Annotated in this window: 49 protein-coding genes (2 of these 49 running past the window's edge); 27 read left to right on the forward strand and 22 right to left on the reverse strand. The window is 72.1% G+C overall.

The window, feature by feature from the left end:
- The 5 genes from gltB to QRX60_RS25270 form a co-directional block, all read left to right on the forward strand.
- Positions 1-3,934: the 3' portion of a glutamate synthase large subunit gene (gene gltB / locus QRX60_RS25250; protein ID WP_286003249.1), read on the forward strand. 620 nt of this gene lie to the left of the window's left edge; 3,934 of the gene's 4,554 nt are visible here — the last part of the coding sequence; the start codon falls outside the window, past its left edge; the stop codon is at positions 3,932-3,934.
- Positions 3,927-5,435, forward strand: coding sequence for a glutamate synthase subunit beta (locus tag QRX60_RS25255; protein ID WP_286003250.1), 1,509 nt, complete (start codon positions 3,927-3,929; stop codon positions 5,433-5,435). The genes gltB and QRX60_RS25255 overlap by 8 nt, the downstream gene beginning before the upstream one ends.
- A 291-nt stretch (positions 5,436-5,726) precedes the next feature.
- Positions 5,727-6,614, forward strand: a complete 888-nt coding sequence (locus tag QRX60_RS25260; RefSeq protein ID WP_286003251.1) for a trypsin-like serine peptidase — start codon at positions 5,727-5,729, stop codon at positions 6,612-6,614.
- Between the two features lie 80 nt (positions 6,615-6,694).
- The gene (locus QRX60_RS25265) at positions 6,695-8,089 is read left to right on the forward strand and encodes an alpha/beta hydrolase (protein WP_286003252.1); all 1,395 of its coding nucleotides are present in this window, start codon (positions 6,695-6,697) and stop codon (positions 8,087-8,089) included.
- A 220-nt stretch (positions 8,090-8,309) separates the two neighbouring features.
- Positions 8,310-9,701 carry a class II 3-deoxy-7-phosphoheptulonate synthase gene (locus tag QRX60_RS25270; RefSeq protein WP_286003253.1) on the forward strand — a complete coding sequence of 464 codons (1,392 nt, stop codon included), beginning with the start codon at positions 8,310-8,312 and terminating at the stop codon, positions 9,699-9,701.
- A gap of 101 nt (positions 9,702-9,802) precedes the next feature.
- Here the strand turns inward: QRX60_RS25270 and QRX60_RS25275 are convergent, their stop codons facing one another.
- The 5 genes from QRX60_RS25275 to QRX60_RS25295 form a co-directional block, all read right to left on the reverse strand.
- Positions 9,803-11,116, reverse strand: coding sequence for a wax ester/triacylglycerol synthase family O-acyltransferase (locus QRX60_RS25275; protein ID WP_286003254.1), 1,314 nt, complete (start codon positions 11,114-11,116; stop codon positions 9,803-9,805).
- 185 nt (positions 11,117-11,301) lie between these two features.
- The gene (locus QRX60_RS25280; RefSeq protein ID WP_286003255.1) at positions 11,302-12,003 is read right to left on the reverse strand and encodes a hypothetical protein; all 702 of its coding nucleotides are present in this window, start codon (positions 12,001-12,003) and stop codon (positions 11,302-11,304) included.
- Positions 12,004-12,139: 136 nt separating this feature from the next.
- Positions 12,140-13,645, reverse strand: a complete 1,506-nt coding sequence (locus QRX60_RS25285; RefSeq protein ID WP_286003256.1) for an SPFH domain-containing protein — start codon at positions 13,643-13,645, stop codon at positions 12,140-12,142.
- A gap of 55 nt (positions 13,646-13,700) precedes the next feature.
- The gene (locus QRX60_RS25290; RefSeq protein WP_286003257.1) at positions 13,701-13,910 is read right to left on the reverse strand and encodes a hypothetical protein; all 210 of its coding nucleotides are present in this window, start codon (positions 13,908-13,910) and stop codon (positions 13,701-13,703) included.
- The gene (locus QRX60_RS25295) at positions 13,907-15,940 is read right to left on the reverse strand and encodes a PASTA domain-containing protein (RefSeq protein ID WP_286003258.1); all 2,034 of its coding nucleotides are present in this window, start codon (positions 15,938-15,940) and stop codon (positions 13,907-13,909) included. Before QRX60_RS25295 ends, QRX60_RS25290 begins: the two co-directional genes overlap by 4 nt.
- Before the next feature lie 103 nt (positions 15,941-16,043).
- On the opposite strand from QRX60_RS25295, the gene QRX60_RS25300 reads away from it, so the two are divergent.
- The 4 genes from QRX60_RS25300 (at position 16,044) to QRX60_RS25315 (ending at position 18,057) form a co-directional block, all read left to right on the forward strand.
- Complete coding sequence (locus QRX60_RS25300) at positions 16,044-16,412, forward strand: Rv2175c family DNA-binding protein (RefSeq protein WP_286003259.1); 369 nt, start codon at positions 16,044-16,046, stop codon at positions 16,410-16,412.
- A 115-nt stretch (positions 16,413-16,527) separates the two neighbouring features.
- Positions 16,528-16,866, forward strand: a complete 339-nt coding sequence (locus QRX60_RS25305; RefSeq protein WP_286003260.1) for a hypothetical protein — start codon at positions 16,528-16,530, stop codon at positions 16,864-16,866.
- Between the two features lie 6 nt (positions 16,867-16,872).
- On the forward strand, positions 16,873-17,175 hold the full coding sequence (locus tag QRX60_RS25310) for a hypothetical protein (protein ID WP_286003261.1): 303 nt from the start codon (positions 16,873-16,875) through the stop codon (positions 17,173-17,175).
- Between the two features lie 360 nt (positions 17,176-17,535).
- A complete protein-coding gene (locus tag QRX60_RS25315; protein WP_286003690.1) occupies positions 17,536-18,057 on the forward strand; it encodes a CGNR zinc finger domain-containing protein in 522 nt (173 codons plus the stop codon).
- 55 nt (positions 18,058-18,112) lie between these two features.
- Here the strand turns inward: QRX60_RS25315 and QRX60_RS25320 are convergent, their stop codons facing one another.
- From QRX60_RS25320 to merB, 5 genes are read right to left on the reverse strand one after another with little or no spacing between them, the layout of a single operon-like run.
- A complete protein-coding gene (locus QRX60_RS25320; RefSeq protein WP_286003262.1) occupies positions 18,113-18,892 on the reverse strand; it encodes an LLM class F420-dependent oxidoreductase in 780 nt (259 codons plus the stop codon).
- The gene (locus QRX60_RS25325; RefSeq protein ID WP_286003263.1) at positions 18,889-19,815 is read right to left on the reverse strand and encodes a phytoene/squalene synthase family protein; all 927 of its coding nucleotides are present in this window, start codon (positions 19,813-19,815) and stop codon (positions 18,889-18,891) included. Before QRX60_RS25325 ends, QRX60_RS25320 begins: the two co-directional genes overlap by 4 nt.
- On the reverse strand, positions 19,812-21,293 hold the full coding sequence (gene crtI / locus QRX60_RS25330) for a phytoene desaturase family protein (protein ID WP_286003264.1): 1,482 nt from the start codon (positions 21,291-21,293) through the stop codon (positions 19,812-19,814). The genes QRX60_RS25325 and crtI overlap by 4 nt, the downstream gene beginning before the upstream one ends.
- 1 nt (position 21,294) lies before the next feature.
- Entirely contained in the window at positions 21,295-22,386 is a 1,092-nt protein-coding gene (locus QRX60_RS25335) for a polyprenyl synthetase family protein (RefSeq protein WP_286003265.1), read from the reverse strand.
- A 60-nt stretch (positions 22,387-22,446) separates the two neighbouring features.
- Positions 22,447-23,136: an organomercurial lyase gene (gene merB, locus QRX60_RS25340; protein ID WP_286003266.1), complete on the reverse strand. Its 690-nt coding sequence runs from the start codon at positions 23,134-23,136 to the stop codon at positions 22,447-22,449.
- A gap of 118 nt (positions 23,137-23,254) precedes the next feature.
- On the opposite strand from merB, the gene QRX60_RS25345 reads away from it, so the two are divergent.
- The 3 genes from QRX60_RS25345 (at position 23,255) to QRX60_RS25355 (ending at position 27,251) form a co-directional block, all read left to right on the forward strand.
- Entirely contained in the window at positions 23,255-24,139 is an 885-nt protein-coding gene (locus QRX60_RS25345; protein WP_286003267.1) for a methylenetetrahydrofolate reductase, read from the forward strand.
- A gap of 42 nt (positions 24,140-24,181) precedes the next feature.
- Positions 24,182-25,870, forward strand: a complete 1,689-nt coding sequence (locus tag QRX60_RS25350) for a DUF885 domain-containing protein (protein ID WP_286003268.1) — start codon at positions 24,182-24,184, stop codon at positions 25,868-25,870.
- A gap of 508 nt (positions 25,871-26,378) precedes the next feature.
- Positions 26,379-27,251, forward strand: coding sequence for a DMT family transporter (locus tag QRX60_RS25355; protein ID WP_286003269.1), 873 nt, complete (start codon positions 26,379-26,381; stop codon positions 27,249-27,251).
- 18 nt (positions 27,252-27,269) lie between these two features.
- On the opposite strand, the gene QRX60_RS25360 is transcribed toward QRX60_RS25355, so the two are convergent.
- Complete coding sequence (locus QRX60_RS25360) at positions 27,270-27,842, reverse strand: GNAT family N-acetyltransferase (RefSeq protein ID WP_286003270.1); 573 nt, start codon at positions 27,840-27,842, stop codon at positions 27,270-27,272.
- Positions 27,839-28,351 (reverse strand): YbaK/EbsC family protein, encoded by a 513-nt coding sequence (locus tag QRX60_RS25365; RefSeq protein ID WP_286003271.1) that lies wholly within the window; start codon positions 28,349-28,351, stop codon positions 27,839-27,841. Before QRX60_RS25365 ends, QRX60_RS25360 begins: the two co-directional genes overlap by 4 nt.
- An 825-nt stretch (positions 28,352-29,176) precedes the next feature.
- Between QRX60_RS25365 and QRX60_RS51450 the strand changes: the two genes are divergently transcribed.
- The 4 genes from QRX60_RS51450 to QRX60_RS25385 all read left to right on the forward strand — a co-directional run bounded on the left by QRX60_RS51450 (position 29,177) and on the right by QRX60_RS25385 (position 32,424).
- Entirely contained in the window at positions 29,177-29,665 is a 489-nt protein-coding gene (locus tag QRX60_RS51450; protein WP_408630277.1) for an SAV_6107 family HEPN domain-containing protein, read from the forward strand.
- Positions 29,655-30,425: a maleylpyruvate isomerase N-terminal domain-containing protein gene (locus QRX60_RS25375; RefSeq protein WP_286003273.1), complete on the forward strand. Its 771-nt coding sequence runs from the start codon at positions 29,655-29,657 to the stop codon at positions 30,423-30,425. Before QRX60_RS51450 ends, QRX60_RS25375 begins: the two co-directional genes overlap by 11 nt.
- 60 nt (positions 30,426-30,485) lie before the next feature.
- Positions 30,486-31,217 (forward strand): VOC family protein, encoded by a 732-nt coding sequence (locus QRX60_RS25380; RefSeq protein ID WP_286003274.1) that lies wholly within the window; start codon positions 30,486-30,488, stop codon positions 31,215-31,217.
- Between the two features lie 127 nt (positions 31,218-31,344).
- Complete coding sequence (locus QRX60_RS25385) at positions 31,345-32,424, forward strand: GNAT family N-acetyltransferase (protein WP_408630247.1); 1,080 nt, start codon at positions 31,345-31,347, stop codon at positions 32,422-32,424.
- A 346-nt stretch (positions 32,425-32,770) separates the two neighbouring features.
- On the opposite strand, the gene def is transcribed toward QRX60_RS25385, so the two are convergent.
- The 6 genes from def to QRX60_RS25415 are packed head-to-tail and all read right to left on the reverse strand — an operon-like array spanning position 32,771 to position 42,293.
- Entirely contained in the window at positions 32,771-33,271 is a 501-nt protein-coding gene (def, locus tag QRX60_RS25390) for a peptide deformylase (protein WP_286003275.1), read from the reverse strand.
- A gap of 37 nt (positions 33,272-33,308) precedes the next feature.
- Complete coding sequence (locus tag QRX60_RS25395; protein WP_286003276.1) at positions 33,309-37,973, reverse strand: DEAD/DEAH box helicase; 4,665 nt, start codon at positions 37,971-37,973, stop codon at positions 33,309-33,311.
- Positions 37,951-38,751 (reverse strand): DeoR/GlpR family DNA-binding transcription regulator, encoded by an 801-nt coding sequence (locus tag QRX60_RS25400; RefSeq protein WP_286003277.1) that lies wholly within the window; start codon positions 38,749-38,751, stop codon positions 37,951-37,953. Before QRX60_RS25400 ends, QRX60_RS25395 begins: the two co-directional genes overlap by 23 nt.
- Positions 38,723-40,024 (reverse strand): MFS transporter, encoded by a 1,302-nt coding sequence (locus tag QRX60_RS25405; protein WP_286003278.1) that lies wholly within the window; start codon positions 40,022-40,024, stop codon positions 38,723-38,725. Before QRX60_RS25405 ends, QRX60_RS25400 begins: the two co-directional genes overlap by 29 nt.
- Positions 40,021-41,046, reverse strand: a complete 1,026-nt coding sequence (gene pdxA, locus QRX60_RS25410) for a 4-hydroxythreonine-4-phosphate dehydrogenase PdxA (RefSeq protein ID WP_286003279.1) — start codon at positions 41,044-41,046, stop codon at positions 40,021-40,023. The genes QRX60_RS25405 and pdxA overlap by 4 nt, the downstream gene beginning before the upstream one ends.
- Positions 41,043-42,293: a four-carbon acid sugar kinase family protein gene (locus QRX60_RS25415; protein ID WP_286003280.1), complete on the reverse strand. Its 1,251-nt coding sequence runs from the start codon at positions 42,291-42,293 to the stop codon at positions 41,043-41,045. The genes pdxA and QRX60_RS25415 overlap by 4 nt, the downstream gene beginning before the upstream one ends.
- 181 nt (positions 42,294-42,474) lie before the next feature.
- Here QRX60_RS25415 and QRX60_RS25420 point away from each other — a divergent pair, with 181 nt between their 5' ends.
- From QRX60_RS25420 to QRX60_RS25435, 4 genes are all read left to right on the forward strand, one after another.
- On the forward strand, positions 42,475-44,316 hold the full coding sequence (locus tag QRX60_RS25420) for an Hsp70 family protein (protein WP_286003281.1): 1,842 nt from the start codon (positions 42,475-42,477) through the stop codon (positions 44,314-44,316).
- 49 nt (positions 44,317-44,365) lie between these two features.
- A complete protein-coding gene (locus tag QRX60_RS25425) occupies positions 44,366-44,560 on the forward strand; it encodes a DUF3046 domain-containing protein (RefSeq protein WP_286003282.1) in 195 nt (64 codons plus the stop codon).
- A gap of 246 nt (positions 44,561-44,806) precedes the next feature.
- Positions 44,807-45,853: a recombinase RecA gene (gene recA / locus QRX60_RS25430; protein WP_286003283.1), complete on the forward strand. Its 1,047-nt coding sequence runs from the start codon at positions 44,807-44,809 to the stop codon at positions 45,851-45,853.
- A gap of 89 nt (positions 45,854-45,942) precedes the next feature.
- Positions 45,943-46,470, forward strand: a complete 528-nt coding sequence (locus QRX60_RS25435) for a regulatory protein RecX (protein ID WP_286003692.1) — start codon at positions 45,943-45,945, stop codon at positions 46,468-46,470.
- A gap of 94 nt (positions 46,471-46,564) precedes the next feature.
- Here the strand turns inward: QRX60_RS25435 and QRX60_RS25440 are convergent, their stop codons facing one another.
- The 4 genes from QRX60_RS25440 to edd form a co-directional block, all read right to left on the reverse strand.
- Positions 46,565-47,824 carry an MFS transporter gene (locus QRX60_RS25440; protein ID WP_286003284.1) on the reverse strand — a complete coding sequence of 420 codons (1,260 nt, stop codon included), beginning with the start codon at positions 47,822-47,824 and terminating at the stop codon, positions 46,565-46,567.
- Between the two features lie 19 nt (positions 47,825-47,843).
- Positions 47,844-49,820, reverse strand: coding sequence for a PEP/pyruvate-binding domain-containing protein (locus QRX60_RS25445; protein ID WP_286003285.1), 1,977 nt, complete (start codon positions 49,818-49,820; stop codon positions 47,844-47,846).
- A gap of 213 nt (positions 49,821-50,033) precedes the next feature.
- Complete coding sequence (gene eda, locus QRX60_RS25450; RefSeq protein WP_286003286.1) at positions 50,034-50,654, reverse strand: bifunctional 4-hydroxy-2-oxoglutarate aldolase/2-dehydro-3-deoxy-phosphogluconate aldolase; 621 nt, start codon at positions 50,652-50,654, stop codon at positions 50,034-50,036.
- A complete protein-coding gene (gene edd, locus QRX60_RS25455; RefSeq protein WP_286003287.1) occupies positions 50,651-52,546 on the reverse strand; it encodes a phosphogluconate dehydratase in 1,896 nt (631 codons plus the stop codon). The genes eda and edd overlap by 4 nt, the downstream gene beginning before the upstream one ends.
- A 251-nt stretch (positions 52,547-52,797) precedes the next feature.
- Between edd and QRX60_RS25460 the strand changes: the two genes are divergently transcribed.
- The 7 genes from QRX60_RS25460 to QRX60_RS25490 all read left to right on the forward strand — a co-directional run.
- Positions 52,798-53,085 (forward strand): hypothetical protein, encoded by a 288-nt coding sequence (locus QRX60_RS25460; RefSeq protein ID WP_284741071.1) that lies wholly within the window; start codon positions 52,798-52,800, stop codon positions 53,083-53,085.
- Positions 53,082-53,906: a hypothetical protein gene (locus tag QRX60_RS25465; protein ID WP_286003288.1), complete on the forward strand. Its 825-nt coding sequence runs from the start codon at positions 53,082-53,084 to the stop codon at positions 53,904-53,906. The genes QRX60_RS25460 and QRX60_RS25465 overlap by 4 nt, the downstream gene beginning before the upstream one ends.
- Before the next feature lie 61 nt (positions 53,907-53,967).
- A complete protein-coding gene (locus tag QRX60_RS25470) occupies positions 53,968-55,884 on the forward strand; it encodes a fumarate reductase/succinate dehydrogenase flavoprotein subunit (protein ID WP_286003289.1) in 1,917 nt (638 codons plus the stop codon).
- Positions 55,881-56,633, forward strand: coding sequence for a succinate dehydrogenase/fumarate reductase iron-sulfur subunit (locus tag QRX60_RS25475; RefSeq protein WP_286003290.1), 753 nt, complete (start codon positions 55,881-55,883; stop codon positions 56,631-56,633). The genes QRX60_RS25470 and QRX60_RS25475 overlap by 4 nt, the downstream gene beginning before the upstream one ends.
- A gap of 180 nt (positions 56,634-56,813) precedes the next feature.
- Complete coding sequence (locus tag QRX60_RS25480) at positions 56,814-57,023, forward strand: hypothetical protein (RefSeq protein ID WP_286003291.1); 210 nt, start codon at positions 56,814-56,816, stop codon at positions 57,021-57,023.
- 38 nt (positions 57,024-57,061) lie between these two features.
- Positions 57,062-57,265 carry a hypothetical protein gene (locus QRX60_RS25485; protein ID WP_286003292.1) on the forward strand — a complete coding sequence of 68 codons (204 nt, stop codon included), beginning with the start codon at positions 57,062-57,064 and terminating at the stop codon, positions 57,263-57,265.
- A gap of 12 nt (positions 57,266-57,277) precedes the next feature.
- Positions 57,278-57,671: the 5' portion of a GNAT family N-acetyltransferase gene (locus QRX60_RS25490; RefSeq protein ID WP_286003293.1), read on the forward strand. 131 nt of this gene lie beyond the right edge of the window; 394 of the gene's 525 nt are visible here — the first part of the coding sequence; the start codon lies at positions 57,278-57,280; its stop codon lies off the right edge, out of view.

Consider the following 57,671-nt stretch of genomic DNA (forward strand, 5'->3'; position numbering starts at 1 on the left):
GCCGGAGCAGCTGCCCGCGTTCTTCGCCGACCTGCGCGACGAGCGGCTGGAAAGCGCCATCGCGCTGGTGCACTCCCGCTTCTCCACCAACACTTTCCCGTCGTGGCCGCTGGCGCACCCGTTCCGGTTCGTGGCCCACAACGGCGAGATCAACACCATCCGCGGCAACCGCAACCGCATGCGGGCCCGCGAGGCGCTGCTGGAGTCCGACCTCATCACCGGCGACCTGAGCCGGCTGTTCCCGATCTGCTCGCCGGACGCGTCGGACTCCGCGTCCTTCGACGAGGTCCTGGAGCTGCTGCACCTCGGCGGCCGCTCGCTGCCGCACGCCGTGCTGATGATGATCCCGGAGGCGTGGGAGAACCACGCCACCATGAAGCCCGAGCGGCGCGCCTTCTACCAGTTCCACGCCAGCCTGATGGAGCCGTGGGACGGCCCCGCCTGCGTCACCTTCACCGACGGCCGCCTGGTCGGCGCGGTCCTGGACCGCAACGGCCTGCGCCCGGCGCGCTGGTGGCGCACGGCCGACGACCGCGTCGTGCTCGCCAGCGAGGCGGGCGTGCTCGACGTCGCTCCCAAGGACGTCGTGGCCAAGGGGCGCCTCAAGCCCGGCCGGATGTTCCTGGTCGACACCGAGGCCGGCCGGATCGTGGACGACGAAGAGGTCAAGTCCGCGCTGGCCGGCAAGCTCCCGTACGAGGGCTGGCTGCACGCGGGCCTGCTGAAGATCGCCGAACTGCCCGACCGCGACCACGTCGTGCAGAGCCACGACTCGGTGCTGCGCCGCCAGCTTTCCTTCGGCTACACCGAAGAAGAGCTGAAGATCCTGCTCGCGCCGATGGCCGAGAAGGGCGCCGAGCCGATCGGCTCGATGGGCACGGACACCCCGCCCGCGGTGCTGTCCCAGCGGTCCCGCCTGCTCTACGACTACTTCAAGCAGAACTTCGCGCAGGTGACCAACCCGCCGCTGGACGCGATCCGCGAAGAGCTCGTCACCTGCATGGCGCGCATCATGGGCCCGGAGCGCAACCTCCTGGCGCCGGGCCCGGCGTCCTGCCGTCACCTCAAGCTGCCGTACCCGGTCATCGACAACGACGAGCTCGCCAAGCTCATCCACATCAACGACGACGGCGACCTCCCCGGCTTCGCCTGCAGCGTCCTTTCCGGACTGTACGAAGTGGACGGCGGCGCCGAGGCGCTGGCCGGGGCGATCGAGCGGGTGCGCCGCGAGGCGTCCGAGGCGATCGCGGCCGGGGCGCGCACGCTCGTGCTGTCCGACCGCGACTCCGACCACCGGATGGCGCCGATCCCGTCGCTGCTGCTGGTCTCCGCGGTGCACCACCACCTGGTCCGCACGAAGGAACGCCTGCGTGTCGCGCTGGTCGTCGAATCCGGTGACGCGCGCGAGGTGCACCACATCGCGCTGCTGCTCGGCTACGGCGCCGCCGCGGTCAACCCGTACCTGGCCTTCGAGACCATCGAGGACATGATCGGGCAGGGCGCGGTCACCGGCATCGAGCCCGCCAAGGCGATCCGCAACTACGTGCAGGCGCTGGTCAAGGGCGTCCTGAAGATCATGTCCAAGATGGGCATCTCGACGGTCGGCGCGTACACCGCCGCCCAGGTCTTCGAATCCCTCGGGCTGGCCCAGGACGTGCTCGACGAGTACTTCACCGGGACGTCGTCGAAGCTCGGCGGCGTCGGCCTCGAGGTGCTCGCCGAAGAGGTCGCCGTCCGGCACCGCCGCGCCTACCCGGACAACCCGACCGAGCGCGTCCACCGCGGGCTCGACACCGGTGGCGAGTACGCCTACCGCCGTGAGGGCGAGCTGCACCTGTTCACGCCGGAGACGGTGTTCCTGCTGCAGCACGCGTCCAAGACCGGCCGCGAAGAGGTCTACCGCAAGTACACCGACGAGGTGCACCGCCTCTACCGCGAGGGTGGCACGCTGCGCGGGCTGTTCGCCTTCCGGGACGGCGTCCGCGAGCCGGTGCCGCTCGACGAGGTCGAGCCCGCCGAAGCGATCTTCAAGCGCTTCAACACGGGCGCGATGTCGTACGGCTCGATCTCGGCCGAGGCCCACGAAACCCTGGCCATCGCGATGAACCGGCTCGGCGGCCGGTCCAACACCGGCGAGGGCGGCGAGGACCCCGAGCGGCTCTACGACCCCGAGCGCCGCAGCGCGATCAAGCAGGTCGCGTCGGGCCGCTTCGGCGTCACGAGCGAGTACCTGGTCAACGCCGACGACATCCAGATCAAGATGGCGCAGGGCGCGAAGCCCGGCGAAGGTGGCCAGCTGCCGCCGAACAAGGTGTACCCGTGGATCGCGCGGACCCGGCACTCGACGCCGGGTGTCGGGCTCATTTCCCCGCCGCCGCACCACGACATCTACTCCATCGAGGATCTGGCCCAGCTGATCCACGACCTCAAGAACGCCAACGAGCAGGCCCGCATCCACGTGAAGCTGGTGTCCTCGCTCGGGGTCGGCACGGTCGCGGCGGGGGTGTCCAAGGCGCACGCCGACGTCGTGCTCATCTCCGGCCACGACGGCGGCACCGGCGCGTCCCCGATGAACTCGCTCAAGCACGCGGGCACGCCGTGGGAGATCGGCCTCGCCGAGACCCAGCAGACGTTGCTGCTCAACGGCTTGCGCGACCGGATCACCGTGCAGGTGGACGGCGCCATGAAGACCGGGCGCGACGTCGTCATCGCGGCGCTGCTCGGCGCCGAGGAGTACGGCTTCGCGACGGCCCCCCTCGTCGTCGCGGGCTGCATCATGATGCGCGTCTGCCACCTCGACACCTGCCCGGTCGGCGTCGCCACGCAGAGCCCCGAGCTGCGCAAGCGCTACACCGGCCAGGTCGAGCACGTGGTGAACTTCTTCAAGTTCGTCGCCGAGGAGGTGCGGGAAACCCTGGCGTCGCTGGGCTTCCGCACGCTCGACGAAGCCATCGGCCATGCCGAGCTCCTGAACACCGACGAGGCCGTCGACCACTGGAAGGCCTCCGGTCTGGACCTGGCGCCGATCTTCGAGATGCCGACCGAGACGCCCTACGGCGGCGCGAAGCGGCGCACCCGCGGCCAGGACCACGGCCTCGAGCACGCCCTGGACCGCACGCTCATCCAGCTCGCCGAGGCGGCCCTGGAGGACGCGCACCCGGTGCGGCTCGAACTGCCGGTGCGCAACGTGAACCGGACCGTCGGCACGCTGCTGGGCTCGGAGATCACCCGCCGCTACGGCGGTGACGGCCTGCCCGAGGGCACGATCCACGTGCTGCTCACCGGATCCGCCGGCCAGTCGCTCGGCGCGTTCCTGCCGCGCGGCATCACCCTCGACATGGTCGGCGACGCGAACGACTACGTCGGCAAGGGTCTCTCCGGCGGGCGGATCATCGTCCGGCCCGACCCGGAGGCGTCCTTCGCCGCCGAGGCGCAGACGATCGCGGGCAACACGATCGCCTACGGCGCGACCGGCGGCGAGATCTTCCTGCGCGGCCAGGTCGGCGAACGCTTCTGCGTCCGCAACTCCGGCGCCACCGTCGTCGCCGAGGGCGTCGGCGACCACGCCTTCGAGTACATGACCGGCGGCCGTGCCGTGGTGCTCGGCCCGACCGGGCGGAACCTGGCGGCCGGCATGTCCGGCGGCATGGCGTTCGTGCTCGACGTCGACCGCAAGAAGGTCAACCAGGACATGGTGGACCTGCTCAAGCCGACCGCGGACGACCTGGCCTGGCTGAAGAAAACCGTGCAGCAGCACTACGATCTCACCCGCTCCGCGGTGGCGGCCTCGCTGCTCGGCGACTGGCCGCGCCGCTCCGTGGCGTTCACGAAGGTGATGCCGCGCGACTACCAGCGGGTCCTGGACGCGGCGAAGGCGGCCAAGGCCGCCGGCCGCGACGTCGACGAGGCGATCATGGAGGCCGCTCGTGGCTGACCCGACCGGTTTCCTGAAGTACGAACGCGAAGAGCCGAAGAAGAAGTCCTACGAGGAGCGGCTTTCTTCGTGGGGCGAGGTCTACGCGGACGTCGACCCGGGCGAACGCAACGAAAAGGTGCGCAAGCAGGCGTCGCGCTGCATGGACTGCGGTATCCCGTTCTGCCACTCCGGCGGCTCCGGCTGCCCGCTCGGCAACCTGATCCCCGAGTGGAACGACCTGGTCCGCCGCGGCGACTGGGCCGCGGCGAGCGACCGGCTGCACGCCACCAACAACTTCCCCGAGTTCACCGGGAAGCTGTGCCCGGCGCCGTGCGAGGCGGGCTGCGTCCTGTCGATCTCGCCGGCCTCGGGCGGGCCGGTGGCGATCAAGCGCGTCGAGCAGACGATCGCCGACCAGTCGTGGGAAGCGGGTTACGTCCAGCCGCAGGTGTCCGAAGTGGCCAGCGGGCAGCGGGTCGCCGTGGTCGGCTCCGGCCCGGCCGGGCTCGCCGCCGCCCAGCAGCTGACCCGCGCCGGCCACGAGGTCACGGTGTTCGAGCGCGACGACCGCCTCGGCGGCCTGCTGCGCTACGGCATCCCCGAGTTCAAGATGGAGAAAAAGGTCCTCGACCGGCGCCTCGCGCAGCTGCGCAAGGAGGGCACCAAGTTCGTCACCGGCTGCGAGGTCGGCGTCGACCTTTCGGTGGACGACCTGCGCGCGCAGTACGACGCCGTCGTCCTCGCGGTCGGTGCGCTGCGCGGCCGCGACGACACGACGACGCCGGGCCGCGAGCTGGGCGGCGTCCACCTGGCGATGGAGCACCTGGTGCCGGCCAACAAGTTCGTCGAGGGCGACGGCCCGCCGTCGATCGACGCGCACGGCAAGCACGTGGTGATCATCGGCGGCGGCGACACCGGCGCCGACTCCTACGGCACCGCCACCCGTCAGGGCGCGCTTTCGGTGACGCAGCTGGACCAGTACCCGATCCCGCCGTCCACCCGGGACGACGACCGCTCGCCGTGGCCGACGTGGCCCTACATCCTGCGCACCTACCCGGCGCACGAGGAAGCGGGCGAGCGGAAGTTCGCGGTCGCCGTGAAGCGGTTCGTCGGCGACGACAACGGCCGCGTGAAGGCGGTCGAACTGCAGCAGGTCCGCGTCCAGAAGGACCCGTCGACCGGCCGCCGCGAGGTGATCCCGGTCAACGACGAGATCGAGACGCTGCCGGCCGACCTGGTCCTGCTGGCGATCGGCTTCGAGGGCGTCGAGGAGATGCCGCTCCTGGACGGTCTCGGCCTGTCGCTGACCCGCCGCGGAACGCTGTCGTGCGGCGCGGACTGGCAGACGGAGTCCCCCGGGGTGTTCGTCTGCGGCGACGCCCACCGCGGCGCGTCGCTGGTGGTGTGGGCGATCGCGGAAGGCCGTTCGGTGGCCAACGCGGTCGACGCGTTCCTGACGGGTGCGTCGGACCTCCCGGCGCCGGTCCACCCGACGGCGCTCCCGCTCGCGGTCGTCTGACGTAGTCGCGCCGAAGGCCCCTTCGTCACTGGCGAGGGGGCCTTCGCCGTTCCCGGTCGCGGCGGCGGCTCGTCCGAACGTAGTGAATGACTCATTCCTGGCGTCGGGTGCAGTGAATGAGTCATTCACTGCACCGGAGGCGACGCAGCCGAGCCCGCAGGCGCGGTGAGGGGCTTTCGACCGTTTCGACCCATTACGCCGAACGGTGGCTGTGCTCTGTGTACACGGACAACTACTTTCGAGTAACTGTGCCGGTTTCGCGGCAATTCACCTCGGCGGAAGGTGGGCGTCTTGAAGCACACGGCTCTCCGGGCAGCGGTCGTCACCGCGGTCCTCTCCCTCGCGTTCGCCCTGGTCGGCATGCCCGCCCAGGCCGCGCCGAAACCCTTTTGGACGCCCGACGCCATGCGGGCGGCCATCCCGATGGACAACCTCGTCAAGGCGCCCGCGTTCACGCCGAAGGACGTGGCACGCGGGCAGAGCGCCGTCATTCAGAGCATCCCGAACGGCGGCGGCGCCTGGACCGGCGGCGGTCAGGTCACCCACACCGCCGGGCGCGTGTTCTTCGTCTTCAACGGCCAGAACGCCTCCTGCTCCGGTGACGCCGTCACCAGCACCAACGGCAGCGTCGTCGTCACCGCCGGCCACTGCGTGAAGTACCAGGGCACCTGGCACACGCAGTGGACCTTCGTCCCCGGCTACGACAACGGCAACGCGCCCTACGGCCAGTGGGCGGCGAAGACGACGCTGACGACCCCGCAGTGGGAAGCCAGTGAGGACATGAACTACGACGTCGGCATGGCCGTGGTGAACCCGCTGAACGGGCAGCGGCTCACCGACGTCGTCGGCGCGCAGGGCATCGCCTTCAACCAGCCGAAGAACCAGAACATGTACACCTTCGGCTACCCGGCCGCGGCGCCCTACGACGGCACGAAGCTGATCTACTGCAGCGGAACGACGTTCACCGACTTCCTGCTGACCAAGGACCACGGCATGAACTGCAACATGACCGGCGGCTCCAGCGGCGGGCCGTGGTTCCTGTCGTTCGACGAGGGCACCGGGTCCGGCGTCCAGGCCTCGGTGAACAGCTTCGGCTACACCTTCCTGCCCGGTTACATGTTCGGGCCGTACTTCGGCACCGACGCGCAGAACCTGTACAACCGCGCGCAAGCCGCGTGACCGCCGTCAGCCCGGGGAGGACCGGCAGGTCCGGCCCCTGGGCTGACGTCCGCGCGCTCGTACCGGGTCATGCTCGGAGCATGCGAAAAGCATTGGTACTCCTGGCATTCCTGCCCCTGCTCGCTGCACCGTCGCCGGCGGACGCGGCACCGCGTCTCGAGTGGACGACGCCCTGCCCGGACTACGGCATGTCGCCGTCGCCGACCGCGGGGCTCGAATGCGCGGAACTGCGCGTGCCGCTGGACTACGCGCACCCGGACCGCACCATCGAGCTGACGCTCTCCCGGCACGCCGGCACTCCGGGCAAGCGCCGCGGTGTGCTGCTGATGAACCCCGGCGGCCCGGGCAGTCCCGGGCTCGCCATGCCCGCCCAGCTGCTGGAGCGGATGGGCGGTTCCGGCCTGCCGGACGCCTACGACGTCATCGGCTTCGACCCGCGCGGCACCGGCTACAGCACGCCGGTGACCTGCGACATGACGCCCGAGCAGCGCGGAGCCGTCCTCGGCCCGTACGCGGACGGCCCGCTTGACGTCGTCGCCACGGCGGCGAAAGCGCGTGTCGTCGCGAAACAGTGCGGCGAGGCGGCGACGGCGGACCTGCTGCCGCACATGACGACCGCGAACACCGCGCGCGACCTCGACCGCATCCGGGAAGCACTGGGGGAGAAGAAGATCTCCTACTACGGCGTCTCGTACGGCAGCTACCTCGGCGCCGCCTACGCGTCGATGTTCCCCGACCGCGGCGACCGGATCGTGCTCGACAGCGTCCTCGGCCCGCGCGGCCTCGACGTCCGCGCCAACCAGCGCTTCGCCGAAGGCTTCGACGACCGGTTCCCGGACTTCGCCGCCTGGGCCGCGGCCCGCGACGACGGCTACCACCTGGGTCGGACCCCCGCGCAGGTGTCGGCGAAGTTCTTCGAGCTGGCCGCGACCCGCGGGCCGGAGTTCCGCTCGGACACGTGGAACGGGCTCTACGACGACGCGCGCTTCCCCGCGCTGGCCGCGGAATGGGCGGGCGGTGCCCGCGTCGCGGCCGGCCCGCTCGACGGCGACACCCGCGCGTCGCTGCAGCTCCAGGTGATCTGCAACGACTCCGACTGGCCCGAGCGGATCGGCTACTACCAGCGCGCGGTCGAGCGCGAACGGGTGCGGCACCCGATGTTCGGCCCGGCCGCGGCGAACGTGAACCCGTGCGCGTCCTGGCCCGTCGAGCGCACCGAACCCCCGGTGCGCGTCGGCGGACCCGGCCCGGCCGGCGTCCTGCTGGTGCAGAACCTGCGCGACCCGGCGACCCCGCTTTCGGGAGCGCGCGAAACGCGAGCGGCGTTCGGGAACCGGGCGCGGATCGTGACCGTCGACGCGGGCGGCCACGGCGTCTTCACGAGGGAAAACGCGTGCGGGAACGCCGTGGTGCTGGCCTATCTGCGTGACGGGGTCTTTCCTACGGCGGACGGTTCCTGCCCGTCCGGCCGGTGAGGTTTTCCCTCGCGGAGGAAAACGAGGAGAAAAATCGTCCGCTTCCGGACGGCGCTGCCGAGCCTTCTCCCACCGTGCGGACTCGTGCTCGGTCGACCAGGCACGAGTCCGCAGCTCGGCGGGGAAATCGCGAGGTGTATCGACGACAGATCCAGGGGTCTGCCAGCTCGGGAGCGAACCGGGCGAAGCGAAGCGGGGCGGGAACCTTATCCTGGTGTTCGTGAACTGGACTGTGGACGTCCCCGTCGACACGCTGCCCGAACTGCCGCCGCTGCCGCCCGAGCTCCGGGAGCAGCTCGACAAGGCGCTGGCCCTGCCGGCCGCTCAGCAACCGGAGTGGCCCGACCCAGCCGCGACCCGCCGGGTCCGCAGCGTGCTGGAGAGCGTGCCGCCGATCACCGTCCCGGCCGAGATCGACCGGCTCAAGAGCCGGCTGGCGATGGTCGCCCGGGGCGAGGCCTTCCTCCTGCAGGGCGGCGACTGCGCGGAGACGTTCGAGTCCAACACCGAGCCGCACATCCGCGCCAACCTGCGCACCCTGCTGCAGATGGCGGTCGTGCTGACCTACGGCGCGAGCCTGCCGGTGGTCAAGGTCGGGCGCATCGCCGGCCAGTACGCCAAGCCGCGCTCGGCCGCGACGGACGCGCTGGGCCTGCCGGTGTACCGCGGCGACATCATCAACTCGCTGGTCGCGAAGCCCGAGCTGCGCGTGCCGGACCCGGGCCGGATGATCCGCGCCTACGCGAACGCGGGCGCGGCGATGAACCTGGTCCGCGCCCTCACCGGCGCCGGCATGGCCGACCTGCACCAGGTGCACGACTGGAACAAGGACTTCGTGTCGGCGTCGCCGGCGGCGCAGCGCTTCGAAGCGCTGGCCAACGAGATCGACCGCGGCCTGCGGTTCATGTCGGCCTGCGGGGTGACGGACACGTCGCTGCAGTCCACCGAGATCTTCGCCAGCCACGAAGCGCTGCTGCTCGACTACGAGCGTTCGATGCTGCGCCTGGACAACGCCGACGCGGCGAACCCGAAGCTGTACAACCTGTCGTCGCACTTCCTCTGGGTCGGCGAGCGGACCCGGCAGCTGGACGGCGCGCACATCGCGTTCGCCGAGCTGCTGGCCAACCCGATCGGGTTGAAGATCGGCCCGACCACCACGCCCGACCAGGCCGTGGAGTACGTCGAGCGGCTCGACCCGCGCAACGAGCCGGGGCGCCTCACGCTGATCGCCCGGATGGGCAACGGCAACGTCCGCGAAGTGCTCCCGGCGATCGTGGAGAAGGTCGAGGCGTCCGGGCACAAGGTCATCTGGCAGTGCGACCCGATGCACGGCAACACGCACGAGTCGTCCACCGGCTACAAGACCCGCCACTTCGACCGGATCGTCGACGAGGTCCAGGGCTTCTTCGAGGTGCACAACCAGCTGGGCACCTACCCGGGCGGCATCCACGTGGAGCTGACGGGCGAAGACGTCACGGAGTGCCTGGGCGGCGCCCAGGAGATCTCGGACGTCGACCTGTCGGGCCGCTACGAGACGGCCTGCGACCCGCGCCTGAACACGCAGCAGTCCCTGGAGCTGGCGTTCCTGGTCGCGGAGATGCTCCGCGGCTGACCGGGCCCGGAACGCCCCAATGTGGCGTTGGTTGCGTGGGACGCACCGAACGCCACATTGGGTGCGTGGGACGCACCGAACGCCACATTGGGGCGCTCGGGTCAGGAGGCGTCGAGGAGGCGGTCCACGGACTTCAGCACCGCGTCCCGCAGGGAACCCACGTCCGGCACCGCCTCGCCGTTGGCCTGCAGTCCGATGTGGACCGAGTCGCGGTACGTCGCCACCGCGATGCCGACCGCGTGGCGCGGGGCCAGCGGGACGAACGGGTAGACCTCCGCCAGCCGGGCGCCGCCGAGGGACAGGCGGGCCGGGGGCACCGGGACCGTCGTGATCACCAGGTCGAACAGCATCGGCGCGGCCAGCCCCGCCGTGCGCGTGCCCAGGCGGTGCAGCAGCGGCGGGACGCGGCCGGCCAGCAGCGGGAGCGCCCCCGCGCCGCGGCTCGGGCCCGCCGCCTTGTTGCGGGTCATCGCCCGGCGGACCACCCGCAGCCGCTCGACCGGATCGTCTTCGCCGACCGGCAGGTCGCACAGGTACCCGGACAGCTTGTTGCCGCCGACCTGGTCGGCGGCCCGGCCGCGCACGCTCACCGGGATCAGCGCGCGCAGCGTGCGGCCGTCGGCGCGGTGGCCGCGGTTCACCAGCCATTCGCGCAGTGCGCCGGAGAGCACCGCCAGCACCACGTCGTTGGTCGTGCCGCCGTGGGCCCGGCGCACCCGGCGCAGCTCCGCCAGCGGCACCCGCACGAAGCCGAGCCGGCGTTCGGCCGACGTCGGCGCCGAGATCGGCGAGAGGGGCGGGCGCGCGGCCCGCACGAGGGACGACGCGATCCCGGCCGTCTCGTTCGCCTGGTCCCAGACCGTGCCCAGCGCGCCCTTCACCGTGTCCAAAGTGGACCGTGGGGCCGGGGCCGGCCGCGGCGGCGAGATCCGCTCCGGCAGCTTGACGCCGTCGAGCAGGCCGGCCGCGACGGCGTACGCGCCGGCGCCGTCGGTGAGCGCGTGGTGCAGTTTCAGCAGCAGGGCGAACTTCCCGTCCGGCAGCCCGGTGACCAGGGTGACGTGCCACAGCGGCCGGGACGTGTCGAGCGGCTCGGCGATCCACTGCGAGGCGTACGCCGCGAGCGGGTCCGGCTCGTACAGCGAACTCAGCGTGACGTGGTGGATGTGGTCCGCCGCAACGAAGTCCGGGTCTTCGGCCCAGCTGGCCGACCCCGGCGGGAACAGCTCCGCACGGGCACGCTGACGCAGCTTCGGCAGCCGGGCGGCCCGTTCGGCCAGCAAGGCGGTCACCGCGGCGGGGTCCACCGGGCCGCGGGCGGTGAAGGTGACCACCGCTCCCATGTGCATCGGGGAGGTTTCGCTTTCCAGGCAAAGGAAAGCGACGTCGAGCGCGCTGAGCGGAGAGCCTGCCATGGGCGACCTTTCCGGGTTCGCGGGTGTGCACGGCCACGTGCGTCGGAAGGGAGCGAACTCCACTGCACCAGCCCGACATGACGGGCGGGTGGTCGAAGTGTTTCCACGACGCTAACTACCGACCCCGTTCATCCATTCGAGATACCCCGGGCGCCGGTGCGCGGGGTCACAGATCAGGAAACGCGCTACTCCGCGGGGGTGGACCCGGGCTCTTCCGCCCGCACCACGGAGGTCCCCCAATCGGGGGTGAGCGCCACCTGCTTGCCGACGCGGCGCACCGGCAGGCCGTTCACCTGCCGCCTGCCCAGCCCCGGCCAGATCTCCGCGGCGTCCTTCGCCGCGGCCCGGATCGCGCCGCCGTCCAGCGTCGTGCGCGTCTCGGGGATCTCGCGGTCCGTCCACTGCACGACCAGCTTCAGCGGGCCGGCCGGCGGGAGCGGCCACAGGAACACTTCGTGCTCGACGGCGAAGCGCGTGCCGCCGACGGGCTGCGCCCGCAGCACCGGGTCCTCCGGTTCGGACGCCGACGGCACCGAGATCGTCTCGGAGCTCGCCCGGCTGCCGTCGGCGTAGAGCACGCCGATGAGCAGCCCGTTGTAGTCGGGCTTGCGCCGGTGGTCGATCAGCCCCTCGGCGGGGTCGTCGACCAGGCTGTCCCGGGAGTAGACCGTGATGCGCAGCGTCAGCGCCTCGGGCCACACCTCGACGAACCGCAGCGCCACCACCGTGCGTTCGGACCGCCCCAGCGGCTGCGCCAGCGCCAGCACCGCCGGGACGATGTGCTCGCGCGGGGGATCGGTCCAGTGCCGGCCGTTGAACGCGTAGAGCTCCTGCTCCGGCACGGGGAACAGGGGACGCTCACGGGGACCGCCGGTGAAGAAGCTCATCGGACGGCCCGCGACACGCTGTCCGGCACCATGCGCCCACGGTAGGACAACCGCCCGCGAATTTCCGCCCCCGAACGGGCGTACGGCTCTTGCCTCCCGTGATCCCGGACACAAGAGCCGTACGCAGAGTGACTCGTCAGTCGCTCAACTTGAGTTCGCCGTTGCGCCGGGAGGACTCGTCGAGCTCCTTCTCGGCCGGCTTGCCCATGGCGTCCATCAGCTGCCGGGCCAGGCCGAGACCGGTTCCGCCGAGCGACAGCGCCTTGGCGAACATGTCGGACATGCCGTCGGCGCCGTTGAGCACGACCATGTGGTCGACGTTGCCGAACGCGCTGGCGCCCGCCTCGACGATCTCGGGCCAGCGCTCGGCCAGCTGCTGCGCGACGACGGCCTCCTGGTTCTCCGCCAGCGCCGCGGCGCGCGCCTTGATGGCGTCCGCCTCGGCCAGGCCCTTCGCCCGGGCCGACTCCGCTTCGGCGAGACCCTTCGCCTTGGCGGCCTCCGCCTCGGCGATGCCACGGGCCTTGGCCGCGGCGGCCTCGGCCTCACCGGTCGCCCGGGTCGCGCCGGCCATCGCCTCGGCACGCGCCTTCGTGGCCTGCGCCTCGGCGTCGGCGGCCGTCTTCACGCGGGTCGCGTCCGCCGCGGCCCGCAGCTCGGTCTCCTTCGCCTCGGCCTGCGCCTTGGCGATCGAAGCGTCACGGGCGGCGTCGGCCGTCGTGCGCGTGTCGTACGCCTTCGCGTCGGCCGGCTTGCGGACCTGCGACTGCAGCCGCTGCTCGGCCAGCGCCGCCTCCAGCTCGGCGGCCCGGGTCTCCTGGACGACGACCTCCTGGCGCGCGGTCGCCTCGGCCAGCGGCCCCGACTGCGACGCCTTCGCCCGCGCCTCGTCCACCTCGGCCTGGTAGCCGGCCTGCTGGATCTGGCTCTCGCGGACCGCCGCCGCCTTCTTCGCCGCGGAGACCTGCTCGACCTCGGCGGCCTCCTGGTCGCGCTGCGCCTCGGCGATGCGGGCCGACGCGGCGATCGCGGCGGCGTGCGGCTTGCCGAGGTTGAGGATGTAGCCCGACTCGTCGTCGATCTCCTGGATCTGCAGCGAGTCGACGATCAGCCCCAGCTTGATCATCTCGGTGGCCGAGGACTGGCGCACCTCGCCGGTGAGCGCGTCCCGGTTGTGGATCATCTCCTCGATGGTCAGCCCGCCCACGATCGAGCGCAGGTGCCCGGAGAACAGCTCGTGGATCGTGTCGTTCATGCCCTTCTGCTGGTCCAGGAACCGGCGGGCGGCGTTGGCGATCGAGGCGAAGTCGTCGCCGACCTTGTAGATGACCACGGCCCGCACGGTGACCGGCAGCCCCTGCTTCGTCACGCAGGAGACCTGCAGGTTGACGCCCCGGGTGTCCAGCGACAGCCGCCGCGCGGTCTGGAAGCCGGGCAGGACGTTCACCCCGCGGCCGGTGATGATCTTGAAGCCCAGGCTGTCCGCGGTGTCCGCGCGGTCGACCCGGACGCCGAGCCCGGAGATGATCAGCGCTTCGTTCGGTTCCGCGACCTTGTACAGCAGCCGCAGGATCCCGAAGATCACCAGCAGCGCGACGATGACTCCGCCGGCGGAAAGCAGCAGGATTTCCAGGAGACTCATGGCACCGACCCCCTCGCTCTTCTGTTGTGGGTGCGTTGGTGCCTCTTCGACGCCGTCAGCGGCTCAGCGGTTGCCACCGTTCCACATAAACCGTCCGCGGGGGTTCGAAGTCGACCACGAGCACCTGCGTGCCGGAGGAGTACGTCTCGTCCGGGTCGGCCGGGTAGGCGTAGAACGCCTCCGTGCCGCCCCGGACGTTCAGGAGCACCTCGCCGACGAGGCCGGGGCCGATCGTGCCGGTCACGCGGCCTCGGCTGCCGATCATCCCCCGAAGCCCTTCAGCTTGACCTTGCTGCCCTTCTGCACGAACGTGCCCGGTTGCGGGTCCTGCTGGAAGACGAAGTCGAACCCGCCGCCGCCACCGCCGCGGCCGCCGCCCTTGCCGTCGCGGTCGGCCTTCAGCCCGGCCTGCTCGAGGATCTTCTGGGCGTCGTCGAACGAGCGGAACCGGACGTCGGGCACCTGGACGGCGTTGTTGACGAAGACGCCGATCCGCTTCTCCCTGGCCTGCGCGTTGGCCGGTGGGTCGGTCCGGGTGACGGCCCCGCCCGGGACGTTCTGGTTGAACTCCTCGCCAGCCTGGAACGGCTCGAACCCGGCCTGCTGCAGCAGCTGGAACGCCTCGTCCTTGCTCCGCCCGGTGACGTCCGGGACCGGCGGCAGCGGGATCGGGCCCTTCGACACGATGATCGTGACCTGGCCGCCGATGTTCAGCTGGCTGCCCGCGCCCGGCGTGGTGCGGATGACCGCGCCCTGCGGGACCTCGGCGTCGTAGTCGTCGCCCCCGCGGACCGGCGTCAGCTGCGCGGTCTTGATCGCCTGCTCGGCGTCGGGCAGCGCGGTGCCCGGCCGGATGTCCGGCACGGTCGGGCGACCCTTCGACAGCACGACCGACACCAGCGAGTTCGGCGCCAGCGGCGTGCCCTCCGCGGGTTCGGCGCGCAGCACGGTGTTCGACGGCACGGAGTTGTCGAACTCCTGGCTGAACTGCGGGTTCAGCTTCACCGCCCGCAGCGCGTCGCCCGCCGCGGCCTGGTTGAGCCCGACGAGCTTCGGCACGGTCGCGGTCTTGTCGCCACCGGTGTCGGTCAGCATGAAGACGAAGGCCGTGATCAGCCCGCCGAAGAGCAGCACCGCGGCAGCGATCACCGCGATCCGCTTCCGGTTGTCCTTCGGCTTCTCCGGTTCCGCCTCGCCGCGGCGCCGCGGCACCGGCGGCCGCGCCGGCGGGATCTGCTGGGTGATGCCCGGAGGCGGGGTGCCCGGGTGGCTCAGCGCCCGCGTCGCGTTCGGGCGGTGCACCGGCATCGTCTTCTCGGAGTCCGGCAGCACCTGCGGGATCCGCGGCAGCGTGCGCTCGGTGTCGGCGAGGTCGCCCTGGCCGTGGGAGACGGGGACCGGCACGGTCACCGGCAGCAGGCCCAGCTGCGCGCGCACCGCGGTCAGCTCGGTCAGGAAGTCCCCGGCGTCGGCGGGGCGCAGCTCCGGGTCGCGGCGGGTCGCGCGGGTGATCAGCTCGTCCAGCGCGGGCGGCAGGTCCGGGCGCAGCTCGCTCGGGCGCGGGACGTCGTCGTTCACGTGCCGGTACGCCACCGAGATCGCGGTGTCGCCGGTGTAGGGCACCTGCCCGGTGAGCATTTCGTAGAGCAGGATGCCGGCCGAGTAGACGTCACCCCGCGCGGACGCCGCGCCGGTCTCGACCTGTTCCGGCGACAGGTAGGCGACCGTGCCCAGGATGACGCTGGAGCTCGTCGTGCCCGCGCTCGCCACGGCTCGCACCAGGCCGAAGTCGGCGACCTTCACGACGCCGCCGGTGTGCGGCCCGGACCGGCCGATCAGCACGTTCTCCGGCTTGACGTCGCGGTGCACCAGCCCGGCCCGGTGCGCGGCGGCCAGCGCCGAGAGCACCGGCTCGGCGACGCTCAGCGCCAGCGCGACGTCCAGCGGGCCCTGGTCGTCCAGCAGGTCGCGCAGCGTCCCGCCGTCGACCAGCTCCATGACCAGGAACGCGAGCCCGGACTCGGCGCCCTGGGGCAGGTCGAACCCCTGATCGTGCACCGCCACCACGTGCGGGTGGTGCAGCTGCGCCGCCGACTGCGCTTCCCGCACGAACCGGTCCACGAACGACCGGTCGTCGGCGAAGCGCGGGTCCATGATCTTGATCGCGACCGGACGGTCCAGCCGGGTGTCGGTCCCCCGGTAGACGGAGGACATCCCCCCGTGCGCGAGCAGCCGGTCCACCCGGTAGCGCCGCTCGAGGAGCGTGCCGACCAGGCTGGGTTGGGTGCGAGTCACGAGTATGGATCGTACGGAACCGCACACGGTTGGTGGAGGAGACCTCGCGGGTCACCCGTGCGCACTAACGGGCGTGAGTGCGGAATGTGGCAGAGTGTCACGTGTGAGTGGTATTCCTGTCGCCGACGACGTCCTCGACACCGCCATCGCGGTCCTCCCGCTGGGAGAGGTCGCGAACGTCCTCGGGACTTCGGCCAACAAGGTCCGCCAGATGCTGCGGGACGGGCAGCTGATCGCCTTCAAGCGCGACGGCGACCTGTGCGTGCCCGGTGCCTTCTTCGTCAAGGACGGGATCGTGAAGGGCCTGGCCGGGACGATCACAGTGCTCGCCGACTCCGGGTTCTCCCGGACCGAGATGCTGCGGTGGCTGTTCACGACCGACGACAGCCTGCCGGGCAGCACCCCGATCAACGCCCTGCGCACCAGTCACGGCACCGAGGTGAAGCGGCGCGCGCAGGCGATGGCGTTCTGACCTGCGCAGATACGGCAGCGCGGCGAGGAGCTGAACCGCTGCGGCGGTGACCAGGCACGCCGGGAGCGACCACATCGCGAGCGGGCCGGCTAGAGCCGCTCCGGCGGCCAGGCCGGTGATCTTCACGCTCGCCGCCGTCGTGAACACCTGCGCGCGGACGTGCTCGGGCGCTTCGCGGTGGCGGATCGCGAACAACGCCGTGAGCTGCGGTCCTTCGCCGAACCCGGCGACGGCGGCCGCCACGACCAGCAGCGTGAGGTCGTCGGCGGCCGCCGCCAGCGTGGCGCTCGCGGCCAGCACCAGCGTGCTCAGCCAAACCGTCCGGTCCGGCGCCCACGGCAGCGGATTCTTCGCGAAGACCGCGTTGGCCAGCAGGGACGCGGTCGCCAGCACCGTCAGCAGGAGCGCGCCGTCCGCCGGGCCGCGGAGGTGGGCCGCGCCCAGCAGGGGGTAACAGACGGTGACCATGCCGATGCCGGCGCAGGAGATCGTCGACGCCAGCGTCGCCCGCCTCAGCGGCGCGTTGCGCACGAGGACCGTGAAGCCGTCCTTGAGGTGGGTCCGGTTCTTCGGTTTCGTCCTGCCCGGGAGGGTCCACGCCACCGGGACCGCGGCGGCGACCAGGGCGACGGCGGCCGCGAGCCCCGCCGGACCGCCGAGGAATCCCGCGAGCCCGGGACCGGCGAGTGCGGCGGCGGTGAACGTCAGCGCGTCGAAGCGGCTGGCTTTCGGCAGCTTCGGCCCGGCGACGGCGGGCAGCTGAGCGGTCCAGCCGCCCGCGATGGCCGGGTTGAGCAGGCCGGTCACGGTGGCGACGGCCACGACCGCGGTCAGGGGCAGCTGCCCGAACACGGCCGCGACCAGGGCGATCCCGCCCGCGTATCCCAGCAGGGCCGTGGCGAGCAGCCGCCCCGGTGCCGGGCTGCGATCCAGGAAGGCGCCGAACACCGGCCCGCCGACCGCGGCCGCCGCGGTCAGCCCGGCGAGCAGCGCCGCCCCGGCGTGCGGGCCCGCGGTCAGCCCGAGCAGGAGGAGAGCGGGGCCGGACAGCTCGTCTCCGGTCCGCGCCAGCGTCGCCCCGGCCAGGTAACGCCTTATCATGAGCAAGACGTTACACTGGGACATGGCCTTTCCGCACCGGGATTCTGTGCAGCGCGCGGTCGACCTGCTGGGCGTCCTGCTCTTCGACGCCGAGCCGGCCGTGATCGCGGAGGTGTTGCGCGCGCACGGGGAGCCGGATGTCCGGTTGTCCGCTTCGGACGTGGTCGAGCTGCGTGCGGCTGCGGCCGAGCTGCGTGAAGTGTTCGCGGCGCCCGACGTGGCTTCGGCGGCTTCGGCGCTCAACGCGTTGTTCGCGAAGTACGCGGGCCCACCGCGCCTGACGAACCACGAAGAGGGCTACGGCTGGCACCTGCACGCCGACGCGGCGGACGACGGCCCGTGGGGAGCGTGGCTGGTGACGTCGTCGGCGCTGGGGTTGGCTTCGCTGCTGGCCGAGCGCCAGGACGTGCCGGGCGGGTTGTGCGCGTCGCCGTCGTGCGGGAAGCCGTTCGCGCACACGGGAGGGGGCAGTCCGCGCCGCTACTGCTCCCCGCGCTGCGCGACGCGTGAGCGGGTCGCCGCCCACCGGGCCCCAAAGCCGTGAAGGCCTCCTTCCCGGCTCTTAGCGCCGGTAAGGAGGCCTTCACGGACCATGGAACTCAGCTGTTGGTCTTGTCGCGCCAGGCGATCCACGACTTGAGGGCGCCCAGGTCGTAGTCCGGGCCGCCCACGCCCACCGTGAACGTCGTGACGCCCAGGTCCAGCAGCTTCGGGCCCAGTTCGTCCGGCTCGCCCTGGACGCCGCACGAACGCTCGATCTCCGCCGGGTCGCGGCCGACGTCCGCGCAGTGCTGGTCGAGGATCTTCACCTTGCGCTCGACGACCTCCGGGTCGCCGAAGCCGTGCCAGATGTCGCCGTGCTTGGCGACCAGCTTGAGGGTCTTCTTCTCGCCACCGCCGCCGATGAGCACCGGGATCTTGCGGGTCGGCGCCGGGTTCAGCTTGCCGAAGCGCGCCTCGATGCGCGGCAGCGACTCCGCCAGGTCGTCGAGACGGCCGCCGGCGGTGCCGAACTCGTAGCCGTACTCGTCGTAGTCCTTCTCGAACCAGCCCGAGCCGATGCCGAGGATGAGCCGGCCGCCGGAGATGTGGTCGACCGTGCGGGCCATGTCGGCCAGCAGCTCGGGGTTGCGGTAGCTGTTGCAGGTCACCAGCGCGCCGATCTCCACCCGCGACGTCGACTCCGCCCACGCGCCGAGCATGGTCCAGCACTCGAAGTGCTGACCTTCGGGATCGCCGTACAGCGGGTAGAAGTGGTCCCAGTTGAAGACGATGTCGGCGCCGAGGTCCTCGGCGGCCGACGCGGTGCGCCGGATGGTGTCGTAGTCGGCGTGCTGCGGCTGGAGCTGCAGGCCGATCCGGATGCGTCGTTCGGTCATGATCGCAGCCTACGACCGCCCCGGAACGTCTCGCGCGCCCAGACCGTGGCCAAGGGGGGTAGCGCGACCACCAGCCTGCGCGACTTCGGCACCACCGCGCGCCGCGTGAGGATGTCGTAGTCCAGGGCCACGATCTCGTCGAGGATGCCTTCGTACAGCGTCAGCGCCGTCCGCACGCAGGGCCGCGATTCGGGGCGCAGCAACGGAACCCCCGCTTCGGCCCGCCGGTACACCGCCCGCGTCCGCGAGACGAAGTACGCCAGTGCCGCGCGGATCCGCGGGTCGGGCCGCCTCGCCTCGAGCAGCTCGCGCGAGACGTCGAACGCCGCCAGCTCCCGCGTCGGCAGGTACAGCCGGCCGCGGTCGAGGTCTTCGCCGACGTCGCGCAGGAAGTTCGTCAGCTGGAACGCCTCGCCGAGCGCGATCGCGCCCGGCTCGGCGTCTTCCAGGACACCGACCGTGCCGAACACCGGCAGCATCTGCAGCCCGATCACCGCGGCCGAGCCGTACATGTACTCGCCCAGCTCCGCGAACGTCGCGTACTCGATCGGCTCGAGGTCCATCCGCATGGACTTCAGGAACGCGTCGAACAGATCACGGGAAATGCCGTACCGGCGCACGGTGTCCGCCAGTGCCGCGAGCACCGGGTCCGCCGGGGTGCCGCCGTCGAAGACGACGTCCACCATCGCCGCGACGCGGTCCAGCTCGGCCGCCGGGTCACTGCCCGGCGCGGGGTTGTCGACCAGTTCGTCGGCCATCCGCGCGAACCCGTAGAGCGTGTGCGCGGCCGGCCGGGCCCGTGCCGGCAGCAGCCGGGTGGCCAGGAAGAACGTGCGCCCGTGGTGGGCGTTGATGCGGCGGCATGCGGTGTAGGCGGCGCGCAGGGCCGGGCCGGTGATGCCCGCGGCGTCGAGTTCGTTCACCGGCCGGTGATCCTTTCCGCTGCCAGTCGTCCGGAGATGAGCACGGGCGGGATGCCCACACCAGGCGTCGTGCCGCAGCCGGCGAGCACCACGTTGCCCGCGGCGCGCACCAGGTTCGCCGGCCGGAACGGGCCGGTCTGCGTGAACGTGTGCGCCAGCGAGAACGGCGTCCCGGCCGCGAGCCCGCGCGCCGCCCAGTCCGCCGGGGTGATCGTCTCGTCGACGGTGAACCCGTCGCCGAACCCGGTCAGCCCGCGCGCTTCGAGCGTGCGAAGCAGCTCTTCGCGGTACGGCTCGCGGACGCGTTCCCAGTCGATCGGCCCGCGACGCAGGTTCGGCGCCGGCGCGAGCACCGAGACGATCTCGCCGCCGCGCCCGGCCAGTCCCGGGTCGGTCGCCGTCGGGCGCGTGACCAGCAGCGACGGGTCGCTCATGAGCTTTCCCTCACGGATGATCTCCGCGAACGTCCGCTCCCAGGCGCCGCCGAAGTAGATCGTGTGGTGCCCGAGGTCCCACGCCCGCGTCGTCCGGCCGTGCAGGACGACGGCCGACGGCGAATACCGCAGCGGCACCGGTCGCCGGGGCCGCGCGCCGATGAGCCGGTAGGCCGCGCTCAGCTCGGTGGCGAGGACGACGGCGTCGCAGGAGATCCGCTCGCCCGAGCGCGTCCGGACCGCGCGCACCCGCGAGGAGACCCGCTCGAGCCACGCGGCCTCGGTGCCGAACCGCACGTCCGCGCCCGCCCGGGCCGCCGCACCGGTCATCGCCCGGCCGATCTCGCCCATCCCGCCTTCGGGGTAGTAGACGCCGCCGACGGTGTCCATGTAGGCGATGACGCCGTACGCGCCGATCGCGCTCGCCGGGTCGAGGCCGGCGTAGAGCGCCTGGAAGGTGAACAGCCGCCGGACCCGCTCGTCGAGCAGGTAGCGGCCGACGCGCGGGCCGAGCCGGCCGAACCCGCCGAGCGCCGCGAGCTTCGCCAGCTCGGGGCGGGCCAGGTCGAGCGGCGAGTCGAAGTTCGTGGCCAGGAACCGGTCCTTCTGCACGGCGTACAGCTCGGTCAGCCAGCGCCGCAGCGCCCGGTAGCCCGCCGCTTCGCGGGCGCCGGCGAACGCGCGGATCTCGGCTTCCATCGCGTCGCCGTCGGTGCGCAGCGCGAGGGTGCTGCCGTCGGCGAACCGCGCCCGGTACGCCGGGTCCAGCCGGGTCAGGCGCAGGTTCTTGGCCAGGGGCTCACCGACCGCGGCGAACGCCTCTTCGAGGAGCTCGGGCATGGTCAGCACGCTCGCGCCGGTGTCCACGGCGTTGCCGTCGAAGTTCTCCTGCCCGGCGCGCCCGCCCGGGACGCCGGCCTGCTCCAGCAGCGTGACGCGCCGTCCCGCGCCGAGCAGGTGCAGGGTCGCCGAAAGCCCGGCCAGCCCGGCCCCGATCACGACCACGTGGTCGGCGGCCCCGGCGGACCCGTTGATCCGCCGCACGTCAGTACGTCCGCTGCGTGGCCTTGACGACCAGCCCGGTCAGCGCCGCGGGCGCGGGCTCGGCCAGGTGGGCGCGCTCGAGGGCGGCCATCGCCGCGGTGGTCAGCTCGTCGATCCGCCGCTCGACCGCGTCGACCGCGCCGACCTGCTGCAACGCCATCCGGACGGTCTCGACGCCCTCGTCGGACAGGTCCGCGTCGCCGATCGCGTCCGCGATCACGGTGGCCGCGGCCGCCTCGCCCTTCTCGGCCGCGAGCTGCAGGCCGAGGGCCGCGAGCAGCGTGCGCTTGCCCTCGCGCAGGTCGTCGCCGGCGGGCTTGCCGGTGACCGACGGGTCGCCGAACACGCCCAGCAGGTCGTCGCGCAACTGGAACGCGACGCCGACCGCGCCGCCGAACTCCAGCAGCGTGGCGATCAGTTCGGGGGAGGCCCCGCCGAGCGCGGCGCCCAGGTGCAGCGGCCGCTGCACGGTGTAGGCGGCGGTCTTGAGCCGGTCGATCTTCAGCGCGGCCTCGACGGAGGCGTCGCCGGTGGCCTGCGTGCGGACGTCGAGGTACTGCCCGGCGAGCACCTCGGTGCGCATGGCGCGCCACGCCGGGCGCGCGGCGGCGAGCGTCTCCGCGGGCAGCGGCGCGTCGGCGAACATGTCGTCCGCCCAGGCCAGCGCCAGGTCGCCGACGAGCACCGCGGTGGCCAGGCCGAACGTCGCGGGGGAGCCGAGCCAGCCCTGGTCGGCGTGCAGCTTCGCGCCCGCGATGTGCACGGTCGGGAAGCCGCGGCGGGAGTCGGAGGAGTCGATGAGGTCGTCGTGGATCAGCGCGCACGCCTGGATCAGCTCGAGGCTGGACACCGCCTGCAGCACGCCTTCGGCGTCCGGGCCCGCCGGGTCGCCGCCCGCGCCGCGCCAGCCCCACCAGGCGAATGTCGGGCGCAAGCGTTTGCCGCCGGTCAGCACGAACCCGCTCAGCGCGTCGATCCCGGCCGCCACGGTCGGCTCGGTCTCCACGATTCCGGCGCTCGCCCGGCCGAGGAACCCGGCGAGCGCGCGCTCGACGTGGGCGGGCAGATCGGCGTCGGAAACGGGCGCGTCCATGCCGCCATCCTCGCCGAACCGGCGGGGGCGCGGACCGCCGGGGCACCCGGATGTGGCGAATCAGACTCTGGCCGGCGCCGCCCAGAACGGCCCGGTCAGGCCCGCTTCGGCGAAGTAGGCGACGGCGCTGTCCGGTTCCCGCCGCCGGTAGCCGCGCTCGAGCCGGCCCTCGTACCAGCCGCGGGCGAGCCGCCAGAGCGTGACGAGGTCCATGACGTACCCCTTGGCGTGCCCGGTCGCCGCCAGCCAGGCGTCCACACAGGACTCGCAGCAGAACAGCCGCTGGTGCCCGCAGGTGTGCAGCACGTCGTCCCACATCCGCGCGGCGGGCACGAGGAAGTGCGCCACCTGGGCGCCCTCGGGCGGCGCGGCGCGGTTCACGACCAGGGCGTGCGGCTGGCCGCAGCCGGGGCAGCGGGTCGCGACGAGCACCTCCGGCTCGTCGGCCACCAGGTGGGGGATGGCGAAGGAGTCCCACGCGCAGCCGCCCCACCACAGCGTGTGCGAGCCCATCACCGAGAAGCCGAGCGACTTCGCCGCGAACGGGTGGGCCAGCACGACGTGCTCGCACTCGTCGAGCACCAGGTGGTGGGCTTCGGCGAGGCGGTGCAGCGCCTGCTTGGCGACGGCCAGGGACCCGCCCGCCGCGTCGGCCAGCTCCGGTGCGGACGGCGCCCGGCCGCGGTCGGCGAAGGCGTGGTAGACGGCGAGGCGCACGTCCTCGTCCCAGCTCGTGTCGTCGTCCCTCATCGCTCACTCCCGGCACCAGTTTAGTCCGCGCGCCCCGCTAGAACGTGACTCGAACGATTGTCTCGCCCCGCGGACGGGGGCTCCCGGATGCCGGGCACCGGCCCTTAACATTGGCGGTATGACGTCGGTGATCGAGCGGTTGCGCGGAGACGGGCCGAAGTTCTCCATCGAGTTCTTCCCACCCCGGGACGCGGCGGACGAGGCCGTCCTGTGGAAGGCGATCCGGGAGCTCGAGCCGTACGACCCGGCCTACATGTCGATCACCTACGGCGCCGGCGGCTCCAGCCGCGACGGCACGATCCGCAGCATCGCGCGCGTCGCCACCGAGACGACCCTGGTGCCGATGGCGCACCTGACCGCGGTCAACCACACCGTCGCCGAGCTGCGGAACGTGATCGGCTGGTACGCCTCGGTCGGCGTCCGCAACATCCTCGCGCTGCGCGGCGACCCGCCGGGCGACGTCTACGGCGACTGGATCCCGCACCCGGAGGGCCTGACCTACGCCGAAGAGCTGGTGCGGCTGGTCCGCGAGCTGGGCGACTTCTGCGTCGGCGTTTCGGCGTCGACCTACGGCCACCCGCGCTCGCCCGACCTGGAGACCGACACGAAGTACCTGGTCCGCAAGCTGCGCGCGGGTGCGGACTTCGCGATCGCGCAGCTGTTCCACGACGCCGAGGACTTCCTCCGGCTGCGCGACCGGGTGGCCGCGACCGGCTGCGACGTCCCGGTGCTGCCCGGGGTCATGCCGCTGACGACGCTGCGGACCCTGCAGACGACGATCAAGCTCTCCGGCGCGCCGGCGCCGCGGAAGCTGCTGGACCGGCTCGAGCCGCTGGCCGACGACCCCAAGGCGTTCCGCGCGGCGGGCATCGACGTCATCACCGAGCTGTGCGAGAGGCTGATCGCCGAGGGCGTGCCGAACCTGCACTTCTACACGTTCAACCGGTCGAAGGCGACGCGCGAGGTGATCGCGAGGCTGGGGCTCGTCCCGGCCCGTGCTTAAGTACGTACCACCGGGCGCCGGTGGCCCGGTAGCGTGCGGCGCATGGCTTCTACTGCTTCCGATGGCGTGCACGGGATCTGTGACCGCTACGTCGACGACTACGCGGCCGCGGACCCGGTCGCGGCGACCGCCCACGGCATCGCCGGGCACGACCACCGGCTGACCGACTACTCGGCGGACGGGTTCGCCGAGCGCGCCGGACTGGCCGCGCGGGCGCACGCCGCCGTCACCGCCGCCGAGCCGCGGGACGCCGCCGAGCGCGCCGCCAAGGCCGTGTTCACCGAGCGCGTCGGGCTGGAGCTGGAGATCCACGAGGCCGGCCTCGACGTGGCGAGCCTCAACGTCATCTCCAGCCCGGTGCAGGAGCTGCGGATGGCGTTCGACCTGATGCCGCTGGACACCGAGCAGGACTGGGCGGTCGTGTCGGCCCGGCTCGGCGAGGTCCCGCAGGCGCTGGCGAACGTTCGCAGCGGCCTGCTGACGGCGGCCGACGCGGGGCACGTCTCGGCGCTGCGGCAGATCGCGAAGGTGGCGGAGCAGTGTGAGACGTGGGCCGGGCTGCAGGAAGAGACGGGTTACTTCACCCAGCTCGTCGGCGGCGCGTCTTCGCAGGGTGAGGCGCTGAAGAGGGACCTCGCGCACGGCGCGCGGGCCGCCGAGGAGGCGTTCGCGGAGTTCGCCGGGTTCCTGCGGGCCGAGCTGGCGCCCGAGGCCCCGGTGAAGGACGCCGTCGGCGAGGACGTCTACCGCCTGTGGTCGCGGTTCTTCGTCGGCGCGGCGTTGGACCTGCGGGAGGCCTACGAGTGGGGCTGGGCGGAGTTCGCGCGGATCGAGTCCGAGATGCGCGCGGTCGCGAACCGCGTCAAGCCGGGCGCGTCCCTGGCGGAGGTCGCCGCGGTGCTCGACGCGGACCCCCGCTACCGCGTCCGTGGCCGCGCGGAGTTCGAGGCGTGGATGCAGCACCTGTCCGACGAGGCGCTGAAGTCGTTGCGCGGCAAGCACTTCGACATTTCCGACCGCGTGATGGCGCTGGAGTGCAAGATCGCCCCGCCGGGTGGCGGCGTCGGCGCGTACTACACGGGCCCGAGCGAGGACTTCGGCCGCCCGGGCCGGATGTGGTGGTCCCTGCCGCCCGGCCGCGACGAGTTCGTCACGTGGCGCGAGACGAGCACGGTATACCACGAGGGAGCACCGGGCCACCACCTCCAGATCGCGACGGCGGTGGACCAGTCCGAGGGGCTGAACAAGTACCAGCGCCTGATGGCGTTCACCTCGGGCCACGCGGAGGGCTGGGCGCTGTACGCGGAGCGCCTGATGGAGGAGCTGGGTTATCTGGCCGACGACGGCGACCTGCTGGGGATGCTGTCGGAGCAGCTCTTCCGGGCGGCCCGGGTGGTGGTCGACCTGGGCATGCACCTGGAGCTGGAGATCCCGGCGGGAACGGGCTTCCACGAGGGCTCGCGCTGGACACCGGAGCTGGGCCTGGAGTTCATGCTGACGCGGACGATCACGGACCAGGCGCACGTGCGCGACGAGATCGACCGGTACCTCGGCTGGCCGGGCCAGGCGCCGGCGTACAAGATCGGCGAGCGCCTGTGGCTGGCGGCCCGCGCGGAGGCGCAGGAGCGGGCCGGGGGAGCGTTCGACATCAAGCGGTTCCACACCGAGGCGTTGCGGCTGGGCGGGATGGGGCTGGACACGCTGCGGGAGCAGTTGGCCCAGCTGGACTGAGGTGTGCGGGGGCCCGCGGCGGGCCCCCGTCTTCCTCTGGCAGGGCCCGGCAATGTCGGAGCGCGCGTGACCGGTGGGGGGCCGCTGCCGTGTCATGAATGACCCATTCACCTCGTCGGACGACAGGAATGAGTCATTCAAGACATCCGGGCGGTTGCCGCCGCAGTGGCCCAGCGTGCCACCTCGAGCCGGCCGGGCCCCCGCCCTCCCAAGGGGGGCGTCCCACGTCCAGTTTATCGGCCACACCCGACGAAACCTGCTGGAAAGCCGCTCCCGAGCCTGACTGTCCACAATGCCGCCACCCTGTGGAAAACCCGTCGCGCCCCGGAGGCGTGACCGCTAGGTTCGGCCCCGTGCGCCGAATTCTGTTCGTCACCCCACCGCCCCGCGCCTGAGCGGGGTGGTCCCTCGCCGCGTGGCCTGAGCGCCCGCGGCTGCTGAACGGTGCCCGAAGCACCCACCGCCCCGCGTCGTCGATTCCCGATTCCTTCGACGCAGGAGCGTTCCTTTGACAACCCTGTCCACGCGCGCCCGTTCTTCGGCCGCGCTCGTCCTCGCCGGTGTTCTCTGGGGCACCGGTGGCCTCGCCGGCTCGCTGCTCGGCAAGCTCGCCGGCCTGCACCCGCTCGCCGTCGCCGCGTACCGGCTGCTCGTCGGCGGCGGCGTCGCGACCCTGTTCGTCCTCCTGAAAGGCGGTACCCTCCCGCGCACGGCCGAAGCAGCGAAGCGGCTCCTCGCCGTCGGTGCGCTGTTCGCCCTCTTCCAGGCGAGCTACTTCGCCGCCGTCGCGCTCAGCTCGGTCAGCATCGCCACGATGACCACCATCGGCGCGGCACCCGTCGTCGTCACCCTCGCCGCGGTGCGCAAGCTCCACCGCTGGACGGTGGTCTCCCTCGCCGGCACCCTCGCCGGCCTGGTGCTGCTGCGCTGGTCGCCGGACGAACCCGCGCACCTCGTCGGCGGCCTCGGCTTCGCGCTTCTCGCCGCAGCGGGCTTCGCGGCCCTGACGCTGCTCACCGCGAAGCCGGTCGACGGACTCGAGCCACTGTCCACGACGGCGTTCGGCTGCCTGGCCGGCGGCCTCCTGCTCACCCCCGTGGCGAGCTGGACCGGCATGGCGCTGCCGCTGCACGCGGACGTCCTCGCGGCGGCCTGCTACCTCGGCGCGGTGCCGACCGCGCTCGCCTACGCCGCCTACCTGCGCGGCCTGGCGACGGCGCACCCCGTCCTGGGTGCGCTGTCGGCGGTGCTCGAGCCGCTGACGGCCGCGGTCCTGTCCGCCGCGTTCTTCGGGGAACGGCTCAGCGGCACGGCCTGGTGCGGCGCCGCCGTCCTGGTCGCGGCGCTGGCGGTCGGGTACTGGCGCCCCGAACCGCGCTGACCGGCGCTGCCCCTCGGCTCAGCGCGGGTCGAGGGGCAGCGCCCGCCCGAGGATCGCGAACGGCCGCGGGTCGCCGGCGAAGTGGTAGTCGCGCAGGACGTCGACGAACCCGGTCCGGCGGTAAAGCTTCCACGCCCGGCTGGTGCCCTCGGGCGTCGACAGCAGGACGTTCGCGCTCGGCACGCCCTCCAGCAGGGCGCGCAGCAGGTCCTCGCCGATCTGGTGGCCCTGGTTCTCCGGCCGGACGTGGATCTCGGTCAGCTCGAAGTAGTCCGCCAGCCAGCGCTCGGCTTCTTCCGGCCCGAACCGGCGGCTCAGGCCGTGGCGCACCTGCTCGTGCCACCACTGCCCGGCCCGGCCGCGGTAGCCGTAGGCGAGCCCGAGCAGGACGTCGTCGGCGTCGAGCGCGGCCATGCAGCGCCAGCCCTCACGCAGCGCGTGGGTGAGCCACATCGGCGCGCGCTGCTCGGCGGTGCCGGCCGGGTACCGCATCGCCCGGACGTAGATGTCCAGCGCCTCGGGCAGGCGGGCGCGGAACTCGTCCGAGGAGAGCTGGACGTAGCGGGAGCAGCCGGCGGGCATCGCGGTCACGGCTGGTCATTCTCCTCCGCGCCGGCCAGCGCGCCGGGGGTGCCCCCGGTCAACGCCACCAGCCCGGCGAAGGTGGTGGGGAACACCGTCTTCGGGTGCCCGGCCGCGGCCCACACGACGTCGTGGGCGCGCAGCGCGGTGTCGACGAGCGTCGGCAGCGGCTCGGGGTGCCCGACCGGGGCGACGCCGCCGATCGGCTGCCCGGTGTGCGCCCGCACGAAGTCGGCGTCGGCCTTCCCGATTTCGGCGCCGGCCAGCCGCGCGAGGGTGGCCGGATCGGCGCGGTGGGCGCCCGAGGTGAGCGCGAGGAGCGCTTTTTTGTCGGACCCCAGGCGGAAGATGAGGCTGTTGGCGATGGCCCCCACGGGCACGCCGAGCGCTTCGGCCGCCTGCGCGGCGGTCCGGACCTCGGCGGGCAGCACGCGGATGCCCTCGGCGGCGGCGTGCTGCCCGGCTTCGGCCAGCGCGGCCGCCACCTTGGCGACGGCGGGGTGGTCCAGCGAACTCATGAACCTATGAGATCACGCCACCGACCTGGTGTCCCGCACCACGTCCGGGGATTCCACCTGTGGGGTTGAGCGGACACCGGGTCGGGGTTACTCTGGAAATTGTTCGAACAGACGTTCGATATCGGTGAGCGCGCACCGGTCAGGTGCCCGGCGGCGGGGCGGGGGAAGCGTCTCGGCGCCGGGTGCTCGATCGGGCTCACCCCGCGCAGGAGGAGGGTCGTCATGTCCGTCAAGGTCGTGTCCCCCACGGATTCCGGGCAGCCGCAGCTGCCCATGTCGCTGCGCCCGCCGGTCACCCCGGCAGCGGCGGGCACGCACCACGGCCGCCCCCGGCGAACCCGCCCGACGCCCGACGCCGAGGCCCGGCCGCGCCCATCGGCGGTGGCCGACCCGGGCCAGCCCGAGCTGCCGATGTCGCTGCGCCCGCAGGTCGCCGAGGTGGATGGCGGTCGGCCCGAGCTGCCCACCTCAGTGCGCCGGCCCGCCGCCGGTGCGGACAGCGGTCAGGCCGAGCTGCCCACTTCTTCGCACCCGAAGGCCGCCGATGCGGATCGCGGTCGGTCTGAGCCGCCGGCCCCGCTGCGGCTGCCTGCCGCCCATGCTGATGGCGGTCAGCCCGAGCCGTCCGCCTCGCTGCGTCGGCCGACCGCCGGTGCGGAGCTCGAGCACTCGTCAGTGCCGGCGGCAGAGTCGGGGCAGCCTGAGCCGCCCACCGCGGACGCGGTGGACTCCGAGCCGACCCCGCGCCCCGAATCTCTGCGCCTGCCCGCCGCCGTTGTGGTGTCCGAGCCGCCTGCCGCCGAACGCGGTCAGTCCGAGCTGCCGATGTCGCTGCGGCCGCCCGCCGCCGCCGTGGCGGCCGAGCCGGCCGCCGCTGACCACCGGCAGTCCGAGCTGCCCATGTCCCTGCGTCCGCCCGCCCCTCCCGTCGCCGCCGGGCTGCTCGCCCAAGCCCGGCGCGGGCTCGCCGAGGCCGAGCGGGAAACCGCTCCCGCCGAGCGGTTCATCGGCGCCTACCTCGCGGCACTGCGCGGCGCCGCCGCCGTGCTCGCCGCCCGGGGGCGGCCGCACCGGGGCCGCGCGCGTCCGGCCAGCACGTGGGTGCTGCTCGACTCCGTCGCCCCCGAACTGCGGGAGTGGTCTGCCTTCTTCGCGAGCAACTCGGCCGCGCGGGCCGCTGCGCAGGCCGGGATCACCGGCAAGGTCACCGCGGAGTCGGCCACCGAGCTGGTGCGCGCCGCCACGCCGTTCCTCGAGCTGGTCCGCCGCCTGGTGCACGGCCTCCCGATCACCGGGGAAGCCCATGTCGCGTGAGCACGGCCCGGTCGACCAAGGGCGGCTGCTCACGGCGTTGGGGATCGAAGGCCGGGTACTGGCCGAGGCCGTCCACGCGGCGCCCGCCGAGGCGCCGGTGCCCGCCTGCCCGGGCTGGTCGCTCGGCGAGGTGGCCCGGCACGTCGGGAGCCTCTACCGGATGGTCCGGCGCCGGCTGGCCGACGGCCGCAACCCCGAAGACTGGCAGCGCGACCCCGGGCCGGGCCAGAGCCTGGCGGCTTACCTGGAGACCGGCCTGGCCGAGCTGCTCGACGAGCTGGCCGCGCACGACCCGGAGGAACGCGCCGACACGTGGTGGCCGGCGGACCCGACGTACGGGTTCTGGCGGCGGCGGATGCTGCACGAGACCCTGGTCCACCGCGTCGACGTCGAGCAGGCCGCGGGCGCGGAGCAGCGAGGCATCGCCGAGGACCTGGCGATCGACGGCATCGACGAGGCGCTGACCCTCTGGTTCGGGCAGAAGCTGCCGATGCTGGGGCTGACCGGCACGAAGGCGGGCTCGGTCGGCGTGCGCGTCGGCGCGCACAGCTGGATCGCGCGGGCCGGGCCCGAGGCGACGGAGGCCTGGCGCTGTTCGGCCGAGGAGGCCGAGGCCGCGGACGACGTCGTCACGGCCGCCGAACCCGGGCGGATCTACCTGTGGTTGTGGGGCCGGGCGTCCCTGACCTCGGTGACCGTGCGGGGCGTGCACGACCAGGCGGCCCAGCTCTGGGCGCTGCTGCGGCTCGCGACCCGATGAACTCCGGCCGGTGGGGAAGCCGAACCGGAACTGTCGGGGGTGGCGGCTAGCCTGCGGCGCATGAACACGCGCCTGGTGAACCTGGTGATCGACGCGGCGCGGCCGAGGGTCCTGGCGGACTTCTGGGCCGCGCTGCTCGGCTGGCGCGTCGCGGTCGAAGAGCCGGACGAGGTCGACGTGCGCGCCCCGGAGACCGACGGCTGGGACCTGGATCTCGTTTTCGTGCCGGTGCCCGAGCCCAAGGAGGTGAAGAACCGGATCCACCTGGACCTGGCGAGCACGACGCTCGCGCACCAGGAGGAACTGGTGGCGCGCGCCTTGGAGCTCGGTGGCCACCGGGTCGACCTCGGGCAGGGCGAGGTGCCATGGGTCGTGCTGGCGGACCCGGAGGGCAACGAGTTCTGCGTCCTCGAGCCCCGCGACCGGTACGCGCGCACGGGCGCGGTGGCCTCGATCGTCGTCGACGCCCACGACCCGGAGCGCATGGCGGAGTTCTGGGCGCGGATCACGGGCCGTCCGGTCGGCGCCCGCGAGGGCGACGTCCTGGTGGGGCTGCGCGCGCCGTCGGGCCGCGGGCCGTGGCTGGAGTTCCTCCGCAACGACGACGTCAAGCGGGTCAAGAACCGGGTGCACCTCGATGTCGCGCCGCCGTCGGGTGCCGATCACGTGGAGGCGGTGTCGGAGGTCGTGGCGGCGGGTGCGGCGCCCGCGGACCTCGGCGGGCCGGACCTGCCGTGGCGGGTGCTGATGGACCCGGAGGGCAACGAGTTCTGCGTGCTGACCCCGCGCTGACCTGCAGGTGGGGCGCCGAGCTCGGTCGGCACGCGCGTTTCGGCCGGGTTGCCGAGCCGCGGGAACGCTGATCTGCGCGAAACACCCGCGTACTGGGACGGCAACAAGCGCGGGGGACCGTGGGGGCATGGAGACCTCCAGAGCGTTGCCCCAGCTCGGCCCGGCGGGCGCCGTCGAGGTGACGGACGCGCCGTCGGCGTGGCGGGTGCGGATCCGGATGCACGACCACCCCGGCACCCTGGCCCGCATCGCGATCCGGCTCGCCGACCTCGAGTGCAACATCCTCGGCCTGAGCGTGCTGCCCGTGCCCGGCGGTGTGCTCGACGAAATCGTCCTGCGCCCGGCGACCGGCCTGCCCCGGCGGCACCTGGCCGACGCGATCCGCGCCGAGGGCTGCGAGTGCACGGCGATCATCGACGCCGACGTCCACGAGCTGGTCGACCCGTCGTCCTCGACGATGCTCGCCGCGCGCCGGGCGATCGACGACCCGGCGCGTCTCGCCGAGGTGCTGAAGGACGTGCTGGCCGCGGACGTGGTCACGCGTGTCCCGGCGGCCGAGGCGAACCCCGCCCGCACCGAGAGCGGCCACCGGGCGGTGTTCGGGCTGGACGGCGGGGAGGCGCTGGTGGCGCGGCGCCAGTGGGCACCGTTCGTGCAGCTGGAACTCACCCGCGCCGAAGCGCTGGTGACGCTGCTGGCCGCGGCCGCCCGGAACGTCGCGGGCCCGGTGGTGCTGAACCGCCCGGACGGCGCGGCGATCGTCCTGCGCAAGGGCATCCCCGCCGACGCCGAAGCGGTGTCCGGACTGCACCGCCGCTGCTCGACCACGACGCTCTTCCGGCGCTACCACACGGGAGTCCGGACGGTTCCGCGCCGCTGGCTGCACCGGCTGCTGGTGCCACCCCGCGGCACGAGCGTGCTCGCGGTCTTCGGCCGCGAGGTGATCGGCCTGGCCCAGCTGATCCCGTCCGCGGCGGGCGGTGCCGAGATCTCCCTGCTGGTGGAGGACGACTGGCAGCGCCAGGGCATCGGCACGGCCCTGCTGGCCAGGGTGGCGGTGCTCGCGGAGGCCGGGGGCATCACGGAGCTGCGAGCGGATTGCCTTCCCGGCGACGAGGTGCTGGCCCGCACAGCAGCCCGAGCGGGTCTGCGCACGGAACGCCCCACCGAGGACGGCACTCAGCTGCGGATGTTCCTGCCGGCCTGAGCGACGACGGCCCGGGACGGTGGCCGGGTGCGGTGACGGCCGAGGTGATCGCGTTGTCGGTGGCCGGGTGCGGTGACGGCCGAGGTGGTCGCGTTGTCGGTGGCCGGGTGCGGTGACGGCCCGAAGTAGTTGCGCTGTCGGTGGCTGGGTGCAGTGACGCCTGAGGTGGTTGCGCTGTCGGCGGCCGGTTGCTGCCCGCCCGAGCCCGATCGCCGGGTGATGCTCGGGGCGGCTGATGCTGCCTGCGCCCGCGATGCCGGCGGCTTGCCGTCGGCCGCCCGCGGCAACGACTGCCGCGGGTACTTCGCCCGAGCCGGGCTCAGCCCTTACTGCCCGCCTCGGCTGGTCAGCGCTTCCAGAACCAGTCCTTGTCGCGCGCTGCGCGCAGGGCCGTCTTCTTGCGCTCGGGGGTGAGGCGGTCCAGGTACAGCACGCCGTCGAGGTGGTCGGTTTCGTGCTGGAGGCACTGGGCCAGCACGTCCTCGCCTTCGACCTCGATCGGCTCGTTGCGGATGTCGACGCCTCGGACCTTCGCGTGCTTCGCCCGCTTCGTGGGAAACCACAGCTCCGGCACCGACAGGCAGCCCTCGTCGATCTCGTGCGTCTCCTCGGACAGCTCGACGATCTCCGGGTTGACCACGTACCCGGTGAGCCCGGCGACGTCGTAGCTGAAGATGCGCAGCCCGACCCCGATCTGCGGCGCGGCCAGCCCGGCGCGCCCCGCCGGCTTCACCGAGTCGACCAGGTCCCGCACGAGCGTCTCGAGCTTCTCGTCGAACACGGTGACCGGGTCGCAGACGGACTTGAGGATCGGGTCCCCGAAATAGCGCAGTTCGCGCATGGCCATGAGCAGAACATCCTTCGTGCGGTGTCGGACTGGCAGCTTAGGCCCGGAGGCGCAGTCCTGAGGGTGTGGCCCGGAAACCCGCCTCCCGAAGGACCTCGGCCAGCTCTGACGTCAGGGCCTGCTCCCCGTCCGCGCGCTGGACCGCCAGCTGACCCAGCCAGCCCTCCCGGACCGCCGCCGACAGCGCCTGCGCCGCGTCCGACAGGTGCTGCCGATCCTCGGTGAAGCTCAGCAGGGACCGGCCTCCTCGCTCGACGTACAGCGCCGGAACTCCGTCCACCAGCACCGCCAGGGCACCGGCCTTGCGGGCCGGACGGTGCTTCGTGTCGCCCGTCGCGGCCGGCCAGGGGAGCGCCGCGCCGTACGGCTGGGCCGGGTCCGCCGCCGCCAGCACCACCGCGCGACCGGGCGCCGGGCGGCCCGGGCCCGACAGCGCGCGCAGCCGGTCCACCGCGCCCTTCGCCGCGAACTGGGCCGCGCCCAGTCCTTCGACGACGTAGCCGCGGATCACCTGGCCGGTGTCCTCCATGCCGCGGAGCACCTTGTAGATCCCCGAGAACCCGCCGGTGACGCGCTCAGTGTCGAGCGCGCCGCGGGTCAGGACGCCGTGGCGTTCCAGGAACGCTTCCGTCCGCGCGTGGGCGCGCCGGGTCGCGTCGGTTTCGCGGGCCGGCGTCAGCGCCCAGCGGCCGGCGACCGTCGGTGGCCCCGACCGCGACGGCATCTGCGGCCGCCCGGCCCGCAACCGCGCGTACCGGCCGCGGGGTGCTTGGCGCCGCGGTTTGTGCGCACCGTGCCCGGCCACCTGGGCCCGCAACGGTCCCAGCGTGTCGCCCGTGACCAGCCCGGCCCACACCAGGTCCCACAGCGCGGAGACGACTTCGGCGTCGTTCGGTGCCTTGTCCACCAGCACGGTCGCACGGTCCACCAGCTGGCGGAAGAACAGCGCGCCACCCTCCAAAGTGGACACGATCGCGTCGTGCAGCGGACCGGTCGGGATGTCTTCGACGACCTCGGGCAGCAGCAGGTCGGCGACGTCCGTGGGAGCGAGGGCGATCCAGCCGTCCCCGCCGGACAGTGCGCCGCAGCCCGCCCACGTGACCTCGCCCGCGGTCGTCAGCTCGTCCAGCAACGCGGGGGAGTAGCCCGGCAGCCTGCCGGGCAGGATCAGCGACTCCACCGCGCTCGCCGGCAACGGTGCCCCGGCGAGCTGCTCGACCACCGACAGGACGTCGTCCGCCGTCGGTGCCGCCCGGACGCGGCCGCCGAACCCGTGCCACGACGGCAGGAACCGGCCCAGCGCCGCCGGTTCGACCGGCTCCACCTCGGCCCGCAGCTTCGCCAGCGACGCCCGCCGCAGCCGCCGCAGCACCGCGGAATCGCAGTACTCGACGCCTACGCCGTGGGTGTCCGGATGCCCGACGGGGCTCAGCTCGCCGCGCACCAGGCGGCCTTCCCCGGTCATCCGGTCGAGGACGCCGGTGACGACCGCCGTGCCCAGCCCGAACCGGGCCGCCGCGGTCGCCGCGGCGAACGGCCCGCGGCTGCGGGCGTAGCGCGACAGCAGGTCGCCGAGCGGGTCCGCGACCGGTTCGGTGAACGCTTCGGGCACGCCCACCGGCAGCGCGGTGCCCAGCGCGTCCCGGACCCGGCCGGCGTCCTCGATCGCCAGGAACCGTTCCGTGCCGCCGATCCGCACCCGGATCGCCCGCCGCGCCGCCTCCAGTTCGGTGAGCCACTCCGCCCGGATCCCGCGCTCGGCCGCCTCCGCGACCGTCAGGTCGCCGAGGAACCGCAACAGGTCGGCGGCGTCCTCGGCCGAGCGCGCGTGCCGGTCGGGTTCGAGCCGCTGCAGCGAGCGTTCGACCTCGCGCACGGCTTCCGGGTCGAGCAGTTCGCGGATCGCCTCGGTGCCCAGGAGCTCGGCCAGCAGTGCCGAGTCCAGCGACAGCGCCGCCGCCCGCCGCTCGGCCAGTGGCGCGTCGGTCTCGTACAGGAACATCCCGACGTAGCCGAAGAGCAGGCTGCGCGCGAACGGCGACGCCGCCGGGGTCTCGACCTCCACCAGCCGGACCTTGCGGGCCCGGACGTCGGCCATCAGTTCGCGCAGCCCGGACACGTCGTAGACGTCCTGCAGGACCTCCCGCATCGCCTCCAGCACGACGGGGAACCGCTCGTACTTCGACGCGACCGACAGCAGCTGCGACGCGCGCTGTCGTTGCTGCCACAGGGGGGTGCGGCGCCGCGGGTCCCGCCGCGGCAACAGCAGCGACCGTGCCGCGCATTCCCGGAACCGTGCCGCGAACACGGCCGAGCCGCCGACCTCCGCGACGATCAGCTGCTCGACCTCCTCGGGATCGAGCAGGATGTCGTCCGCGCCGATCGTGACGTCGGCGCCCTCGGCGTCGAGCGCGTCCGGCAGGCGCAGCACGATGCCGTCGTCGGAGTGCGCGACCTGCGCGTCGACCCCGCGGTTTTCGCGCAGCCGCGCGGCGATGGCCAGCGCCCACGGCGCGTTCACCTGCGCGCCGAACGGCGAGTGCACGATGATCCGCCAGTCGCCCAGCTCGTCGCGGTAGCGCTCCAGCAGGATCGTCCGGTCGTTCGGCACGTGCCGGGTGGCGGACTTCTGTTCGTTCAGGTAGGCCAGCAGGTTGTCGCACGCCCGCTCGTCCAGCCCCGCCGCCGAGGCTCGTGCCCGCGCCTTCTCGTCGTCCGATGTGGACAGTTCACGGACGAACTTCCCCAGCGCCCGGCCGAGTTCCAGCGGACGGCCCGGCGCGTCGCCCTTCCAGAACGGCATCCGCGCCGGTTCGCCGGGCGCGGGCACCACGATGACCCGGTCGTGCGTGATGTCGGTGATCCGCCACGACGAAGTGCCGAGCAGGATGGTGTCGCCGACGCGCGACTCGTAGACCATCTCCTCGTCGAACTCGCCGACGCGGGAACCGGGCTTGTCGTCCCCGCCCGGCGTCATCACGGTGAACAGGCCGCGGTCGGGGATGGTGCCGCCGGACGTGACGGCCAGCCGCTGCGAGCCGGGCCGCCCGCGCAGCTCACCGCTGATGCGGTCCCAGGTGATCCGGGCCCGCAGCTCGCCGAACTCCTCGCTCGGGTACCGGCCCGCGAGCATGTCGAGCACCGCGTGCAGCGCGTCGTCCGGCAGGGACGCGAACGGCGCCGCCCGCCGCACCAGCGTCGCGAGGTCCGGCACCGTCCACGGCTCCAGCGCCACCATCGCGACCACGTGCTGCGCCAGGACGTCCAGGGGGTTGCGCGGGTAGCGGACCGCTTCGATCGCGCCGCTCGCCATCCGTTCGGCGACCACCGCGCAGGAGACGAGGTCACCGCGGAACTTGGGGAACATCACGCCGGACGACACCGCGCCGACCTGGTGCCCGGCCCGGCCGACGCGCTGCAGCCCGGACGCCACCGTCGGCGGCGCCTCGATCTGCACCACCAGGTCGACCGCGCCCATGTCGATGCCCAGCTCCAGCGACGACGTCGCCACCACGCACGGCAGCTGCCCGGACTTGAGGTCCTCCTCGACGTGCGTGCGCTGCTCCCGTGACATCGACCCGTGGTGCGCCCGGGCGATCACCGGCGGCGCGCCGGTGCTCACCCCGGACTGCCCGACGGCCTCGGCCGGGAACGTGTCGGCGGGCGTGAGCTCGGTCTGCTCGGCGGCCAGCTCGTTCAGCCTGGCGGTCATCCGCTCGGTGAGCCGGCGCGAGTTGGCGAACACGATGGTCGAGCGGTGCTCGCGGATCAGGCTCAGCACCCGCTCCTCGACCGCCGGCCAGATCGACGGCCGCTGCACCGGGTTGCCGGCGATCTCCTCCAGCGTGCCCAGGCCACCCGGCGCGATGTCACCGGGCGGGAACGCCTCGGTCAGCGACTCCAGTTCGTCGAGCGGGCTCGGTGCCGGCCCGCTGCGCGGAGCGTCGAGGTTGCTCATGTCCTCCACCGGCACCTCGACCCGCACCTCGATGGTCTTCGCCAGCTTCGGCTGGACCACCCGCACCGGACGGCCGCCGGCCAGGAACGCGCTCACCTCGTCGACCGGGCGGACCGTCGCCGACAGGCCGATCCGCTGCGCGGGCTTCGGCAGCAGCGAGTCCAGCCGCTCCAGCGACAGCGCGAGGTGCGCGCCGCGCTTGCCGCCGGCGACCGCGTGCACCTCGTCGACGATCACGGTCTCGACGCCGCGCAGCGACTCCCGCGCCGACGACGTGAGGATCAGGAACAGCGACTCCGGCGTGGTCACCAGCACGTCCGGCGGGGTCTTGCCGAACGAGCGGCGCTCGGCCGCGGTGGTGTCGCCGGTGCGCATGCCGACCTCGATCCCGGGCACCGGCAGCCCGAGCCGCCGCGAGGCCTGCGAGATGCCGGCCAGTGGTGCGCGCAGGTTCCGCTGGACGTCGACGGCGAGCGCCTTCAGCGGGGAGACGTAGAGGATCCGGCAGCGTTTCGTGGCCTCGGCCGGCGGTGGCTCCACCGAAAGCCGGTCCAGCGCCCAGAGGAATGCGGACAGCGTCTTGCCGGACCCGGTCGGCGCGACGACGAGGGCGTGCTCGCCCGCGTGCGCCGCCCGCCAGGCTCCCTCCTGCGCCGCGGTGGGCGCGGCGAAGGCCCCCGCGAACCAGTCCCGGGTCGCGGGGGAGAAGAGGTCGAGCACGTCAGCTGCCACGTCGTCCATCATGCGCGGCACCACCGACAGTTTCCGGCGTCCCGGCCAGGATCACGCTCTGGGCGAACTGCGGATACGTGACGTCGACCTTCGGCTCGTCGGTGATCAGGCGGTAGTCGCGGTCGAGTGGCGCCCAGTACGAGAACGGCGCCTGGCCCAGCTTGGAGTGGTCGGCCAGCACGTACGCCTCGCCGCCCGCGTGCAGCATCGCGTGCTTGACGACCGACTGCTCGAGTGAGGGACAGCACAGGCCTCGTTCGGCGACTAGGCCGTCCGCGCCCAGGAACACCCGATCGGGTGAGATGTGCCGCAGCTGGGCCAGCACGCTCTCGCCGAGGATCGCTTCGTTGGGGTGCCGCACCCGGCCGCCGAGGACGATCAGGTCGATCCCGGCGAAGCCGGCGAGCTCGCGGATGGCGTTGACGCCGTTCGTGACCACGGTCAGCCCGTCGCGGTGGGCGAGGTGGCGGGCGAGCCTGCCCGTGGTCGTGCCGGCGTCGAGCAGCACGACCTCGCCGTCGCGCACCAGTGCGGCGGCTTCCCGGGCGATGGCGTCCTTCGCCGCCGCGTGCTCGCGGTCCTTCTCGAGCGGACTGCGTTCGGTGTCGAGCGCGCCGCCGTAGGTGCGGACCACGTGCCCGGCCCCGGCGAGGGAAGCGAGGTCGCGGCGGATCGTCGACTCGGAGACGCCGAATTCCTCGGCCAGTTCCGCGATGCCGCCGGAGCCGTCGCGGACGGCTTCCAGGAGCATCGCGCGCCGGTCACGGGTTCCGGGTCGCGGCTGGGACATGCGCCGAGTCTTCCACGAGAGACGGTTTCAGCCCGAAGAACGCCAGCCCGGCGGCCACGGCGAGGAACGCGGCCAGGACGACGAACCCGGTGGTCGCGCTGCCGGTGACGTCGGTGAGCCAGCCGACCAGGTAGGGCCCGGCGAACCCGCCGAGGTTGCCCAGTGCGTTGATCAGGCCCATCGCCACGGCGACGACCTCGATGCCGAGGATCCGGCTGGGGATGGCCCAGAACGGCCCGTACGGCATGTAGACGCCGGTCGCGACGACGCAGAGCAGCACCAGCTGCACCGCCGCCGGCCAGTGCACGAGGTTGCCGAGCAGCAGCCCGGCGATGGCGACGACCAGCGGTACCGTGACCGCGAGCCGCCGGTTGCCGGTCTTGTCCGACCAGTGCGCGCACGCGACCATCCCGGCCAGCGCGAGGACGTACGGCACGGCCGACAGGAACCCGACCGCGGTGGCCGACCCCCCGGTCATCGTCTTCACCACCGACGGCAGCCAGAGTGAAAAGCCGTAGAACCCGGTGATCCAGAAGAAGTAGATGCCGATCAGCAGCAGCACCTGCCGGTTCGTCAGCGCCTGCCGGTAGCCCTGCTTCGCGAACGCCGGCTTGGCGTCTTCCTCCGCCTTCAGGGTGGTTTCGAGGTACTCGCGCTCCTCGGCGGAGATCCAGCGGGCCTTCGCCGGCCGGTCCGCCACCGCGAACCACCAGACGACGGCCCAGAGCAGCGGCGGCAGGCCCTGGATCACGAACACCCAGCGCCAGGACATGTGGTCGAGCATCAGCCCGGACAGCGGGGACATGACGATCGCCGAGATCGGCAGGCACGTTATCCACAACGCGTTCGCCCGGGCGCGTTCGGCCTGCGGGAACCACGACGCCAGCAGGATCAGCACCGCCGGCCACACGCCACCCTCGAACAGCCCGAGCAGCAGCCGGGCCAGGTGCAGCTGGGTCTCGTTCTGCACCAGGCCGCACAGCACCGCGGCGAAGGACCACGCGATCATCAGCAGCAGCACCGTCTTGCGGGCGCTCCACTTCGCCGCCAGCACCGCCGCCGGGATCTGCAGCACGAGGTAGCCGACGAAGAAGATGCCGCTCGCCAGGCCCTTGGCGCTGGCCGACAGCGGGAAGTCGTCGCCGATGTAGGGCAGGATCACCGCGACGTTCGTGCGGTCGAGGTAGGCCAGCATGTACATGACCACCGCGACCGGGATCACGTACGCCCAGCGCTTGCGGGGCACCCCCGCCGTCGCCGCCGCCGCCGTCATCGGCTCGGCGGGTAGATGGCGGGCAGTTTCCGCGCATACGGCGCCAGGGTCGCCGCCGCCTTGAACGCCGCGACCATCGTGCCGTGCGACGCCCGGCCGGTGCCGGCGATGTCGAACGCCGTGCCGTGGTCGACCGACGTGCGCAGGATCGGCAGCCCGACCGTCACCGACACCGTGCCGTCGAAGTCGTACGTCTTCGACGCGATGTGCCCTTGGTCGTGGTAGAGCGAGAGCACGCCGTCGAACCGGCCCTGGATCCCTTGGTGGAACACGGAGTCCGCGGGGATCGGGCCGACCACGTCGAGCCCGGCGGCCTGCGCGGCGGCGACCGCCGGGGCGATCGCGACGATCTCCTCGTCGCCGAACTTGCCGTTCTCCCCGCCGTGTGGGTTCAGTGCGGCCACGGCGAGTCTCGGTTTCTCGGTGCCGAACACTTCGAGTGCGGTGTACGCCTCGCGGATCGCGTGCTCGATGTTCTCCCGGGTGATCCGGTCGATCGCCTCGCGCAGCGAAAGGTGCCGGGTGGCGAAGAAGATCTTCAGCCCCGACACCCAGAACATGGTGTTGAACCGGGTCGAGCCGGTCAGCTCACCGAGCATCTCGGTGTGCCCGAGGTGCTGCGAGCCGGCCGCCCAGATCGCCTCCTTGTTGATCGGCGCGGTGACGACCGCGTCGACCTCGCCGGCCAGCGCGAGCCGGGTGGCCACCTCGATCGCGCCCACGGCGGCGGCGCCCGCGGTCGCGTTCACCTCGCCCCACGGCAGGTCTTCCCGGACGACGCCGAGGTTGAGGATGTCGATCACGCCGGTGGTGAAGCGCGCGTCGGCGACCGTGGCGATCGGGTTGATCTCCAGGTTCAGGCCCAGGTGGCGGACCAGGCGTTCCAGCACGATCGCGTCGCCGACCGCGACCCCGCGCGCCAGCTGCAGGGACTCGGGCTCGGCGAGTGTCTTGAGGGTGATCTCCGGGCCGATGCCCACGGGGTCGCCGAGGGTGACGGCGAGGATGGGGAGGTCGCTCACGGGTTCTTCCTTCCGGTGGCCAGCACGTGGTTCAGGTGTTCCAGGCAGGCGACGGCGGCGTCGCGCCCGCCGATCAGCCCGCCTTTGGTGGCGAAGGGCAGCCCGGTGTGCGGGCCGCCGGAGAGCCGCCCGGCGACCGCCAGGGGCAGTACTTCCGTGTCGATCTCGAAGCCTTCGGCCCCGAGTGCCTTCGTGACTTCGACGGCGATGTCGCCGCCGGTGGCATACAGCCCGCCGATCCGGCGTGTGCCGAGGACCAGCCGCGCGGCTTCCCCCAGCGCCGGGGGGATCTTCGCGGCAACCTCCGGATCCACCGGAGTGCCCGGGGCGGGCGCCCGGGTCCGGATACCCACGACGCGGTGCCCGGCGTCGAGCAGTTCGCCCGCCGCCGCGGCGATCGACGGCGGATCGGGTCGCTCCGGGTCGACGTCGACGTAGCGCGCGTCCAGCACCAGCTCGGTTTCCAGCAGCTGGTCGTGCGTCTGCCCGGTGATGCTGCCGACCACCGCGAGCACCGGCGGGACGGTGCCGTGGCCGGGCGCGAGCCCGAGCGCGGCCGCCAGCCGGACGCCGAACGGCCCGGAGTCCACCGAGATCCACCGCGTGCCTTCGGCCGCCAGCCGGGCCGCGGCCCTGGCGACGGTGGTGAGGTGCCGGTTCGTCGTGGCGTCGCAGACGACGATCCCGGCCGGCCCGCGCAACGCCGCCACGACCGCGTCCACGCCCTCCTCGACGACGTCCAGCGGCAGTTCGGCGACCTCCCGCCGGGTGGGCCGCAGGAGCGTGCGGACCCGCGACGACCTGACCGGGGCCAGCGGATCGCGCGCCGCGGGGCTTTCGGCCAGTGGCACGCCGTCGACGAGGTGCAGGCCGCCGAGGGTGACCCGGCCGGCGTCCGGGAACGCGGGCACGACGAGGGCGCGGGCGCCCGGCGCCGAGGCCAGGACGGCCTCGGTCTCCGCGCCGACGTTGCCGCGCAGCGTCGTGTCCACGCGCTTCACCGTCAGCTCGACGGGCCCGGCCAGCTCGATCGCGGTCCGCACCGCCTGCACGGCGTGTTGTGGCGAGGTGTGCCGGGTACCCAGGTTCACCACGAGGGCGTCGATCCCGCTCTCCGCTCGGAAGCAGGGCGCGTCCGGTTCCAGCGGCGCGTTGACGGAAACCGCGCGCAGCCCGAAGCGGGCGTACAGCGCTCCGGTCGCGTTGCTGCCGGTCAGGTCGTCCCCGAGGACGAGCAGCTTCGGCATCGGACGCTCCTTTGCGCGGTTCGGGCAACTCGGATGACCGAACTGCGCAACTATCGTGCACCGTGATCGCCGCCGAAGTCAAGGAGCGGTGACTTTCGCGGGTCCGCACGCACGGTGACCGCGCGCATGGCAGCATCACGGCGAACGCCGTCAAGGCGTTGTTTTCGTGAAGGGGAGTGCAGTGCGGATCCTGTCGGTGGACCTCGGGACGTCCAACACCGTCGCCGTCCTTTCGGCGCACGGCATGCCGCCCCGGGTCGTCGAGGTGGACGGCTCGGCCAACATGCCGTCGGCGGTGTTCGCCACCGAAGAGGGCACGATCATGGTCGGCCGCGACGCCGAGCGCCGCGCGCGCCTGGACCCGACGCGCTTCGAGCCGAACCCCAAGCGCCGCATCGACGAGCAGACCCTGCTGCTCGGCACCGACGTCGTCCCGGTGACCGACGCGCTGGCCGCCATCCTGCGCCGCGTGCTCGAGGAGACCTCCCGCCAGCTCGGTGGCGACCAGCCCGACGAGGTCCGGCTGACCCACCCCGCGCAGTGGGGCCAGACCCGCCGCAACGTCCTGATGTCGGCCGCCCGGCTCGCCGGGATGGGCCAGAACATCCTGCTGGTGCCCGAACCCGTCGCGGCGGCGGCACACTTCGCGTCGTTCCCCGGCAAGTCGCTGGCCCCCGGGCAGGCGCTCGCGGTCTACGACCTCGGGGCGGGCACGTTCGACGTCGCCGTCGTCGGCGCCACGCAGAACGGGTTCACCGTGCTCGCCGAGGACGGCCTGCCCGACCTCGGCGGCCTCGACGTCGACCAGGCGCTGATGGTGCACGTCGGGCGCGAGGTCTCGCACTCCGACCCGCAGCGCTGGCAGCGGCTGCTGCGCCCCGAGTCGACCGCCGACCGGCGCACCCGGCGCGCGCTGCAGGAGGACGTCAAGGCGGCCAAGGAGGCGCTGTCGCGGCACCCGCAGACCGAAGTGCCGATGCCCGAGCCGTTCAAGGACGTCCTCGTCACGCGCGGCGAGCTGGAAGGCCTGGTCCGGCCGGCGATGCTGCGCAGTGTGGAGCTGCTGTCGCGGACGCTGCGGTCGTCCGGGCTGACCCCGGACCGGCTGGCCGGCATCTACCTCGTCGGCGGGTCGAGCCGGCTGCCGCTGGTCGGCACGATGATCGCGGAGAAGCTCGGCGTCGTGCCGGGCAGCCTCGACCAGCCGGAGACCGCCGTCGCGCTCGGTGCCCAGCACGTCGCCAGGGACGGGCTGGGCGCGCGCACGCAGAACGTCGAAGGGGCGGTGGCCGCGGGCGCCCCGCACCGCCCGCAGTACGCGCCGCCGCCCCCGCCGCAGTACCAGGGCTACGCGCCGGCGAACTTCCCGCCCAGCGGCCCGCAGCCGGTGCCGTCGAACTTCCCCGCGTACTCGCCCGCGCCGGAGCGGGCCGAGCCGAAGGCGGGCGGGAAGAAGAAGCTGCTCGTCGGGATCGCGGCCGCCGTCGTGGTGGTGCTCGCGGCCGGGCTGACCTACTTCCTGACGTCGTCGTCCTCGGCGACGACCTACACCGCCGACCAGTGCAAGACGCCCGGGCAGGCGGACGACAAGGGCCTCACCGGCTGCCTGCGCCAGCTCGCCGGGAAGATCGCCGACACCGGCGACTGCAAGCCGGGCATGGGCAACGGCCCGGCCGCGCCGGCGAAGAGCCTCGGGGTGGCCTCGACCTGCTCGGCGCCGGGGCGCGCGGGCACGCAGGTGACCTACGTCCAGAGCGACAACGCCGACACGCTCAAGCAGTACACCGACGGCCTGCTCACGTCGGCGGGCGGGGACCGCACCGAAGCGGACTGGGGCGGCAACGGGCTCAAGGGGCACTACTCGTCGGCCGCGGGCAGGACGGCGGCGGTGCTCGTGTTCACGGTGTCGGACCGGCCCCTGGCCGGGTTCATCTACCAGCTGAACTCGAGCGATCAGGCCGAAGCGACCACGCCGGACACGCTGGCGAACTACTTCGAGGCGAGCGTCCAGCCCGGGGAGTAGCCGCCGGGCGCGAACGGACCGTTCGCGCCGCCGGGTTAGAGTGGGTCCGATGCGGATCACGGTTTTCCGGCGGCTGATGGCCGACGAGTTCGGCTCCGGGCGTGCCCAAGTGCTGGCCAGGGACCACGTGCTCAGCGGGCTCGGCGGCCGCACCGTGGACCAGGCGCTGACCGCGGGAATCCCGGCCAAGGAGATCTGGCGAGAGGTCTGCGACGCCTTCGACGTCCCCCGAGAACGGCGCTGAAGGGCGCTGACCTGCGCGGATTCTCGCGGGGCCGACCCGGGTGGGCGAAAAATCCTAGCGCAAGGGCGTGTCGGTGCCGACCTCGAACAGGTGTTCGTCTATGGTGTTGTCCACATCGGGTCCAGCGATCCACAGATTGGGCGCCGCGCCTGGAATTGTCGGTCCCCGCCGCTAGCGTCGGACCGGACAGCTGAAGAACCGACACAGAGCCCTCGAGACGGGCTTCGACCAGCGAGGTGGACTTCCATGCCTGCAGCACCCGACAAGGACAAGGCGCTCGAGCTCGCGCTCGCGCAGATCGACAAGCAGTACGGCAAGGGCTCGGTCATGCGGCTCGGCCAGGACGGCCGCGCGCCCGTCTCCGTGATCCCGACCGGCGCGATCGCCCTCGACGTCGCGCTCGGCATCGGCGGGCTGCCCCGCGGCCGCGTGGTCGAGGTCTACGGCCCGGAGTCCTCCGGTAAGACCACGGTCGCCCTGCACGCGGTGGCGAACGCGCAGAAGGCCGGCGGCATCGCGGCGTTCATCGACGCGGAGCACGCGCTGGACCCGGAGTACGCCAAGAAGCTCGGCGTCGACACCGACGCGCTGCTCGTCTCCCAGCCCGACACCGGTGAGCAGGCGCTCGAGATCGCGGACATGCTGATCCGCTCCGGCGCGCTCGACATCCTGGTCATCGACTCCGTGGCCGCGCTCGTGCCGCGCGCCGAGATCGAGGGCGAGATGGGCGACTCGCACGTCGGCCTCCAGGCCCGCCTGATGAGTCAGGCGCTGCGCAAGATGACCGGTGCGATGAACAACTCCGGCACCACGGCGATCTTCATCAACCAGTTGCGCGAGAAGATCGGCGTCATGTTCGGCTCCCCGGAGACCACGACCGGTGGCAAGGCGCTGAAGTTCTACGCGTCGGTCCGGCTCGACGTGCGCCGCATCGAGACGCTCAAGGACGGCGGCGAGCCGGTCGGCAACCGCACCCGCGTCAAGGTCGTCAAGAACAAGATGGCCCCGCCCTTCAAGCAGGCCGAGTTCGACATCCTGTACGGCCACGGCGTCTCCCGCGAGGGTTCGCTCATCGACATGGGTGTCGACCAGGCGATCCTGCGCAAGTCCGGTGCCTGGTACACCTACGAAGGCGACCAGCTCGGCCAGGGCAAGGAGAACGCGCGGAAGTTCCTGCGCGACAACCCGGACATCGCCAACGAGATCGAGAAGCGGATCAAGGAGAAGCTGGGCATCGGCGCGCAGCTCGACGCCGAAGCCGTCGAAGCCGTGCCGGCGCCGGTCGACTTCTGATCGACCGGGTTGGGTCCTCACCGTGGCGCGATCCACGGTGAGGTGCGGATGAACGACGAGGAGTGACCGAGGTGGCGAGGGCACCGAAGATCCCGCCGTCGGAGCTGCCCCCGGAGGAGCGCTTCAAGAAGGCCAAGGAGATCTGCTACGACCTCCTGGCCGTGCGGGCGCGTACTCAGGAGGAGCTCCGGCAGGCCTTGCACCGCAAGGGCTTCGACGAGGAGACCAGCGAAAACCTGCTCGGCAAGCTCGACCGGGCCGGGTTGGTGAACGACGCGGAGTTCGCCGAGCTGTGGGTGAAGTCCCGGCACGAGACCCAGGGGCTGTCCCGCACCGCGTTGCTGGCCGAACTGCGGCGCAAGGGCGTCGACGACGAAGTCGCGGCGCAGGCGGCGGGCGAGGTCGACCGCGAGTCCGAGGAGCAGATGGCCAAGGAACTGGTCCGCAAGCGCCTCGGCTCCCTGGGCAACGTCGACGAGCAGACGGCGCTGCGGCGGCTGCTCGGCTTCCTGGCCCGCAAGGGATACCCGCAGGGGCTGGCCTACACGGTGATCAAGGAGGAACTCCGCGAGTACGGTGCGGAGTCCACCCTCCTCGACGACGCCTACATCGACTGACGGCGCCCGGCCTGGCCCAGGTCGCCGCGGCGCGAGGAGTGCCGGTGCGGCGGGTGTGCCGGTGCTCGCAGCGTCGGGAGCGCCGGCCCGGTCGTCAAGCGGAGCTCGCGGACACCGTCTCCCGGGCGACCGGCCGCCGGTCCGAGCGGTGCTTGCGGACCGCCAGCAACAGCACCGCGAGCAGCCCCATCACCACGCACGTGACCACCGCCGTCAGCACCAGGAACTCGTTGAGCTGCCCGGCCGCCAGGTACGCGCCCAGGGCCACCGCCACCAGGGCGCACACCGCACGGTCCACAATGGACTCCATCGACAGGAGCGTCGCGCGGTAACGGGAGTCCGGGATGGAGTCGTTCAGCAGCTGCTTCTGCACCGGGAACGAAATCCCCGTCGCCACCGCGAAGACGCACAACACGAGCACCGTCGGGAAGGAGCCCACGAACACGACCAAACCGAGGCACAACGCCATCACGATGGTCAGCGTGAACACCGAACCCACCGGGCCGATCGCGCGGCGGAGCCGGTGCGGGCGGGCCGCGCCCAGGGCTTCGAAGACCGTCATCGCGGCCAGTACCGCGCCGTACCAGTTCACCGACAGTGTCTTCGACTCCAGGATCGGCTGGAACAGGTTCACCTGGCAGATCCGGACCAGCGTGAACATCGCGATGCCCTGCACCATCAGCAGCATCAGCCACCGCGACGAGCGCAGTGCCGACAGCGCGCCGCCGACGCCCGCGAGCAGCGACGCCGTCTTGTCCTTCACGCGGCGGCCGCCGGGGATCGCGGGAAGCTTCAGGGCGAACGCGAGTGCAACCGCGGCGTTGATCGCCGTCAGCCAGTACGGGGACGGCAGGTTCCACGTCATCAGCAGGCCGATCACCGGCCAGTACACGATCTTGCCGACCAGGCTGAACGCACGGCCGACGCCTTCGACACGAAGGTAGTGTTCGCCGGAGCCGGAAGCGTGCAGGTACTCGTACAGGTACGCGCTCTGCGCGCCGGACACCAGCGACCGCGCCAGGGCGATCAGCACGAAGTGCACCAGGAACCCCGTGTACGAGCCCAGGAACACCGGCACCAGGTTCGCCGCCACGAGCACGCCGGCGCCGGCCGCCAGCGAGGTGCGGTAGTCGAACCGGTCGGCGATCATCCCCGTCGGGATCTCCAGCAGGCAGAACACGATGTAGTAGATGCTCTGGATGCCGAAGATCTCGCCGTCGGAGAGGCCGACGAGTTTCTGGTACTGGTAGAAGATCGGCACCCACAGCAGCAGGCCGAAGAAGAACTGGAACCCGTAGGTCAGCCGGACGGTGCGGCGGACGGCGGGGTTCGCGGGCAGGCGAAGGCCCAGCATGGTCGTGTCTCCCGGAAACTCAAACAGAATAAGGACGCAGCTGCACGAGGTGGAGGTGGTCGCCGTCGGCGAGCCACTCGATGTCCACCGGCGAGCCGAACGTGTAGTCGGGCGAGAAGTGCCCCTGCAGCAGGCGCCCGGCGATCGCGAGCCGCTGCAGCTGTGCGTGGGCGGCCTCGTCGAGGTCCGACGTCGCATCGCCGAGCGACACCGTGCGGCCACCGCCCTCGACCGTCGAGTACAGGTACTGCATGGGCATGGCCGCACCCTCGACGACGTCGGTCACGCGAGGTGACACGTTGACGTACACCGTGCGGAAGTCCGCGCGGTTCATCGGGTTCGTCGTCACCAGCACGCCGCCGAAGTCGGCCGTGACCTGTTCCTGGATCACGACGCCCATGTAGCACTCGTCGAGGGAGATCCCGGCCTGCCGCCGCAGCCGGACGCTGCGCACCGACACCAGCGAAGCCCAGACTTCCTTGACACTGGCGAAGATCCGCTCGGCCGTCGTGACGTGGTTGAGCGACTCGTAGATCCCGGCCGCCGAGAACCCGGCCAGGTCTTCGGCGTTCGACGAGCTGCGCACGACGAACGTCCGCACGCCGGCCAGCTGCGACACCAGCGCAGAGTCGATCTCCCCGGCCAGCGCGCCCGGCATCCGGGCCGACCGGATCAGGCTCTGCAGCTCGACGCACAGCGGCTCGATCTCCCGCGCGTCCAGTTCCAGGGCCATCTTCAGCTTGCCGATGGCCTGCTGGATCCGCGGCGACGACTCCAGGAACCGCCGCTGCAGCGAGAACGGCAGCGCGATGCCGCGGGGCACGCGGACGCGCTCGTCGAGCAGCCGGCGGGCCGCGGCGGTCAGGTCCGTGACGTCGGATCCGGCGGGGACGTCCAGCAGCCGGGCCAGGTACGGCAGCAGGTTCTCCCGCGGCGGCCGCGGCACCTGGTAGAAGCCGAGCAGGCGCTGCGAACCGTGCGCGAGCACGTGGTGCAGCTCGCCGAGGTTGGCCGCCTTGGTGCCGTAGCGGTAGCGGTCGGACGCGCGCAGCCGCGTGAGGTTCACGATCGGGCTGTGCGCGGACTCCGGCTCCTCCAGCGTGACGCGCTGGGCGTACCAGCTCGGCGGCGTCGCGGTGGCCGGCTCGGGAATCTCCCGCAGCGACAGCGACCGGTCGTCCACCGTGTACTCGACCCACTTGCCGTCGAGCCCGCGACGCTCGATGTCGGCGAGGGCGCCGAGCTGGACGGCGTTCGGGATCTGCCAGCCGGTGGCGAGGACGTTGGTGTGCGACAACGGCGTCGTGTGCCGGGCGTTGACGATGCCCGACAGCCGCGGGATGTCGTCGGGCACGCGGTCCATCACGATGATGTCCGACCAGTCCAGCGTCGCGGCCCGGTACTCGGCCTCGCTGCGGAACGCGCGCAGCCGGCCCGTGGCCGTGCCGGGGTTCAGCGCGACGAAGGGTGCCGTCGAGAACAGCTCGTGCGCGAACACGCGCGGCAGCTCGCTCGGCGGGATCTCCCGGACGATCCGCTCCTGCAGCCGGTTGGCCGGCTTGAACACCAGCGGCAGCGCCGGGTCGACGTACTGCGCGACGAAGGCGTGGAACTCCCGGATCAGCTCGGCCGGCATGGTGTCGACCTCGACCGTCTCCAGCGAAAGCATCTGCGGGTGCCGGGCGAGGATGCCGAGCAGGAACCGGCGGTCCGGCGCGTGGTAGAAGTCCTGGTTGTAGGAGTCGATCTCGGCGCGCACCCGTTCTTCGGGGACGCCGAGGATCTCTTCCCCGATATAGATCGCGTGAAAGGAATGGCGCGCGTCGTTCAGGAAGTGGATGACCGAGTTTTCGCGGTCCACCACCACCTTGACGAAGGAATAGCCGCCGAGGGTGCCGCCCAGCTGGTGGAGGGCGGACAGGGAAAGACGTTCGCCGATGAGTGCGGCGACGTTCTCGGGGGCGGGACTGGGGGCGACCACGCTGGTCAGGGACACCGGTTCTCCTCGCTCGAAACAGCGAGGAGGAACGATAACAGGGGGTGAATCACCGACCGTCAGGCAAATGGCCCGATCACTGGCACAAACGGGCGAACGCATGATCGCCACCACACCCGTTAGGAGCACCGTTCCAGCGCTTGGGAACGGTGCTCCCGGAATCCGGACGCCAATTCCGCCGTTCGGGTCCCGAATTCCGCGGGGTGATCTCCGCTACAGCTTCGCGGCTTCCGCGGCCAGCTTCTCGATCGCGGCGAAATCGCCGGCGTCGATCGAGGACTTCGGCGTGAGCCACGAGCCGCCGATACAGCCGACGTTCGGCAGCGCCAGGTACGAAGGCGCCGAGGCCACCGTGATCCCGCCGGTCGGGCAGAACTTCAGGGACGGCAACGGGCCCGCGATCGACTTCAGGTACGCGACACCGCCGGACGCTTCCGCCGGGAAGAACTTCAACGCCGACAGCCCCCGTTCGGCCAGTCGCATCGCCTCGGACACGGTGCTCGCGCCCGGCAGGAACGGCAGCCCGGTCCCGAAGCACGCGTCGACGACGGCGTCGGTGCAGCCCGGTGTCACGAGGAACTTCGCGCCCGCGTCGGCGGCCTGCTTCGCCTGGTCCGGCGCGGTGACCGTGCCGGCACCGATGACGATGTCCGGCACTTCGGCCGCGACGCGCTCGATCGCCGACAGCGCCGCCGGGGTGCGCAGGGTCAGCTCGATGACCCCGATCCCGCCGGCGAGCAGGGCCCGGGCCGTGGGCACGGCGTCGGCGGCGTCGTCGATCACCACGACGGGCATCACGGGGGACAGCTCGAGCAGGTCCTGACCGGTGGTCACTGACCGACCTCCTGGGTTTCCAGAGTGTGCGTGGGCATTCCGAAGTGCTCCGGAGTGAGCGGCCCGAAGACGGATGCGCCCAGGTCAGCGGGGCCGACGGCACGGCGCAACGCGGCGAACAGCTCTCGGCCGGTGCCGGTCCAGGATGCTTCGGACGGCGGTCCGTCCACAAGCTCACGCCGGGCGAGTTCTTCGTCACCGACGAGAACGTCGAGGCTGCCCGCGGACGCGTCGAGCCGGACGACGTCGCCGTCGGCGATCCGGGCGATCGGGCCGCCCGCCGCGGCTTCCGGCGTCACCTGGATGGCGGCCGGGATCTTGCCCGACGCGCCCGACATCCGGCCGTCGGTGAGCAACGCCACGGCGTGCCCGCGATCCATCAGGACGCCCAGCGCCGGGGTGAGGCCGTGCAGTTCCGGCATGCCGTTGGCCTGCGGGCCCTGCTGCCGGATCACCACGACGACGTCGCGGTCCAGCTCGCCGGCCTCGAACGCGGCCGTGAACGCCTCCTGGGTGGTGAACACCCGCGCCGGCGCCTGGACGACCCGGTGCTCGGGCGCCACCGCGGACACCTTGACCACCGCGCGCCCGAGGTTGCCCTCGACCATCCGCAGCCCGCCGTCTGCGGCGAACGGGCGCCACGCCGGGCGCAGCACCTCTTCGTCGAGGCTGCGGGTGGGCACGTCGCGCCAGACCAGCTCGCCGTCGGACAGGATCGGCTCGGCCCGGTAGCGGTGCAGCCCGAAGCCGGCCACGGTGTGCACGTCTTCGTGCAGCAGCCCGGCGTCGAGCAGCGTGCCGACCAGGAACTGGATGCCGCCCGCGGCGTGGAAGTGGTTGATGTCGGCGCTGCCGTTCGGGTACACCCGCGCCAGCAGCGGCACGACGGCCGAGAGGTCGGAGAAGTCGTCCCAGGTCAGCTGGATGCCGGCGGCCGCGGCGACGGCGACCAGGTGCATCGTGTGATTGGTCGACCCGCCGGTGGCGAGCAGCGCGATGACGCCGTTGACGAACGCCTTTTCGTCGAGGATCCGCGAGACCGGCGTGTACTCCTCGCCGCGCGAGATCGCGACGACCCGGCGGCCCGCCTCCTCGGTCAGTGCCCGGCGCAACGCCGAACCCGGCTGGACGAAGCTGGCGCCCGGCAGGTGCAGGCCCATCACCTCGACGACCATCTGGTTGGAGTTGGCCGTACCGTAGAACGTGCAGGTGCCGGCCGAGTGGTACGACGCCGCTTCGGCGTCCAGGAGGTCTTCGCGGGTCGCGAGACCCTCGGCGTACAGCTGGCGGACGCGCGCCTTCTCCTTGTTCGGCAGGCCCGAGTTCATCGGCCCGGCCGGGACCAGCACGGCCGGCAGGTGCCCGAACGACAGGGCCCCGATCAGCAGGCCGGGCACGATCTTGTCGCAGACGCCCAGCAGCAGGGCCGCGTCGAACATGTCGTGGGACAGCGCGATCGCCGTCGACATCGCGATGACCTCGCGGCTGAACAGGGACAGCTCCATGCCGGCGCGGCCCTGGGTGATGCCGTCGCACATCGCGGGCACGCCGCCGGCGAACTGGGCGACACCACCGGCGGAGCGCACCGACTTCTTCAGCCAGGCCGGGTACTCCTGCATCGGCTGGTGCGCCGAGAGCATGTCGTTGTAGGACGAGACGATCGCGACGCCCGGGGCGCGTGCGGCCCGCAGCGCCTGCTTGTCGGCGCCTTCCATGGCGGCGAAGCCGTGGGCGAGGTTGCTGCACGCGAGGCCGCGGCGGACCGGGCCTTCGGCGTGCGCGGCAGCCACGCGGTCGAGGTGGGCCGCGCGGGTCGCGGCGCTGCGCGCGGCGATGCGCTCGGTGACGTCGGCGACGACTCGGTGCAGCTTCGTGGTGGGGGTGGGGCTCATGTCCGGCTCCGGATCACTGGTGTGGGGTGGTCCGCGGGACGGCAGCGCTGGCGCCTCTGGGTCGTGACACTGGCCACAGTACCTCGGGAAAACGCCGAATCAAAATCGATTCAGAAGATCGACCCGCGTGACCCCGATCACCCCCAGAACCGTTAGTGTGCTAGTTGTCACACTGCACGACGCACGGTAAAGCCGTAGGGCGAGTGATCGTCCGCCCGGCTTCCGCCGGCCCCACCACACCGGGAGGAATGATGTCCACCTCCGAGATCGCCGAGCTGCGGCGAACCATCGGCCAGCTCAGGCAGTGCGTCGGCGCACTGCGCTCGCGTTACGGCGACGCTTCGGCGGTGCGCCGGCTCGCCAACGACGTGGAGCGCCTCGACATCGACACCGCGGACCTCGACGGCACCCCGCTCGCGGTGCCGGCCCAGGCGAAAGCCGCGGAGCGCGTCCAAGTTCCCGATACGCCCTACGACCCGGCGCTGTGGCACGGCGCCGATGACGAAGGCGTCGGCGGCTACAAGCGCGACCAGCGGTGAGCGCTCCCGCTGACAACGGCGTCGGCACCGGCGTCCGGGCCCCCAAGCGGGCCCGGATCGCCGAGCGCACCCTCCGCACGGACCGGTGGTGGCTCCAGCCACTGCTGACCGTGCTCGGGCTGTCCGCGTTCATCATCTACGCGACGGTCCGGTCGTTCGTGCGCACGGCGTACTGGGTGCCCGACTACCACTACCTGACGCCGTTCTATTCGCCCTGCCTGTCCACGTCCTGCGTCGAGGGCTCGAGCCACTTCGGCCACTGGTTCGGCGACCTGCCCGGGTTCATCCCGCTCGGCTTCGTCGTGCTGCCGTTCCTGCTCGGGTTCCGCCTGACCTGCTACTACTACCGCAAGGCCTACTACCGGGCCGTCTGGTTCTCCCCGCCCGCCTGCGCGGTCGCGGAACCGCACGCGAAGTACACCGGCGAGACGCGGCTGCCGCTGATCATCCAGAACGTCCACCGCTACTTCTTCTACGTCGCGCTGATCGTCTCGCTCGTCAACACCTACGACGCGATCACGGCGTTCCACGGGAAGACCGGCGGCTTCGGGTTCGGGCTGGGCAACATCATCCTGCTCGGCAACGTGATCCTGCTGTGGGCGTACACGCTTTCCTGCCACTCGTGCCGGCACGTGACCGGTGGCAGGCTGAAGCACTTCTCCAAGCATCCGGTGCGCTACTGGATCTGGACGCAGGTGACGAAGCTCAACACCCGCCACATGGCGCTGGCCTGGACGACGCTCGGCACGCTGGTGCTGACCGACTTCTACGTCATGCTCGTGGCCAGCGGCGCGATTTCGGACCTGAGATTCGTGAACTAGCGCCTCCCCCCGACAGTGCTCCCTAAAACTGACGTCCCCAGTTCCGAGGTGGAATTTCTTCATGACCGAGGTCGAACGCCACAGTTACGACGTGGTGGTGATCGGTGCCGGCGGTGCTGGTCTGCGCGCCGTGATCGAAGCCCGTGAGCGCGGTTTCCGCGTAGCCGTCGTGTGCAAGTCGCTGTTCGGCAAGGCGCACACGGTGATGGCCGAGGGCGGGTGCGCGGCGTCGATGGGCAACGCGAACTCGAACGACAACTGGCAGGTCCACTTCCGCGACACCATGCGCGGCGGGAAGTTCCTCAACAACTGGCGGATGGCCGAGCTGCACGCCAAGGAGGCCCCCGACCGCGTCTGGGAGCTGGAGACCTACGGCGCGCTGTTCGACCGCACCGCCGACGGCCGGATCAGCCAGCGCAACTTCGGCGGCCACACCTACCCGCGGCTGGCGCACGTCGGTGACCGCACCGGCCTCGAGCTCATCCGCACGATGCAGCAGAAGATCGTTTCGCTGCAGCAGGAGGACTTCGCCGAGACCGGGGACTACGAGGCGAAGATCAAGGTCTTCGCCGAGTGCACGGTCACCGAGCTGCTCACCACCGACGGGAAGATCGCCGGTGCCTTCGGCTACTGGCGCGAGAGCGGCCGGTTCATCCTGTTCGAGGCGCCCGCGGTCGTGCTCGCCACCGGCGGCATCGGCAAGTCGTTCAAGGTGACGTCGAACTCGTGGGAGTACACCGGCGACGGCCACGCGCTGGCCATGCGGGCGGGCGCGAACCTGATCAACATGGAGTTCGTCCAGTTCCACCCGACCGGGATGGTCTGGCCGCCGAGCGTCAAGGGCATCCTCGTCACCGAGGGCGTGCGCGGGGACGGCGGCGTGCTCAAGAACTCCGACGGCAAGCGGTTCATGTTCGAGTACGTGCCCGACGTCTTCAAGGGCCAGTACGCCGAAAGCGAAGAGGAAGCCGACCGCTGGTACTCCGACGCGGACAACAACCGGCGCACGCCGGACCTGCTGCCCCGCGACGAGGTGGCCCGCGCGATCAACTCCGAGGTCAAGGAGGGGCGCGGCTCCCCGCACGGCGGCGTCTTCCTCGACATCGCCAGCCGGCTGCCGGCCGAGGAGATCAAGAAGCGGCTGCCGTCGATGTACCACCAGTTCAAGGAGCTGGCGGACGTCGACATCACGGCGGAGCCGATGGAGGTCGGCCCGACCTGCCACTACGTCATGGGCGGCATCGAGGTCGACCCGGACACGGCCGCGGCGAGCGTGCCCGGCCTGTTCGCCGCCGGCGAGTGCTCGGGTGGCATGCACGGGTCCAACCGGCTCGGCGGCAACTCGCTGTCGGACCTGCTGGTGTTCGGGCGCCGCGCGGGCCTCGGCGCGGCCGAGTACGTGCTGGCCCTGACCGACCGGCCCGCGGTCGCGCAGTCCGATGTGGACGCCGCGGCGAAGATGGCGCTCGCGCCGTTCGACCCGCCCGAGGGTGCCGCGGCCGAGAACCCGTACACCCTGCACACCGAGCTGCAGCAGTCGATGAACGACCTGGTCGGCATCATCCGCAAGGCCGGGGAGATCGAGCAGGCGCTGACGAAGCTCGCCGAGCTGCGGCAGCGGATCCTGCGCGTCACGGTGGAAGGGCACCGGCAGTTCAACCCCGGCTGGCACCTCGCGATCGACCTGCGCAACATGCTGATGGTCAGCGAGTGCGTCGCGAAGGCCGCGCTGACGCGGACCGAGAGCCGCGGCGGGCACACGCGGGACGACTTCCCGGGCATGGACCCCGAGTGGCGGCACAAGCTGCTGGTGTGCTCGGCGTCGGCGGGGGACAATCCTGTCGTCCCCGACATCGACGTGGTGGTGAAGGAGCAGGTGCCGCTGCGGCAGGACCTGCTGGAGCTGTTCGAGTTCGGCGAGCTCGGGAAGTACTACACCGACGGCGAGCTCGAAGCGCACCCCGGGAGCAAGGCATGAGCTACAAGGCGAGCTTCCGCGTCTGGCGCGGCGACGACACCGGCGGCGAGCTGCAGGACTTCACGGTGGAGGTGAACGAGGGCGAGGTCGTCCTCGACATCATCCACCGGCTGCAGGCCACCCAGGCGTCGGACCTCGCCGTGCGGTGGAACTGCAAGGCGGGCAAGTGCGGCTCGTGCTCGGCGGAGATCAACGGCAAGCCGCGGCTGCTGTGCATGACGCGGATGTCGACGTTCACCGAGGACGAGGTGATCACGGTGACGCCGATGCGGACGTTCCCGGTGATCCGCGACCTGGTCACCGACGTGTCGTTCAACTACACGAAGGCCCGGGAGATCCCGTCGTTCACCCCGCCCGCGGACCTCAAGCCCGGTGAGTACCGGATGCAGCAGGTGGACGTCGAGCGCTCGCAGGAGTTCCGCAAGTGCATCGAGTGCTTCCTGTGCCAGAACACCTGCCACGTGGTGCGTGACCACGAGGAGAACAAGGAGTCCTTCGCCGGGCCGCGGTACCTGATGCGCATCGCCGAGCTGGAGATGCACCCGCTCGACGTCGCGGACCGGCGTGACGCCGCCCAGGAGGAGCACGGTCTCGGCTACTGCAACATCACCAAGTGCTGCAGCGAGGTCTGCCCGGAAGGCATCCACATCACCGACAACGCGCTCATCCCGATGAAGGAGCGCGTCGCGGACCGCAAGTACGACCCGATCGTGTGGCTGGGCAACAAGCTCTTCCGCCGGGACAAGTGACAGCTTCTCGTTCGACGCTCGCGAACCGCGTGCTCGCCGCCCTCGAGGCGGCGGTCGGCGGTTCGCGAGCGTCGTTACGGGGGTCGCTCGCGCGGGGGACCGCGGCCGCCTACAGCGACATCGATGTCGGGTGGCGGGTGCCTTCGGCCGCGTTCCCCCGCTTGTCTCGACGTGCTTCCGGTGCTGTCCGAGGTGCAGCCCGTCGCTTCCGTGCGGTTCTCGCCGGACTTCCGGCATTCGCCGGTGCAGCGGCTGGTTTTCGTGCGCTTCGAGGGCGTGCCGCTGTTCTGGCGGCTCGACCTCGACGTCCGCACCGAGGCGGCCGACGACGTTCCCGCGCCGGCCGCCGATGACGAGTGGTCCCGTCCCGCCGGCGCCCTGGCCAGCTGACGCCGTGAATGACTCATTCCTGTCACCGGACGACAGGAATGAGTCATTCACTGCACCGGCTGGTCGGGCGCGGTCGGTTCGACGACGCTCGCGGCCTGCTCGACCGGGGCTTCGAGCGGATCGGCTCGGCCGACCGGGCCACCGGTGAGTGGGCGGCGGACGTCGCCCGGCTGGCGTCGGCGTGCGCACGGCGTGAGCCGGACCTGGCGGGGTTCGCGGCGGAGATCGTCGCGCCGGCGTGACAGGGTGGGGGCATGGAGATCGAGCTGCTGCCGCCGTCCGCCGGCGCCGCGGTGATCGCGCGGATCACCGCTCTCGTCAACCAGGTCTACGCCGAGTCCGAGAAGGGGCTGTGGCTGGGGAGTACCGACCGGACGTCGACCGACGAGGTGGCCGGGTTCGTGCGGGCCGGGGAGATCGCCGTCGCCTTCGTGGACGGGGACGTCGCCGGATCGGTGCGTGTCCAGCGGCTCGACGCGGCGACCGGTGAGTTCGGCATGCTCGCGGCCGACCCGGCGCGGCGCGGACTCGGCATCGGGCGGGAGCTGGTGCGGTTCGCCGAGCGGGCGAGCCGGGACGTGGGCTGCCGCGAGATGCAGCTGGAGCTGCTCGTGCCCCGCGAGTGGACGCATCCGGCGAAGAAGTTCC

The sequence above is a fragment of the Amycolatopsis mongoliensis genome (assembly GCF_030285665.1).
Lineage (GTDB): Bacteria > Actinomycetota > Actinomycetes > Mycobacteriales > Pseudonocardiaceae > Amycolatopsis > Amycolatopsis mongoliensis.

What these genes read in the sequence shown, in the direction of transcription:
- QRX60_RS25265 (WP_286003252.1), top strand. Translation starts at nt 6,695, where the DNA reads ATGCGAAAAGCATTGGTACTCCTGGCATTCCTGCCCCTGCTCGCTGCA.
- QRX60_RS25275 (WP_286003254.1), bottom strand. Translation starts at nt 11,116, where the DNA reads ATGGCAGGCTCTCCGCTCAGCGCGCTCGACGTCGCTTTCCTTTGCCTG.
- QRX60_RS25280 (WP_286003255.1), bottom strand. Translation starts at nt 12,003, where the DNA reads ATGAGCTTCTTCACCGGCGGTCCCCGTGAGCGTCCCCTGTTCCCCGTG.
- QRX60_RS25285 (WP_286003256.1), bottom strand. Translation starts at nt 13,645, where the DNA reads ATGAGTCTCCTGGAAATCCTGCTGCTTTCCGCCGGCGGAGTCATCGTC.
- QRX60_RS25290 (WP_286003257.1), bottom strand. Translation starts at nt 13,910, where the DNA reads ATGATCGGCAGCCGAGGCCGCGTGACCGGCACGATCGGCCCCGGCCTC.
- QRX60_RS25315 (WP_286003690.1), top strand. Translation starts at nt 17,536, where the DNA reads ATGGCCTTTCCGCACCGGGATTCTGTGCAGCGCGCGGTCGACCTGCTG.
- QRX60_RS25320 (WP_286003262.1), bottom strand. Translation starts at nt 18,892, where the DNA reads ATGACCGAACGACGCATCCGGATCGGCCTGCAGCTCCAGCCGCAGCAC.
- QRX60_RS25335 (WP_286003265.1), bottom strand. Translation starts at nt 22,386, where the DNA reads ATGGACGCGCCCGTTTCCGACGCCGATCTGCCCGCCCACGTCGAGCGC.
- merB (WP_286003266.1), bottom strand. Translation starts at nt 23,136, where the DNA reads ATGAGGGACGACGACACGAGCTGGGACGAGGACGTGCGCCTCGCCGTC.
- QRX60_RS25345 (WP_286003267.1), top strand. Translation starts at nt 23,255, where the DNA reads ATGACGTCGGTGATCGAGCGGTTGCGCGGAGACGGGCCGAAGTTCTCC.
- QRX60_RS25350 (WP_286003268.1), top strand. Translation starts at nt 24,182, where the DNA reads ATGGCTTCTACTGCTTCCGATGGCGTGCACGGGATCTGTGACCGCTAC.
- QRX60_RS25365 (WP_286003271.1), bottom strand. Translation starts at nt 28,351, where the DNA reads ATGAGTTCGCTGGACCACCCCGCCGTCGCCAAGGTGGCGGCCGCGCTG.
- QRX60_RS51450 (WP_408630277.1), top strand. Translation starts at nt 29,177, where the DNA reads ATGTCGCTGCGGCCGCCCGCCGCCGCCGTGGCGGCCGAGCCGGCCGCC.
- QRX60_RS25375 (WP_286003273.1), top strand. Translation starts at nt 29,655, where the DNA reads ATGTCGCGTGAGCACGGCCCGGTCGACCAAGGGCGGCTGCTCACGGCG.
- QRX60_RS25380 (WP_286003274.1), top strand. Translation starts at nt 30,486, where the DNA reads ATGAACACGCGCCTGGTGAACCTGGTGATCGACGCGGCGCGGCCGAGG.
- QRX60_RS25385 (WP_408630247.1), top strand. Translation starts at nt 31,345, where the DNA reads ATGGAGACCTCCAGAGCGTTGCCCCAGCTCGGCCCGGCGGGCGCCGTC.
- def (WP_286003275.1), bottom strand. Translation starts at nt 33,271, where the DNA reads ATGGCCATGCGCGAACTGCGCTATTTCGGGGACCCGATCCTCAAGTCC.
- QRX60_RS25395 (WP_286003276.1), bottom strand. Translation starts at nt 37,973, where the DNA reads ATGATGGACGACGTGGCAGCTGACGTGCTCGACCTCTTCTCCCCCGCG.
- QRX60_RS25400 (WP_286003277.1), bottom strand. Translation starts at nt 38,751, where the DNA reads ATGTCCCAGCCGCGACCCGGAACCCGTGACCGGCGCGCGATGCTCCTG.
- QRX60_RS25405 (WP_286003278.1), bottom strand. Translation starts at nt 40,024, where the DNA reads ATGACGGCGGCGGCGGCGACGGCGGGGGTGCCCCGCAAGCGCTGGGCG.
- QRX60_RS25415 (WP_286003280.1), bottom strand. Translation starts at nt 42,293, where the DNA reads ATGCCGAAGCTGCTCGTCCTCGGGGACGACCTGACCGGCAGCAACGCG.
- QRX60_RS25425 (WP_286003282.1), top strand. Translation starts at nt 44,366, where the DNA reads ATGCGGATCACGGTTTTCCGGCGGCTGATGGCCGACGAGTTCGGCTCC.
- recA (WP_286003283.1), top strand. Translation starts at nt 44,807, where the DNA reads ATGCCTGCAGCACCCGACAAGGACAAGGCGCTCGAGCTCGCGCTCGCG.
- QRX60_RS25440 (WP_286003284.1), bottom strand. Translation starts at nt 47,824, where the DNA reads ATGCTGGGCCTTCGCCTGCCCGCGAACCCCGCCGTCCGCCGCACCGTC.
- edd (WP_286003287.1), bottom strand. Translation starts at nt 52,546, where the DNA reads ATGAGCCCCACCCCCACCACGAAGCTGCACCGAGTCGTCGCCGACGTC.
- QRX60_RS25460 (WP_284741071.1), top strand. Translation starts at nt 52,798, where the DNA reads ATGTCCACCTCCGAGATCGCCGAGCTGCGGCGAACCATCGGCCAGCTC.
- QRX60_RS25470 (WP_286003289.1), top strand. Translation starts at nt 53,968, where the DNA reads ATGACCGAGGTCGAACGCCACAGTTACGACGTGGTGGTGATCGGTGCC.
- QRX60_RS25475 (WP_286003290.1), top strand. Translation starts at nt 55,881, where the DNA reads ATGAGCTACAAGGCGAGCTTCCGCGTCTGGCGCGGCGACGACACCGGC.
- QRX60_RS25485 (WP_286003292.1), top strand. Translation starts at nt 57,062, where the DNA reads ATGAGTCATTCACTGCACCGGCTGGTCGGGCGCGGTCGGTTCGACGAC.